66 protein-coding genes (2 of these 66 running past the window's edge) are annotated in these 57,671 nt (G+C 36.8%); all 66 read left to right on the forward strand.

The genetic code is table 11. From position 1 onward, the window contains the following. Positions 1 to 70 carry the end of a hypothetical protein gene (locus HHK02_RS01415; RefSeq protein WP_181462652.1) on the forward strand. The gene continues 176 nt to the left of window position 1, outside the view, so the window shows 70 of its 246 coding nt (coding positions 177-246); the start codon falls outside the window, past its left edge; the stop codon is at positions 68 to 70. Further along, a complete protein-coding gene (locus HHK02_RS01420; protein ID WP_181462653.1) occupies positions 71 to 313 on the forward strand; it encodes a hypothetical protein in 243 nt (80 codons plus the stop codon). 45 nt (positions 314 to 358) lie between these two features. Further along, on the forward strand, positions 359 to 583 hold the full coding sequence (locus tag HHK02_RS01425) for a hypothetical protein (protein WP_181462654.1): 225 nt from the start codon (positions 359 to 361) through the stop codon (positions 581 to 583). Then, positions 584 to 805, forward strand: a complete 222-nt coding sequence (locus tag HHK02_RS01430) for a hypothetical protein (RefSeq protein ID WP_181462655.1) — start codon at positions 584 to 586, stop codon at positions 803 to 805. It abuts the gene before it with no gap. After that, entirely contained in the window at positions 806 to 1,174 is a 369-nt protein-coding gene (locus HHK02_RS01435) for a hypothetical protein (protein WP_181462656.1), read from the forward strand. Next, the gene (locus tag HHK02_RS01440) at positions 1,175 to 1,384 is read left to right on the forward strand and encodes a hypothetical protein (protein ID WP_079376332.1); all 210 of its coding nucleotides are present in this window, start codon (positions 1,175 to 1,177) and stop codon (positions 1,382 to 1,384) included. It begins immediately after the preceding gene. Next, positions 1,385 to 1,567, forward strand: a complete 183-nt coding sequence (locus HHK02_RS01445) for a hypothetical protein (RefSeq protein ID WP_003676485.1) — start codon at positions 1,385 to 1,387, stop codon at positions 1,565 to 1,567. It begins immediately after the preceding gene. Continuing rightward, on the forward strand, positions 1,568 to 2,380 hold the full coding sequence (locus tag HHK02_RS01450; protein WP_181462657.1) for a DNA polymerase III subunit beta family protein: 813 nt from the start codon (positions 1,568 to 1,570) through the stop codon (positions 2,378 to 2,380). It abuts the gene before it with no gap. Continuing rightward, entirely contained in the window at positions 2,381 to 2,674 is a 294-nt protein-coding gene (locus HHK02_RS01455; protein ID WP_003676477.1) for a hypothetical protein, read from the forward strand. Continuing rightward, positions 2,675 to 2,956: a hypothetical protein gene (locus tag HHK02_RS01460; RefSeq protein WP_172718940.1), complete on the forward strand. Its 282-nt coding sequence runs from the start codon at positions 2,675 to 2,677 to the stop codon at positions 2,954 to 2,956. A gap of 30 nt (positions 2,957 to 2,986) precedes the next feature. Then, positions 2,987 to 3,526, forward strand: a complete 540-nt coding sequence (locus tag HHK02_RS01465; RefSeq protein WP_181462658.1) for a hypothetical protein — start codon at positions 2,987 to 2,989, stop codon at positions 3,524 to 3,526. Beyond that, the gene (locus HHK02_RS01470; RefSeq protein WP_181462659.1) at positions 3,527 to 3,862 is read left to right on the forward strand and encodes a hypothetical protein; all 336 of its coding nucleotides are present in this window, start codon (positions 3,527 to 3,529) and stop codon (positions 3,860 to 3,862) included. Next, on the forward strand, positions 3,863 to 4,159 hold the full coding sequence (locus tag HHK02_RS01475) for a hypothetical protein (RefSeq protein ID WP_181462660.1): 297 nt from the start codon (positions 3,863 to 3,865) through the stop codon (positions 4,157 to 4,159). It begins immediately after the preceding gene. Then, positions 4,160 to 4,624: a hypothetical protein gene (locus HHK02_RS01480; protein ID WP_181462661.1), complete on the forward strand. Its 465-nt coding sequence runs from the start codon at positions 4,160 to 4,162 to the stop codon at positions 4,622 to 4,624. After that, a complete protein-coding gene (locus HHK02_RS01485; protein ID WP_181462662.1) occupies positions 4,625 to 4,792 on the forward strand; it encodes a hypothetical protein in 168 nt (55 codons plus the stop codon). Beyond that, complete coding sequence (locus HHK02_RS01490; RefSeq protein WP_181462663.1) at positions 4,793 to 5,149, forward strand: hypothetical protein; 357 nt, start codon at positions 4,793 to 4,795, stop codon at positions 5,147 to 5,149. Continuing rightward, entirely contained in the window at positions 5,150 to 5,353 is a 204-nt protein-coding gene (locus HHK02_RS01495) for a hypothetical protein (protein ID WP_086142018.1), read from the forward strand. Then, on the forward strand, positions 5,354 to 5,584 hold the full coding sequence (locus HHK02_RS01500; protein WP_231124892.1) for a hypothetical protein: 231 nt from the start codon (positions 5,354 to 5,356) through the stop codon (positions 5,582 to 5,584). A gap of 153 nt (positions 5,585 to 5,737) precedes the next feature. Continuing rightward, on the forward strand, positions 5,738 to 5,950 hold the full coding sequence (locus tag HHK02_RS01505; protein ID WP_087214181.1) for a hypothetical protein: 213 nt from the start codon (positions 5,738 to 5,740) through the stop codon (positions 5,948 to 5,950). Then, on the forward strand, positions 5,951 to 6,277 hold the full coding sequence (locus HHK02_RS01510; protein WP_181462664.1) for a hypothetical protein: 327 nt from the start codon (positions 5,951 to 5,953) through the stop codon (positions 6,275 to 6,277). It abuts the gene before it with no gap. Continuing rightward, positions 6,278 to 6,655: a hypothetical protein gene (locus tag HHK02_RS01515; protein WP_181462665.1), complete on the forward strand. Its 378-nt coding sequence runs from the start codon at positions 6,278 to 6,280 to the stop codon at positions 6,653 to 6,655. It begins immediately after the preceding gene. Further along, entirely contained in the window at positions 6,656 to 7,867 is a 1,212-nt protein-coding gene (locus HHK02_RS01520) for a ParM/StbA family protein (RefSeq protein ID WP_181462666.1), read from the forward strand. After that, positions 7,868 to 8,278: a replication-associated protein RepC gene (locus tag HHK02_RS01525; RefSeq protein ID WP_181462667.1), complete on the forward strand. Its 411-nt coding sequence runs from the start codon at positions 7,868 to 7,870 to the stop codon at positions 8,276 to 8,278. After that, complete coding sequence (locus tag HHK02_RS01530) at positions 8,279 to 9,226, forward strand: ParA family protein (protein ID WP_079376360.1); 948 nt, start codon at positions 8,279 to 8,281, stop codon at positions 9,224 to 9,226. It abuts the gene before it with no gap. Continuing rightward, complete coding sequence (locus HHK02_RS01535; RefSeq protein ID WP_181462668.1) at positions 9,227 to 10,312, forward strand: replication initiator protein A; 1,086 nt, start codon at positions 9,227 to 9,229, stop codon at positions 10,310 to 10,312. Beyond that, positions 10,313 to 11,071 carry a hypothetical protein gene (locus HHK02_RS01540; RefSeq protein ID WP_181462669.1) on the forward strand — a complete coding sequence of 253 codons (759 nt, stop codon included), beginning with the start codon at positions 10,313 to 10,315 and terminating at the stop codon, positions 11,069 to 11,071. Further along, positions 11,072 to 11,818: a hypothetical protein gene (locus HHK02_RS01545; RefSeq protein ID WP_181462670.1), complete on the forward strand. Its 747-nt coding sequence runs from the start codon at positions 11,072 to 11,074 to the stop codon at positions 11,816 to 11,818. Next, positions 11,819 to 12,541, forward strand: a complete 723-nt coding sequence (locus tag HHK02_RS01550; RefSeq protein WP_181462671.1) for a hypothetical protein — start codon at positions 11,819 to 11,821, stop codon at positions 12,539 to 12,541. It abuts the gene before it with no gap. Then, the gene (locus tag HHK02_RS01555) at positions 12,542 to 12,808 is read left to right on the forward strand and encodes an HU family DNA-binding protein (protein ID WP_003676428.1); all 267 of its coding nucleotides are present in this window, start codon (positions 12,542 to 12,544) and stop codon (positions 12,806 to 12,808) included. Next, positions 12,809 to 12,979 carry a hypothetical protein gene (locus HHK02_RS01560; RefSeq protein WP_003676424.1) on the forward strand — a complete coding sequence of 57 codons (171 nt, stop codon included), beginning with the start codon at positions 12,809 to 12,811 and terminating at the stop codon, positions 12,977 to 12,979. It abuts the gene before it with no gap. A gap of 114 nt (positions 12,980 to 13,093) precedes the next feature. Next, on the forward strand, positions 13,094 to 13,756 hold the full coding sequence (locus tag HHK02_RS01565; protein ID WP_231124893.1) for a hypothetical protein: 663 nt from the start codon (positions 13,094 to 13,096) through the stop codon (positions 13,754 to 13,756). Next, complete coding sequence (locus HHK02_RS01570; RefSeq protein ID WP_035168497.1) at positions 13,757 to 13,963, forward strand: hypothetical protein; 207 nt, start codon at positions 13,757 to 13,759, stop codon at positions 13,961 to 13,963. A 108-nt stretch (positions 13,964 to 14,071) separates the two neighbouring features. Beyond that, a complete protein-coding gene (locus tag HHK02_RS01575) occupies positions 14,072 to 15,502 on the forward strand; it encodes a terminase (RefSeq protein WP_003676419.1) in 1,431 nt (476 codons plus the stop codon). Continuing rightward, positions 15,503 to 17,068 carry a hypothetical protein gene (locus tag HHK02_RS01580; RefSeq protein ID WP_225414899.1) on the forward strand — a complete coding sequence of 522 codons (1,566 nt, stop codon included), beginning with the start codon at positions 15,503 to 15,505 and terminating at the stop codon, positions 17,066 to 17,068. Further along, positions 17,069 to 18,784: a hypothetical protein gene (locus HHK02_RS01585; protein WP_181462672.1), complete on the forward strand. Its 1,716-nt coding sequence runs from the start codon at positions 17,069 to 17,071 to the stop codon at positions 18,782 to 18,784. Further along, positions 18,785 to 19,225 (forward strand): hypothetical protein, encoded by a 441-nt coding sequence (locus HHK02_RS01590; RefSeq protein WP_003676413.1) that lies wholly within the window; start codon positions 18,785 to 18,787, stop codon positions 19,223 to 19,225. It abuts the gene before it with no gap. Further along, positions 19,226 to 20,209: a hypothetical protein gene (locus HHK02_RS01595; protein ID WP_181462673.1), complete on the forward strand. Its 984-nt coding sequence runs from the start codon at positions 19,226 to 19,228 to the stop codon at positions 20,207 to 20,209. Beyond that, positions 20,210 to 20,773, forward strand: coding sequence for a hypothetical protein (locus HHK02_RS01600; RefSeq protein ID WP_035168507.1), 564 nt, complete (start codon positions 20,210 to 20,212; stop codon positions 20,771 to 20,773). It begins immediately after the preceding gene. Then, a complete protein-coding gene (locus HHK02_RS01605) occupies positions 20,774 to 21,232 on the forward strand; it encodes a hypothetical protein (protein WP_003676407.1) in 459 nt (152 codons plus the stop codon). Next, entirely contained in the window at positions 21,233 to 22,291 is a 1,059-nt protein-coding gene (locus tag HHK02_RS01610) for a hypothetical protein (RefSeq protein WP_181462674.1), read from the forward strand. It abuts the gene before it with no gap. After that, positions 22,292 to 22,843, forward strand: coding sequence for a hypothetical protein (locus tag HHK02_RS01615; RefSeq protein WP_181462675.1), 552 nt, complete (start codon positions 22,292 to 22,294; stop codon positions 22,841 to 22,843). Next, the gene (locus HHK02_RS01620; protein ID WP_003676402.1) at positions 22,844 to 23,647 is read left to right on the forward strand and encodes a hypothetical protein; all 804 of its coding nucleotides are present in this window, start codon (positions 22,844 to 22,846) and stop codon (positions 23,645 to 23,647) included. It abuts the gene before it with no gap. Then, the gene (locus HHK02_RS01625; RefSeq protein WP_087214413.1) at positions 23,648 to 24,754 is read left to right on the forward strand and encodes a fibronectin type III domain-containing protein; all 1,107 of its coding nucleotides are present in this window, start codon (positions 23,648 to 23,650) and stop codon (positions 24,752 to 24,754) included. Next, a complete protein-coding gene (locus tag HHK02_RS01630) occupies positions 24,755 to 28,966 on the forward strand; it encodes a hypothetical protein (protein WP_181462676.1) in 4,212 nt (1,403 codons plus the stop codon). After that, positions 28,967 to 29,167, forward strand: coding sequence for a hypothetical protein (locus tag HHK02_RS01635; RefSeq protein WP_181462677.1), 201 nt, complete (start codon positions 28,967 to 28,969; stop codon positions 29,165 to 29,167). Continuing rightward, positions 29,168 to 29,461 carry a hypothetical protein gene (locus HHK02_RS01640; RefSeq protein ID WP_181462678.1) on the forward strand — a complete coding sequence of 98 codons (294 nt, stop codon included), beginning with the start codon at positions 29,168 to 29,170 and terminating at the stop codon, positions 29,459 to 29,461. 18 nt (positions 29,462 to 29,479) lie between these two features. Then, positions 29,480 to 29,746, forward strand: coding sequence for a hemolysin XhlA family protein (locus HHK02_RS01645; protein ID WP_225358023.1), 267 nt, complete (start codon positions 29,480 to 29,482; stop codon positions 29,744 to 29,746). Further along, on the forward strand, positions 29,747 to 30,004 hold the full coding sequence (locus HHK02_RS01650) for a phage holin (RefSeq protein WP_181462679.1): 258 nt from the start codon (positions 29,747 to 29,749) through the stop codon (positions 30,002 to 30,004). Then, a complete protein-coding gene (locus tag HHK02_RS01655; RefSeq protein ID WP_087214402.1) occupies positions 30,005 to 30,613 on the forward strand; it encodes a hypothetical protein in 609 nt (202 codons plus the stop codon). Continuing rightward, positions 30,614 to 31,138, forward strand: a complete 525-nt coding sequence (locus HHK02_RS01660) for a hypothetical protein (RefSeq protein ID WP_035168277.1) — start codon at positions 30,614 to 30,616, stop codon at positions 31,136 to 31,138. Beyond that, positions 31,139 to 32,167, forward strand: coding sequence for a tyrosine-type recombinase/integrase (locus HHK02_RS01665; RefSeq protein ID WP_181462680.1), 1,029 nt, complete (start codon positions 31,139 to 31,141; stop codon positions 32,165 to 32,167). After that, positions 32,168 to 41,257 carry a phage tail tape measure protein gene (locus HHK02_RS01670; RefSeq protein ID WP_181462681.1) on the forward strand — a complete coding sequence of 3,030 codons (9,090 nt, stop codon included), beginning with the start codon at positions 32,168 to 32,170 and terminating at the stop codon, positions 41,255 to 41,257. After that, the gene (locus tag HHK02_RS01675; RefSeq protein ID WP_086142005.1) at positions 41,258 to 41,773 is read left to right on the forward strand and encodes a hypothetical protein; all 516 of its coding nucleotides are present in this window, start codon (positions 41,258 to 41,260) and stop codon (positions 41,771 to 41,773) included. Further along, the gene (locus tag HHK02_RS01680) at positions 41,774 to 43,405 is read left to right on the forward strand and encodes a hypothetical protein (protein WP_181462682.1); all 1,632 of its coding nucleotides are present in this window, start codon (positions 41,774 to 41,776) and stop codon (positions 43,403 to 43,405) included. Next, positions 43,406 to 44,446 (forward strand): hypothetical protein, encoded by a 1,041-nt coding sequence (locus HHK02_RS01685; protein ID WP_181462683.1) that lies wholly within the window; start codon positions 43,406 to 43,408, stop codon positions 44,444 to 44,446. Continuing rightward, complete coding sequence (locus HHK02_RS01690) at positions 44,447 to 46,543, forward strand: DUF5048 domain-containing protein (RefSeq protein WP_181462684.1); 2,097 nt, start codon at positions 44,447 to 44,449, stop codon at positions 46,541 to 46,543. Then, a complete protein-coding gene (locus HHK02_RS01695; protein WP_181462685.1) occupies positions 46,544 to 47,278 on the forward strand; it encodes a hypothetical protein in 735 nt (244 codons plus the stop codon). Beyond that, a complete protein-coding gene (locus HHK02_RS01700; RefSeq protein WP_003676369.1) occupies positions 47,279 to 47,668 on the forward strand; it encodes a hypothetical protein in 390 nt (129 codons plus the stop codon). It begins immediately after the preceding gene. After that, a complete protein-coding gene (locus tag HHK02_RS01705; RefSeq protein ID WP_181462686.1) occupies positions 47,669 to 49,024 on the forward strand; it encodes a hypothetical protein in 1,356 nt (451 codons plus the stop codon). It abuts the gene before it with no gap. Beyond that, entirely contained in the window at positions 49,025 to 49,708 is a 684-nt protein-coding gene (locus HHK02_RS01710) for a hypothetical protein (RefSeq protein WP_181462687.1), read from the forward strand. It begins immediately after the preceding gene. After that, complete coding sequence (locus HHK02_RS01715; protein ID WP_181462688.1) at positions 49,709 to 51,004, forward strand: LysM peptidoglycan-binding domain-containing protein; 1,296 nt, start codon at positions 49,709 to 49,711, stop codon at positions 51,002 to 51,004. Continuing rightward, positions 51,005 to 51,805 (forward strand): NUMOD4 domain-containing protein, encoded by an 801-nt coding sequence (locus HHK02_RS01720; protein WP_019253465.1) that lies wholly within the window; start codon positions 51,005 to 51,007, stop codon positions 51,803 to 51,805. Then, positions 51,806 to 54,412 carry a collagen-like protein gene (locus HHK02_RS12520; protein ID WP_231124894.1) on the forward strand — a complete coding sequence of 869 codons (2,607 nt, stop codon included), beginning with the start codon at positions 51,806 to 51,808 and terminating at the stop codon, positions 54,410 to 54,412. After that, positions 54,413 to 54,724 (forward strand): hypothetical protein, encoded by a 312-nt coding sequence (locus HHK02_RS01730; RefSeq protein ID WP_181462689.1) that lies wholly within the window; start codon positions 54,413 to 54,415, stop codon positions 54,722 to 54,724. Then, positions 54,725 to 57,145 (forward strand): NosD domain-containing protein, encoded by a 2,421-nt coding sequence (locus tag HHK02_RS12840; protein WP_181462690.1) that lies wholly within the window; start codon positions 54,725 to 54,727, stop codon positions 57,143 to 57,145. It begins immediately after the preceding gene. A gap of 113 nt (positions 57,146 to 57,258) precedes the next feature. Then, positions 57,259 to 57,671 carry the start of an alpha/beta hydrolase gene (locus tag HHK02_RS01740; RefSeq protein ID WP_181462896.1) on the forward strand. 421 nt of this gene lie beyond the right edge of the window, so 413 of the gene's 834 nt are visible here — the first part of the coding sequence; the start codon lies at positions 57,259 to 57,261; its stop codon lies beyond the right edge, outside the window.

A 57,671-nucleotide genomic window follows, 5' to 3' on the forward strand; every position in this document is an offset into this window, starting at 1 on the left:
AGAGCTACATAATCAAAATGAGATTGACTATGAAATTAAATTATTAGGTGAAATAGAAACAATTGCATAGATGAATTATGTAGTAACTATTAAAAATAACAAGTTTACTTTTGAAAATAGCGGTTGGAATACTGAGAAAATGTGGAACGATTTAATCAACGCATTACAGTCAATGAAACTTGCGAGCGAAGTTGAAACAGTTGAATTTTCTAAGTTCAACGAAGGTCAACTAGGATTTGACGGAGAGGTTTCTCAACTACTGGAATATGTAAAAGACGAAGGTATTATCACAAGTTGGTATAAAGAAGATTAAATGTACAGCCTATACGATTGTGACGAGTGGCGTTCAACAGACAGTATGACGCTTGAATTTGAAACCTTGGATAGAAAAACAATGAATGCAAAAATTCGAGAAATTATTCGAGAAATTTCCGATGATTATGAGGCCGAACTTGCTGATAAAGGAATTGATGTTGATAGCGATGACTTAGTAGAACAAGTACAAAACCAGGCTATTGACTACTTGTACTTAGAAGTTCGAGAAATCAATCCACAAGATAAAACAGTTGAAATTGTCGGTTAGATGAAAAATGTATATGTTGTTTTAGATAATGATATGGAAGAGTGCATTGTAACGACTGACGTTTACAGCACGTATGAAAAGGCAGAAAAAGCAGCTAAAGAAACAGTTCGAGAACTCGAAGATCAATATGAAGAAATTGAAGAATACGATCATGGTTGGCTATTTATCGACGGCGATACTACAGAACGAGTAATTGAAATTGAGGCTAGTGGGGTGAAGTAAATGCTAAGTCAAACAGAAACAAAACATTATGAATTTTGGAGAAAAGTTATTGAACAATTACATTTGGGGAAAACAGCGCGCACAGAATTTATGGCCTGTGTAATCGGTGATTGGTTATGGGATATAAATCCCGGTGGTAATGGATTAGGGGCAAAAGAAATTTCTGGAACATGGGGTGGAGTTGGCAAGTATCATGAATGGTTATTAAAGACTATGGACCAGAAAAAGAAAATGCTTGAACAGATGGGAAAATATTTTGATAACCACAAAAGCGAGATTATGGACTTGTTAGACGGTGAGGATATCACATATATTAGCGATTTCTCGGCAGAAATTTATTATGAAAAATTAGCAGGAACAGTGTTTTAAATGTTTATGGAATTAGTTACCTGGGAAGAAGGAAGCAACGTATATCAATGTTGGTTTAACAAGAAGAAGTTAATCAAGGTATTGAATAGTTTGGGAATTAGTAATTGGAAACAATTCCTGTATAACTACAATGCCGATGATACAGAAATGATAATGAACGAATTTGAAAAGCGTGGTTGGAAATTTAAGAAAGAAACACTGCTATTTTAATTGCGATATTTAATCGACACAGCAGATGGATTTAGAGAGCGAGTTAATGAACAGGAATTAAAAAAGTGGGGCGAATCATTTGGAATTGGTTTAGAAATGACAACAGCCGAGGCAATTGAAACATTAGAGAATATTGGATATAAAGTACAACAGTTAGAAGAAAAAGAAATTTTAGGAGAGTGAATGAATACACAAACACTATTAAACAACGTAGCAACTATTAATAAAGATAACGGTATTTTTGTAAATGCAAAAGAATTTTTGAAAGAATTACGACAAGTGGCGACTGCTGTTGCTAAGCCATCTGATCATCGTCCTAACCTTACATTTGTTCATGTTCGAGTTACAGAAAATAATTTGATTTTAGAAGCAACTGATAGCCATGTACTGGAGCGAGCAAATGTAGCAGCAAGTATTCCAGATGAGTTAGTTGGTAAAGAATTTTTAATTGATGGTAAGTTTGCAAAGAATTTATCTAAGACACCGACGAAACACGGTAATCAATTAGGAATTTATCCTCAATTTAATGAAGAAAAGTACTTAGGAGTTATTTCAATTGTTGGTGGTGGTGAAGAATTTATTGATGATAGTCGAGAAGATATTAGTGTGTTTGGTTATCCAGACTTAGAAAGAGTTACACCTTACCTTAACGATGCGACTGTCAAATTTGATGTACAGCAAAAAGAAATTTTTCCAGTGCTGAAAGAAATAGTAAAAAAGTCTGATGTAGGAGCACTTTTGGTAAAAGATAATGTGGTGAAACTTAAGTATTCTAACTGGGAAAAAGATTTAGAATTCCCAATTGCTGTAACTAATATAGTGGTAAATGATGAGTTTGAGATTAATTTTAATATCAAGAAATTAAAGCAGAGATTACAATATCTTAGCAATCGAGAAAATCTAACTTTCAGATTTTATAAAAATGCCTACCGGCCATTCACAATTTCACGAGAAAATGGTGGGCTTGGTTTGGTTTGCCCTATTCGTGTGTACTAAATGAGTATTTATACGATGAAAGATTGGAATAAAGATGGCGAATTAACTCCACAGTTATTTCAAGAAGTTGAACATGAAATCTATTCTGATATGTACTGTGTTTTGCCACCATATCCATTAGAGGAAGTGACAAAAGAAATTTTAGAGAGTCAATTAGGTATTAAATTTATTCAAACATTTTGTGTTGGTGAAGAATACGACCAAGATGATGACGGAAATTATCTATATAAGTCATTCGGAAAAACAGCAGATGGAAAATGTTTTTACCTAGGTTTACGTCGTTCAGAATACTAGATGAGTAAGTTAGAAAAAATGAAAAACTACTTAAAGCAGGTAATCGAAATCAATTTTGATTATATCGACGAAATCAAGCAGATGCCTCAAAGTCAAATTGATTTCATGGGTGGAGTTGCTGAATGGTATGCAACTACAGGGTGTTCATCTTACTATACCGAAGTAGTTAATGCGATCAAGTTTGCAGGTTACAAATATCCAAGTAGTGAAAGCGTTTGGGAAAAGGCAATACAGGTAAAAGATGAAATTGTTAGAGAAAAACTTAGCTATTTATCAATTTAGATGGAAAAGAAAATTACAGGGGTGAATATCATGCAAAAAGTAAACGGTGAAATTGGAGTAATTTTAGAAAAAAGTTGGGACATGGGAATTTTGTGGAACAAGGTTGGTTCGTATGAAATAATTGCTGAATTATCTCAATTAATCGAAGAATGGTATCCATGGTCAGTTGACGAAGCAGAACTAAAGGAATTAACAGAAGAATTTTTAGAAAATCAATATATTGACGTAGACGGAGAAGAAATTGAATTAATTCAACGTGTCGGAGAAAACCAAGTGTATGTAAAATATCGTGATTATTCAGCTATTGATGAATGTGATTGTCTGATTTACGACAAGTCTAAAAAGAATTATTTACTAGGGTTTTCAAACACTGGCTGGGCACGTATTGACGGAGCAATTGATTTAGCAACTGGAACGGTTGGTTATTACAACAGTATCGAAGATATTTATACACCAGTCGGATATTTACAAGATGACGACTTAGATATGCTGAATGGAATTATTCAAGACTTTGACTTGTCAATTGATTATGAATGTTCAGTGAAGCGAGAAAAAGAATTAGTCCCATAAATGAAAAAATTACACTATCGCCGAGGAAATTATCCCGTTACCTTCAAATGGATCAAGCCAGACGACTACTTTGATGGTGAGTTAATTCGTAAATCCTGGTATTTCAGTGTTTGCGATTGGTTCGGTAATGAACTTGAAGGGTTTTATGACGAAAATGAATTGCTTGAATATTGGGAACAATTAACAGATGAAGAATTAGATGATATTCAAATTTTCGCCTATCCACAAGAAGATGGTGAAAGTGTAGAAAAACGAGAATTGGTCAATATTGGTTGTGCTAATCCAGCAGTTAAAAGAACAATCGTGAAAGAAAAATATATTTTTCCTAATTGGTAGATGGCTTGGACTGATAACGCACTTGAGAAAATTAAGAAGGATTGTATCACAACAACAGCACAACTTGATGACGATGTTATTTACATGGATGAGGAAATTATTCTAGCAGGAGCTACGCCAAAGGAGTTATTAGAACTGTTTATTGAGAAAATTAGTAATTATGCAGAAAAAATGAATTCCGCACGAGCATGCTTGGTATTTTGGCGAATGCTTAACAGTATTGAGTACAGTGTTGATATGGGTATGTATATTATCAACGTTGACCGTGAACGATTAGATAAGTTTGTAGAACCATAGATGATGAACTTAAAAATGAATGCACAAAATAACCAAGGACAAGCAATGGATTGCTTTGTAAGTGAATGGGAGGAAGATGTGCTACTTAAGGTGCTAAATAATGCGAATATTGTTGGCGTTAATTATCTAAAAGTTGGAGATAATTATCTATTTGAAAGTAATTATAACGGAGACATACTCCAGAAAGTAAGCGATGACGATAAAATAATCGTCGGCGACAAAGACTACAAAGCAGTAGTGGTTATTAAAGAGGAAACTTACTATGAAAGAGAGACTCATCATGATTATGGCTTTTTCTTCACGAATGATGACAAGAAAATTGAGAAATTTAAAGCGTATGTTCAGGCAAATGAATTAAGCGACGAAAATGATTTGGAATTGAATACTCAAAAATTGGAAGGAAAAATATTTCCTAGTTGGAGGGAACGTCGTGAGATGGCACTTTCTGGAATGTACTTAGGTTAGATGAAGAAAAATATCGCAATTGTAATGCTTGCTGTTGTCGCACTTGTTTGCTTTGGTGGTTGGGTGCATTCAGCACAAGAAGCCAACTCAAATTACAAGGTAATGATGAGCGAAGCGAAAATTATTCGTCAACTCAAAGGTATTGAACAAAAAAATTATCACTATTAAATGACACAACAATACAACTACTTTGAAAATGTTAAGAACGATGTAATCGACTTCATCAAGGATAACGAAATCAATATCAACGAAGTTGACCGTGAAGAACTCAACGAACAACTTTGGGTTGAAGATTCTGTAACTGGTAATGGCTCAGGGTCATATACTTTCAACGCCAACAAGGCCAAGGAATACGTTGATGATAACAAGGACTTGATCCGCGAAGCAATTGATGAAGGGTTTATGGACCGTCAAAAAACTGCTGAATGGTGGCTTGATGATTGCTATGAATCAATTGATGTTTCCTTACGTTGCTATGTATTAAGTCAAGCGATTGATGATGCTATTGAAGAATTAGAAGACTAAATGATGTCACAAAAGGAACTACAGAAATACGCAGAACAGGATTACAAGTTGGTTGATCCTGAATACATTAAGCAATTAGAACAGGATAGCGAAAAACTAATCAAGTTTAAGAAGTACAGTATTTTAGCTGCATTCATTGCAGTTATTGTTATTGCAATGACGCTCCCGCTTTTACGGGCGCTATTGACGAACTTGCTAAACTAATTGGCAACAAGTGAAGCAACTAAAAGGGCTATTAATAACTATAAGAAAAACAACCCTATACAACAGACTTATTGGGACCGTAAATCACAAGCCCGCGGGTTTATTAATGTTAATTTAAATAAATCAACCAAACTAGTAAAAGCAATAAATGAAAATCGTACACAATACATAGATGATTTAAAAGAGTTACGAAATGATATTGACCAACGATTAAAAGACCTACAACAATAGGTGGTTGATAGCTTAAAAAGCTATGTTGCGATTGGTGTAGGCCTTGCAACTATTTTCGCCCTAACGGGTCAAGGTGCTAATTTTTGGCTGGATTTTGTAATTAAGCTAAAAAGAAAGCCCTCGCAAAAAGATTGCAAGGACAAATCTAATTAGATGGAAAATAAACAGAATAAAACAAGTAAAGCAAAATTAGAAAGTAATAAACGTTATCAGGCAAAACATAAAAAAGAAGTCTACCGCAATCAAAAAAAATCAAGGGCTAAAAATTTTATATTGAATGATGCAAGGATTGACGAACTAAATTATTTTTCTGAATTAATTAATAACAGAATGCAAGAATTAAAAAATAATAATGGTAGTAATTAGGTGGAGATTATTAAACTAGATACTATAATTAAGGAACTATGGGATATATCCAGTTTAGAAAATAGGGACGATAATATTATTTGGACTGCATACTATATATTTGAGAATAAATATATGAATGATGGTTATGATGAACAGTATTACTATTTGATGAGATTAATGCAGCGATTATTAAAGTGCCCAGATGGTCTATATGAAGGGTATATATTGTATGTAATCAGTAGTATTAACAAGAGTAATGTGAGTAAATATAGGGAGTATATTGCTAATTTGGATGATGATATCAGGGTTGGCTTGGAAGAATATATTAATAATGAGATGAATTAGATGGCGAAAATGATTAGAAAAACTATCCTTATTCCTGAGGATTCAAAAGTTGCAGAATGGGCTAAAAATCAGTCACAATTTTCTCCGGCTGCTATTAGGGCATTAGAAATGGTAGTTAGGAAATATGGAACTGGTGACCTTATCCAAGCTATTTTAGATAGTGCGAATCTTGATGGGCAGATAATAGTAGCAAATCATCCATCAAGAACTGTTGAAGAAAAAGAGTCAGTAAAAGAGAAAACGAGGGCTAAAGAGCAGCCTAAAAAGAAATTAAAGACTAGGATTGGAAATAAAGGGAAAGACAGAGTATCTGAATCAAATGACGATTCTTTAAGCTCAAAATTAAAGAACAAGCCCAATTTAGATATGTTATCGTAAATGGTTGAGAAGATTATGAAGGTTGCAAATGATTTGGGATATGGTTCTGTAAAAGCAAATGTTGATGGTGAAAATATTAAGTTTCCATCAGTTATAGCAGCAGAACGTCCACAGGATGTACAAGCTCCTATGGAATTTGATTCTAAACAAGATCAAGATATATATATGAAAGACTTTCTTAATAACATGGATGTTAGTGTGTCAAGTAATGCAGTAAAAACCTCTGGAAGATTTTTGATTGGTAATGCAGCTATCGACAGTGGTCTATCTATGAGAGCTTTTGATGTTAATGACTTTACTGGTAAATCAGAAACAGATTTAGCAATTATTCTTACTTTAAGTTTGATAGCTGGAAAGAAAGTAAAAGAAGCATATGAAGCTGGACAAGACTTAAAGGAGACTCTAAAGGTAAAAGTTAATATGGCGACTGCGTTACCTATTTCAGAAGGTAAGGTTAATAATGCAAAAGATCGTTACAAAGAACGTTACATGGGTAGTACACATACAGTGACTTTCCATAACTTTAAGGACCCAATTAATGTAACTATCGAATTTAATAAGGTATATGTTGCATTAGAAGGTGAAACAGCCCAAATGCTTATTTCCTCCGATTATGATGGATTAACAGATAAAATTAAGGAAGACTTTGATAAGAACTATTCAGAAATGAAGGATGAAGTTGAAGCTGACGACCTTATTAATTCACGAAATGTACTTGGAATTGATATCGGAGAAGGGACTACTGATGTAGTAGCAATCATTAACGGTAAGGCTAATCCAGCAGCATCAGCTTCATTACCACAAGGATACGGAAATGTATTACAAGATGCAGTACGTGTTCTTCAAGATCAACAAATGAACTTTGAGGAACGTTCACAATTACAGAGTTTCTTATCTGAAAAGGTCAGTCCATTGCGTCGAGCTCGCCAAGATAAAGTACGTCAAGTTGTTTACGACCAATTAGAACCATTGGCTGATAAGATTATCGATACAGTTAGTCAAACAATGCGTATCGCTAAGGATACTGAACTTGTTTACGTATATGGTGGTGGTTCCATTCCAATGCTAGATGAGAGTAATCTTCGCGAAGTATTGAATGAAAAACTTAAGAGCTTCAGTGGTGGATATGACGTTCCAGTAATTTGGATTGATAAGGAATATGCACAATATTTAAATGAATTAGGATTACAAGTAATTGTTGAAGCCTTATAGTTGTCTGATCTATTTAGTGACTTTAATAAAGAAAACAAGAATAGAAGAAAGAAAAATGCTACTCCAGGAGTGGCAGAAACAAAACCCTCAACTCCAGAAAAGAGATATGATGCTTCTGTTCATCAGAAAAAAAACACCGAAGAGAAACCAGAAGTTAAAAAGAGAGGTAAAGGTAGACCAAGAAAAAATAAGTCTACTAAGATGATTAGGATTAGCGATCAAGCGGTAGATATAATTAATGCTTATAAACAAGTGGCAAATTGTGAATCACAGGATGATGCTATTATTGATGTATTTAGAAAATATATAGAGAGTGGCGCAATGAGTGATAGCGATGAAAAAGTATTCAGATTACTTCTCGAACTTAAAAAGGTAGATAGTTTGATATACGATAAAGAAGAATTGAATTAAATGCCTGTTCTAGTTTATGCTAATTTTAAAGGTGGCGTCGGTAAAACAACCAATTCTGTCATGACTGCATATCAATTAGCCAAGAAAGGTTATAAGACTTTAGTGTGTGATTTAGACCCACAATCGAATGCAACACATTTATTAACGCGAACATATGCACGTCAAAATAATCAAAGTGAGAAAGAGTTTGTCAAAGAACTTAATAAGAAATCAAAAGATAAACTTTCGAAGGCAGATATAGATAAAGAAGTTGAAGAGGTTTTTAAGGAAAGAGAAAGAAAACAGCTTCGAATAAAAGAAACAATGATGTTAGCTCTTAGCGAAGGAGATATAAAGAATGCTATCGTTAAGGTGATGGACAATTTATATTTACTTCCTTCTTCTGATGACTTTACAGAATACCCCGATTTTTTGGAAATGACATTTATGCCCAATGAAGAAAACTATAAAGAAAAAAGAATTTCCTACTTTGCAAAACAATTAGATAAAGTCAAAGAAAATTATGATTTTGTTATAGTAGATGTTCCACCGACTCTATCAGTTTTCACTGACTCCGCAGTTTATGCAGCAGATGATATTATTATTGTTTTACAAACACAACAAGATTCGCTAGATGGCGCTGAGGCATTTTTCGTGTACTTACAAAAAATGTTTAATAACTACCCTGCTATTAGTTTCAATATTCTTGGAGTGCTTCCTGTCTTACTTGAAAATAGAGCAGGATTGGATACGCAAATTTTGAAAGACGCAAAAGAGTCATTTGGTAAAGATGGAGTCTTTAAGAACATAATTAAACATATGGAGCGTCTTAAGCGATTTGGTCGTATGGGGATAGCCGATAAAGATGCTGAATATGGGAAGGGTGACTTCCACGATATAAAGGTACATTATGTTTACAATCGGCTAACAGATGAAATATTAGAACGGTTAAAGAAATTGGAGGGATAAATGAATAACCAAAAAGCGTTTCTAGGTATCAACCTAGATTTACTCGAAAACCCAAAATATAAGAATCTAGACTCCCGTGCAATGATGTTGTACGCTCTTTACGCTGATCGCTATTCTGCTTCTATGAATAACGCTCGTTTAGGGAACACAGCATTCGTTGATGACATGGGAGTCTTTATTCGTTTTACTAATGAATTAGCTGCTAAGGTACTTCACGTATCAAAACAGAAAGTAACAGATTTTCGAAAAGAATTATCTGACTTAGACTTGATCAAGGTCGTTCGTGAAGGTTTAAAGGGTTACAAAATCTATGTTTATCCAGTTCAACAAACACCAAGTAATGTTGAGCTTCTTTTGCCATGGAAAAATCACACTATTACTGTTCAAAAAGTAACTTCTGATTGGACTATTTTATCTAAAATTGAATTCTGCAAAAACCTTAAATTATCTACTCAAAACGTTGATATTAGCGTGAGTCGGATTTCTGAATCCACGTGCTCCTCAAAAACCGATACTAGTTTATCTCACTCTAGTTTATCTCATGTATTTTTAAATAATAATGGTTTGGATAATAACGCGCGTGCGCGTGAAGAAAATGAAATTCAACCCAATCAATCAAACAAGAATCCATATCACTCTTTACCAGAAAAGATAAAGAATTCATTTGTTGATGTATTTGGCTTTATTACAAAGCCTATGGCTATTGAACTACATTCTCTAATCAGTCAATCTAACGAAGACATGGTTAACTACGTAATTACAAGTAGTAAAGGTCATAAGATTACTAATGCTATCGCATATATCAAAGCTGCAATTACCAATGCTCTGAAACGAGGGGACAAGTGTGCCCAAGATATGATTAACTTCTACAACAATAACGTAAAAAACACGTTTACTGGTTACAAGAAATCTCTATCAAAACGCTTTATGTCCGAAGAAGAAGTAAATGCTATGATTAAAAAAGACGAAGAAGAAATGCGCCAAAACGATCCAGAGTTCTACGCTCGTCTACAAGAAATTAAACGTCGTAATGCAGAAAAGGCAAAAAGAAAGCCTGTAATTCCAATTTACAAGCTGGGTTATTAGATGGATATCTTAGACAAGTACGATAACGATGATAAATTGACGGACCTTCCTAAAACCAATATGACATTGGCAATCGACAAGAGAATATTTGACGATAAAAATGTTAGCATTGACGAGATTGGATTGTATGCTTATTTAGCATTTATAAGTGGGAGGGTTGGAGAATACAACGGGAAAAGAGTTGTAACCAATTACAAAGCTCTTGACCTATATAAGCGAATATATAAGCCTAAGGGGCTAAGTGGATCGTATAGAAAAACAGTCGATAATATTGAAAAAATGCTCCGACATTTAGAAGAGTTGGGCTATATCAAAAGATTCACATCAATGGGCTATCCAATTATAGCTATGTCAGAAATCGACGATAAACAATCGTCTATATTAATAAATGTAGTTAACGCAAAAATAATAACAAATGGAACATCGAGTAGACAAACATTAAAGTTACTTGCCACCTATGCTGCATTAAAATTATGTATATCTGAAAGAAGAAAAAGATCTAAAGTGGATACCAGTAAAGAAGTGTTTGATATGCCATTAGGGCATGTGGCGAATTATATTAATAGTGATCCAAGAACGGTTAATCGATATTTACAATGGTTGCGGACTAATTATGTCTTAGCATATTTTAAAGTCGTTTTACCCCAAGTGGATAAACCAATGAGATGTGTCTATTCGGATATATATGATCATAAGACGTTAAAAGAGACTATTGAATATCGACTACGCAAAGGGTATGTAAAAAGAGTTATTGAATAGATGGGATACAACACAGTAATTAATAAATACAATGGACTGAAAAACAAAACATTGTGCACACAAACATTTGCAACTGTCGGGAAACAAATTTTCAATGATAATGATCTCGACATAGATGATATTGGCTTATATGTTTTTCTCATCACTAGATCACGACAATCCTTAGAGGATGATGGAATTGGGGTCGTAGATAGGATTGATTCACTATCTATTTACAAAATGATATATCGTCCTCAAAAACTTAAAGGCAAATACAGAGAAATAGTCGGTGGTCTTGACGAAAGACTCAATCGATTAGAGGATCATGGGTTTATCGAAAGGACAATAAATACTCTTGGAGAACAAACAATTAAAGTGCCGCAAGATGACTTAAAACATGGCTTTGCGAAGCTTTATGCTCCTGGCATAAGAGTGATACTAAGAAAACTTACAGGTAAGAAAATGTTGCGTGAATTGGCTACATACGCTGCCTTTAGATCGCTTGTTTTTGAGGGAGATAAAGGTACATATATTATAGACAGAGGCCCAACATATATAAAAAATTGGTTACATGTAGAAAAATCAACTGTTAATAACTATCTACGATGGTTAAGGGAGAATTATGTATTAGCTTATTTCAAATGCAAACAATCAAGTATGCATGAGCCATGGAAACAATACTATTCTGATATTGTTCAATACGACAAACTGGTAGAATACGTTAAAATTCAGTACGACAAAGGCTTTATTAAAGCATTGGCAGAGTAAGTGAACAAAACACTATTTAAAACTGAATTAATGACGTACAAAGAGAGAAAAGAGAACATTGATAAAGAATTGAACCCCAACTTCTTTGAGGAATTTAATCGTGATGATATCGATAAGGGTAAGACAATGACAGAAAGCTATTCGGGTTGGTTCAATGATCGAATTGTTCAATATTTAGTACACGGGCGCAATATAGATAATCCCAAGGAAACAGATTATCCATTTTATGCGAGTGATTATGATTATTACAGAACAAGAATGGCTAAAGCCACATTGCTAACTGCGCAGATTGATGATTGGGTTAATCCGATTATGTCAAAGGATTATGAAATAAAAAATCAGGAAAATAAAAAAGAATATATTGAACGCTTATTTGACACAAATAATTTAGAAGTTAATGACTTAAGAAATTTTATTAAATTAGGGCTTCACAAGGATCTGAAAAAGTTAAATTTTGAAGATTATTCTTTTGATTTATTACAAAATTTGCAAGAATTACAAAAAATTGTTTGGACGGGCTGTAAAAAAAACACTGATCAAATATTTCTGAATTATTTTGATGGAAAAAGATCAATTAATGAAATAAGCGTTATTTATGGTGTTACTCATCAGAATGTTTCAAAAAAATTAACAAGAATTTGCAAAAATGCCTTAAAAAAGTTGCGCGTACATAAAGGGTGCGCTTGTCTTAATGAGGAAGTAGATAATAAATTATCTGCTTAGATGTTAAACAAGAAAGATTTAATTGAAATTATTGCAAAGCAACAAGAAACTACAAAGGTTGAAGCTAAGAAGATTGTGGACGCTTTTACTGATGGTATCAAGTCTATTATGAAGGACAACAAATCAGTAAACATTACAGGCTTTGCTAAGTTCGAAAGTAAGTATAAAGAAGCTTATAAGCGTGTGTTTGGTGTAACTGGTGAATTAATTGAAGTCCCAGCACATCACGTACACAAGGCAACTTTATCAAAGAAGATTGCTGAATAAATGAATTTAGATATTGATGTCGCCCTCAAGAAGCATGTTGAGTTCGTGCTTAGAAAAATGGACGAAATTGAAGCGTGCGAAAAACTATCAATTCATAACATGGCAGACCTTGACCGATATGCTCACATATTAAGAAATCTAGCACAAACTCACGAAGCAATTATGAAGTAGATGGCGGGAAAGATATGTGTCATTTGTGGTAAAGAAAAAAGGTCTAACCAACTTTTGAGACACAAGAACTTATTACTTGATACTAGCTTTTCTATATGTCGCGATTGCGCCAATATGGTAGCCGATTTTAGCAATGAGGATTCAGTTATTGAAATGGCTCAATTCGCAAATATTCCCTTTGTCAAGAATCTTTATATTGACGTAAAAAGAACAAGCAAGAACCCTAATTTCGGAGAATACTTAAAGAAAATAGCTCCGTATAAGAATTTCAAGACCTTCTCAGATTCTGTATTCACAACAGATCATGCCGAGGAAACAGTAAGTATTACCCCCGAATTAGAAAGTAGATGGGGCAAGGGATATAACGAAGAAGAATATGCTTATTTTGAGAATGTGCTACAAGGTCTTATTGCAATTAAACCGGCAACAACGGCATTTGAGATTCAGAGATATGTTGCCAATGTAAAGTTGAAGGACGCATTGGATAAGGCATTTATGGATGGAGACTCTAAGGCGATCACTGCCTTACGTAAAGCATATTCAGAAGATTCAAAGGATTTAGGGTTTGACGCTGTGCTTAGTGGGAATGATGACAGTGGAAAGACGTTGGGGCAAAGAATTCAAGGTTGGGAACTTAGTGAACCTGTTCCAGATAGCGATAAATACGAAGACGCTGCTGGCTTAAAGAAGTACATTGAAAAATGGTTCGTGATTCCTATGAAGAGAACCTTTGGTGTCGCCTCTGAAAAGGAGGTTGAAAGTCTATATGAAGACTGAATGAAGACTGAAAAGACACAACAAAAGTCTAGCTATTTTGAAAAACGGGAACGCAACCTGATGAAATGGGTTGGATATTGGCGAAGAAACCCACAGATATTCGTAAAAGATTATCTTGGAGTTAACCTGAAGCCTTATCAGAAATTGTTGTTTTACATGATGAATAAGGTTGATTTCTTCATGTATATTGCGGCGAGAGGTTTGTAATTGATTGCTTTGTACTGTATTGTTCGGTGTATTTTATACCCCGGAACAAAGATAGTACTAGCGTCCGGGACGCGCTCACAAGCTGCAAATATCATTTCACAAAAGATAGTGGACTTTTACGATCAATCAGCAGCAGTTCGATACGAAATAGGTTACAAGAAGGACCATATTAAAACGACGGTCAATGAGGCAAAGGTTGAGTTTAAGAATGGATCGAGGATCTTTGCCGCTACATCTGGTGAAAGTGCTCGTGGTTTACGTTGTAATATCTTAATCTGTGACGAATTTCGTCTGATTAAGAAAGAAACATTGGATAAGATTCTAAAACCGATGCTTAACGTTTACCGCCAGCCACCATATTTATCGAAACCAGAATATAGTCATTTGAAGCGAGAGGAAAACAAGCAGATTTACATTTCTTCTGCTTGGTATAAGTCGCATTGGATATGGGACGAATTCAAGAGCTATTTTAAGAAAATGACCAATTCGGATAAGCGTTATTTCGTTTCAATTCTCCCATATCAATTATCGGTTAAGAGTGGATTACTTTCACAGAGTGCAGTTGATGCCGAAAGAACGAGTGACACATTCGATCAAACGAGTTTTGATATGGAATATGAAACTATATTTGTTGGTGAAAATGATAAAGCCTACTTCAAGCTTGATCCATTAAATAAGATTAGAACGGTGGGAAAGACGTTTAGACCTCCAACTAATCAAGAATTCGTTGAAAATCAACATAGATCAAAACCAAGAATGTTGTCGAATTTCAAACGTGTCGATAAAGTAAATGAAATTAGAATAGTAGCCCTTGATATTGCCTTAATGGGTGGAAATAAGCTCGTTAAGAACGATACATCAGCATTTACGTTGATGAGGTTAATTCGTGAGGGTGATGAATATAAGCGCCAGGTTGTCTATTTGGAAAGTATTCAAGAGTCAATTTCTTCGGAGAACTTAGCTATTCGTTTAAAACAACTATATTACGATTTTGAAGCTGATTATGTAGTTATGGATGCGAATGGTAATGGGTTAGGAGTATTTGATGCTTGTACAACCGTCCTTACAGATAAAGATCGTGATATAGAATATCCAGCCTGGGCTTGTATCAATGATGACGAAACAAACGATAGAACAAAAACTAAGGGAATTAAATGTGTATATACGGTTAAGGCAAATGCGGCTTTCAACCACGAAATTGCAGTTTCCTTAAAGAATGTCATTGAATCTGGAAAACTCAGATTACCTATGAATGACATTCAAAAGCGCGAAGAATTACAGGAAGATAAGGAATATCGAAAGTTACCGGCCGAAGAACAAATTAAGGTCTTATATCCATATGTTCAAGCGACTGCATTGGTCAACGAATTGGTAAACCTTGAATATACCGTTAGAACTGGATATATCAAGATTTACGAAGTCGGAACAACGACTAAGGATAGGTACAGTTCGATTGCTTACTGTAATTACTATGCAAATGAATTAGAAAAAGAATTAAAAGAAGAAGCATCTAATAATTATGCTTACTTCATGCTCTAATTGAAAAATAAACGCAGAAATATGCGAGGGAGACGACGCACCTATGAGCGAAATATAGCAAGCATTCGTAGAAGAAACGCTGAATATGCTTCTGTTTTAGCGGATCCCAAGAGTCGGTTTAAGCCAAGTACTAACGCAGCTACCGAAAAGAAAAATATAAAGAGCTATTTACAGAGACCTGCCGATAATTTTGCCACAATAGCAGCAACGTTACGACAGGCATATTTAAACAGCGGAATTGTAAGCGGTGTCATAGATTATTACGTAGCACACCCGACATACAATTATTCAATATATCCTGTACTTGGTAATAAACAATATGCTATTGCAGGTAATATGCAACAAGATTACATAGATATGGCCTACCAGCTCAATATGTTAAATGTCAACTATTGGGCTCCTAAGTTCTTCAAGGACACATTGATTGATGGGGTTACGTTCTATGTGAAGATTGAAGATTCTACGGGTATAGCTTACATGAAGCTTCCTCCAGAGTGGTGTCGTATTTCTAACTTAGAAAATGGTGTATATCGTTTTAGAGTCGATGTTTCCAAACTAAAGCAAGAACAATATGACGAATTACCTAATGAACTTCAGCAAGCTTTTGATAAATATCATGACAATAGTATTAGCGATGATGATCAAGATTGGTATGACCGTAAGTGGTATATGGTCTCAGATGATGGTTTTGCTTTTACATTTGACCATAACGCAATAAATAACGGTGGAGTTGCGATTTCACCATTCGCAAGTGTTTTAGCAGATAGTCTTTCACTAGATGCTGCTAAAGATAATATTGATATTAAAGATAAGCTTGATACGATCCGAATTATTCACTCCAAACTACCAACTGATAGTAACGGAGCGCCAACACTGGATCTTAAAACTGCTCGGAATTTTGACGATCAAATGAGGTCAAGATTACCAGATGGCGTTGTCTCTATTACGAGTCCATCTTCGTTAGATAATGTCCCATTAAAAGGGTCTGGTAACGAAGGTGTGTACGACACTGTAAATAATGGACTGGAGCAGTTATTTTACGACTTGGGTATTAGTTCCTCACTATTTGGTGGAAAAACTACTAGTTCAAATATTGTAAAGGAATCAGTAAAAAAGGACTCAAACTGGATTTATACAAACTTATTCCCAATGCTTGAAGCATATTACAACTTTGAACTTAGCCAAGTTAAGACTCAGAACAAGATTCCTTGGAATTTGAAGTTCATTAGAGAATCGAACTTCACCTTAAAAGAAGATATTGCTAACTATAAAGATCAGCTTAGTTATGGTGGGTCAAGACTTGATTACTTAGCATCTGTTGGATTTACTCCAGATCAGGTAATTTCACAATTAAGTTTTGAACAACAGGCATTGGACATTGACTCAATTATGGTAGTTAAACCAACGTCTAATACCATTTCAAGCAAAGAAGCTGCGAATAGCAGTGGAAAGGCGACACCTAAAGCGCCTAATAGCAATATAAACAATCCAAATAAGGGTAACGTTGGCCGACCAGAAACAGATAATCCAACGGATGATACTGACCGGCTCAATGACGCTCAATAGATGATTGAAGTAACGACAGTAAAGTTACCAACTCACTTTGAAGAGCTTGAATCTAATACGGATTCTCGCTTCCAAAAAGTGAAGATTTATATAGCTCATACAGGTGAGAATTTAAATAATTCTGTATTTTCCAAAGATGTTCTGGAGAATATGATTCCCTCACTTTCGAATATTCCTATATTGGGTCTGATTAGTGAAAATTCTAATGGAGAAAGCGACTTTAGGGGTCATGAAAAGACATTGGACATTACTGATGGAAAATTCAAGATCAAGTTTAATACTCATGCGTATGGGTTTGTTCCAGAAGATAATAATGCTCATTTCGAAGTTACTGGTGGCAAAGAATGGCTAGTGACCGACGGCTATCTCTGGACAAGATTCATTGACGCTATAGAACTATTTAACGATGCAAGTGGTTCTAAAGGGCAATCAATGGAAGTGGGAAACGTTGAAGGATATACAGATAACAGAGGGCGATTAGTATTTACAAGTGCTATGTTCACTGGATTATGTATTCTTGGTGACGATGTACCGCCAGCAATGACTGGTTCAACGATTTCAACAGTATTTAGTAAAGAAGACTTTAAGTCAACTTTTAAAGAAATGTTAGCCGAGTTTTCGGCTGAGAAAGGAGAAAAAGCTTTGGCGACTAAGAAAAAACAAGAAAATGGAGCAACGGTAGTTGAAGAACCAAAGTCTGACGCTTCAACGGCTGCGGAATCAAAATCAAGTGCTGTTAGTGAGACTGCAAAGTCAGCTACACCTGCTTCATCTGCGTCAACCAGTAGCGCTTCTAAACCAGCCGAAATGCCTGCATCAAGTGCAAGCGAAGATAGTTCAAAGGCTAGTTCTGCAACGTCAACCAGTACTTCTACGTCCGATAAGGCTGCGCCAGCTAATGCATCGGGTGCCGAACCGGCTAGCGGAGATAATACAGAAGAGCATGACGACAATGCAGAAATGTCTAGTGATAAGGACGATAAAGACGGTATTTCTTTAAACAAAAATGAAAGCGCTTACAAAAAAGACGATGGTAATGATGATTCCGAAGACGATACGGAAGATGGGGACGACAAAAAGGATAAAGACAAGTTCGCTTGTGGCTCAGAAAAAAACAAGAAGAAGGCACAATTCGAACTAAATCTTAATGATCGCGAATATGCATTATCACAAGCGGTACGTAACAAATTTAACGCTGGTGGAAATACCGATATTTATCCAGTTGAAGTCTTTGAGGCTTACGGAATCTTCAAGTCAGTTAACTGGAGTTCTGATGACAGTAAGCTGTATCGGATTGATTACAGCGTAAATGCAGATGACTCAATCAAGTTGGGGGATAAAACAGAGATTTTCTCAATGTATGTCACTCAAGAAGAGAAAAACAGGATTGAGTCAGATCGCAATAAATTAGCTAATTTAGAAGCACAAATTGCGGAATTAACGGAATACAAGAACAGCATTGAAATGTCTAAAAAGGAAAAGGCATTAAACGATGTTAAGACTTCGTTATCGGCAGAACAAATGAAAGATATTCGTGGCAAGTTCTCAGAAATGTCTGTCGAAGATGTTGAAAAGGAAATTGCCTACGCAATTTATTCAAAGAACAAGAATGAGTTTTCTGCTCCAAAGCGTGGAGGAGTTCCAACAACAAACTTCTCTGCGAAAAAAGAGAGCGAATACGGATATGGCACAGCAGATGCTTTATTCCACAAATAAATGGCTGAAGTTATTTTAGACAAGATTAAATCTACTGCGCATATTGACAGCGTTGTAGCCAAAGAAGATCTAAAGAACGGTCAATGGTTAACTTTAGGCCTTCTTGACGCAGACGGTGAACGTCGTTTAGCGGAAAAGGCAAAGGCAGAAGATACAGCTGATGTTCTTCTTGTTACAAGTTTTACCAGATATGATCCAAATACTGATTTTGCAGACTATGTTACTAAGGCAGGACAAACTGGTCGTGCTTTCCATATGGAAAAGGGCGATGTTATTTCAGTGACTAAAGACTTAGTAGCTGGCGCAAAGAAGGGTGACGGATTAACCATTGGTGACGATGGTTTAGGGTTCAAGAAAACAGAAGGTCGCGGTATCGCACAAATTATTGGCGAAGAAAATCAAGGATTTTACGGCGACATGTTTGTAATCGCTATTCGCTAAATGGAAAGAAACGATTTTATGAATTTTGCTCGCGACCTATACTTCAAGCGTGAATTTAGCAAGAACGGTGTATCAGGTCAAGAAGCAATGCGTAACGCTATTTTAGACGCACTTGGTGGAGAATTCACTCCTACTTCTTGGGGTAAAAACAAGTATGATGTTTTCGAATTAATTTCTGAAGCGGTTGACGCAGTTGTTCCACGTTTATTAACGGACCAATTTTCTAACATTGCTGACATTCGTACTGTTGCTATTGGTGAAAAACCGATTTTCCAAGTACAAGATCCAAAGGCTATTCGGGTAGGTCGCGTAGCAGCCGGTGACCAAGATATTCGTCGGCAAACTATCAAGGACACTCATTACTCAATTGAAACAGAAGACTTTGGTGCATCTGTATACACAGAACTCCACCAATTTATGACTGGAACTATTGACTGGAGTAACTTGATTGATCGTGTGGCACAAGCATTTACAAATCACATTCAATCTACTATTGCAGAAGCATTGAATGACAGTTACTCATTACTTAATGCTACTGACAAGGTAACTGGTCAAGCAACTCTTGATCAAGTTGTTAAGCTTGCAGAACGTATTCAAGTTAAAGCTAACCGTAATGTAGAAATTTATGGAACCAAGGCTGCTTTAAGCAAGTTAGCAGAAATGGCAAACGTAAATCTCTACTCAGGTGATATGAAGAACGAATTAAATGAAAAGGGCTTCCTTGGTGTTGTTCGTGGATTGAAGTTAAACGAAATTCCACAAGCATTTAAGGTTAACAAAGATGAATTCGCCCTTGATGATAACAAGCTTTTGATTCTTCCAGAAGGTGAAAAGATCGTTGGTGTGGTAATGGAAGGTGACGCCATCACTGTTGAAGCAGACTACACAGGACGGAATGATTTACAAATGGGCTTTAAGACCATCGAACGTATGGGAATCATGGCTCTTCAAATGAAAGTATACGGTATGGCTGAATTAGGCTAAATGTCACGTGAAGTAAAGCGCCGGAAGCGCAAAATTATTGACCCCTCAACTGAAATAGTAGTTGCAAATAATACTTATGGTACTTTTGCTTACGAATCAAAGAATGGGGTACTTTCAATTGTTTTAGAAGAGAACGGTGATGAAGAATACATCACATACTCTGAGGCAAGAAAGCTAAAAAAGTATTTTGAAAATATGTCTCTGTTAATAATTGACGTTAACTCTGACGAAGATATTTCAATTATGGATGTTGTTCGCGGATTGCGATTAACAGATGTTTATAGTTCATACCTTAAATTTGTAGAAGGTTTTAATGAAGACGAATTTGATGAGGTGGAAGCATTGTATTCAGATGCTCTTGCTGACTTTGTAGTTGATTCAGATATAGACGAATTTAAGGAAGTACTTAAAACTCCACTAAGAAATGCGATCGTTATGACAACGGTTGAGATGTATAAACAACGACGCTTAACAAATCGTGACAAACAAGACCTTGTTAATAACAGAGATGAGGATTTCTGGGCGGATGTAGATGTGTCCGTTAAAGCGGTAGAAGGTCACTAAATGGCAAATGAAAGTAATGACCCTAAATATACATATTATGAAGAAGTCTACAAGGTTTTCTTGAATACAGTAGATTCATATGACTTCGCTCAAATGGATGATGACGAATTAGAAAGCGTCTTATATGGATATATGGATTCAGGTCGATTACTTTTCAGTACTTATATAGCTAAAGATTTCATGGATGACGATCCTGAAAATAAGAGATTTAACTTCAAGATGACAAGAGTAGAAATTGCTTTACTTGCACAGGCAATGAAACTTGAGTGGGTTCGTGAACATCTGAATTCGGAAGAGTTAATGCGAAAAGCGATTGGTGATCGAGACTTTAATACGGTGCAGGGATATCAATACTTGGACCGTCTCCAGACTATGGAGAAACAATTGAGTAGAGAGATTACCGCTCAAATCAATCGATTAGAATACTCGAATCCAGAACTGTATGGTGAAATGAAATGAATGAGTAGTTTTGCAACATCATACCGCAGAAAGCAACGAGTCATTGGGGACAACAGAGTTAATAGAAATTATAATCGGCAGCTTGAGGGTTTTAATCTTTACTACAAAGATACTCTAACTAAGCATGATTGTATTATTGATGGTGTTCCAACGCAGGCAGTCTTTCAAGATCATTCGCAAAGCAACAATAAAGATTTATCTGATGACAAGTACGTTGTTGTCCCAAATTCAGTTGAAGTTGGTGTGGGCTCATATATTGAATGGGCGGACGAAACATGGATGGTTTTTACTGAAGAGTATAAAACGATTCCTTCTCATCAACAATTAAAGATAAAGCATACGAACAGACGGCTTAAATGGTTGACGAACAAGAACAGTAAGCTGATTTGCAACTTCGGGAAAGGTTGGCCTGCTTATGTACAGAACCAGACATTATATACCTTAGGGGTGTCATTCTCAGGACAAAATATCGCATTAGCGAATGCGAAAATGTCTGTTTACATCAAAGATGTTCCAGAAACAAGAGCGGTAAAAGTTGGGACAAGACTTTGGATTGCTGGTCAAGTCTATAAAATTGAATTCGCTGACTACGTATCAAGACCGGGGTTAGTTAACTGGTTACTAGACGAAGATACAAAGAATCCGGAAACCGATAATTCTGATTTGGAAATAGCTGATTATTGGGATTCTGGAGGTAAAGACGAAGACGATTCCATAAAAGATGTATCTAAGTTGACTATGCCTACAGACGGCTCTGACAGCCATTCTGAGGAAGAAAAGCCAAAAGTTGAATGGAATATCGAAGGAACAATTAAAGCTCGCCTAGGGCATACTTATGTCTATACAGCGATGAATTCTGATGGAACTAAGGCAGATGTCTCCGAATGGATGATTGGAACCCTTGAAGACTCTCCATTTTATGTAAAAGAAAAAGATAATCATAGCATTACTGTGACTGTGAAAGACATCTATAAGCTAGTTGGACAAACAGTAACAATCACAGCAAAAGCCAATGACGAAATAAAAAATATTGCAATAAAAATTATAAAGAAGTTCTAGGTGCCCGCAAAGGAAATTACAAATGAGGCTCCAAAACATGTGTCTTCAGTTATGAAGATTAGTGAGTGGAAACAGCAAATGATGGAAACAATGGCAATGGATGATGATTTAGCAAAATTACTTTATTATGACTCATCTGATGCATTAAGCCGTCCTAATTTAACCGAGGAGCAAAAATATGAACTGGTAACAGAGGGAGAAGAAAAGCGTCGGATTTATCCAACAAGATATAAGCCTGGGGTAGTTATGGACCAGCAATCATTTATTGGTATGGCGATTTCTAATTTCTCATTTCCAGAAATTCATTATCACGTAGATAGTGATTTCGTGATGGGGTACTTATACTTCTTTATCCTTGTTGATAACAAAATTATGGATATCGATGAAGGACAAAGGCAAGATCAAATACTCGCTAGAATTTATGACTTATTCTCCGATTCTAGAAGATACGGAATCGGGACTGTAAAAATTGGTCAACTTTCTGAATTATGGGAGCAAAACAATAAGTTTGGCGGCTACCAACTAATGATGAGAGTATACGACTTTAAGTAAATGAGAATTAACTATTCTTATGTGATTCTCGGGAAAGATATACCTATAAACGATAAGGTAACTTTTCATATTCCCACAATTGGTGAATTAGCAGAAGCAGAAAACAATGACTTTAGTGATTGTACTCGTGTTTTTGTAACAGGGGTTCGGGAACAATTTAGTGGTGTTCCTGAGCAGGTTGATCTGATAGAAGAAAGATTCCCGTCTCTATGGGATATGGCTTTTGACGATGAAATGAATGACCTTGTTGGAGAGGCCATGTTTGGTAAAGGCGCTACTTTATTACGGCAATTTTTGAAAGCGCTTTCATACTGGACTAGGACGAAAGAAGAACAGTACAAAATCTTGAGTAATAAAAAGATCGTAAGCGAAGAACTGGATTGGATTATCGACAGGGAAACATACATTGACCTATCTAACCTAATCAAAGCAGTTACTTTGTCAAAGCCCAATAGGGACTTGATTGCACCCAAGGGTGTGGGAAGTAATCCAAGAAAGATTCAAATGTGGAAAAACACATACAAGGGTCGATTACAACAAGCCATGAAAAGAAAAGGAACGGAATTAGGAGATCAAATCCTTCAGCTAGAAGTATTTGCGCCTGGATACATTAGCTTTGCTGATATTCAAGGTATGACCTACTACCAGTTTTCAAATCTTTTATCTGCTTATACCGCTAAGTATTCATCAGAAAAACAGTATCAGATTTATACATCAGAAAAGTTCGATACGAAAGATATGAAAATGCCTGATCTAAATGAAGAAATAAAACTAATCAAATTTGATGAAAAAAATAAAGACTAAATGTCTACTTATGGTTTGAAGGATGCGTCAAATATCACATTTGTAAAGCGTGGTACTACTACTCCCGTTTTATACATTGATTACGCAAACCAAACAAATACGCAATGGCAATCTAACCGTGTATATGCCAAGAAGAAGGGTACACAAGCAATTGCATGGGACTCTGCACGGACTGGTAAGTTAACCATTCAAACTGAAATGTTTGATCTTCGGCTCTTGGCAATGATGGCCGGTGACGATGATTTACATAAGGGAACAAATACTATCTTTAAGCGAAAAGTATTCCAATTACGAGGAGATCGCTTAATTGATTTAGGCGCAAAGCCAGTTGAAGGTTCTGTATCTGTATTCCGTGTAGACGACAAGGATAAGCGTGAACACATTACTGAAATCCCTATGTTAGTTTCTGGAGACGCTGGTTCAGTTCCACAAATGGTAACTGATGTTGCTGTTTCTGCTAAGGACACAACTGCAACAATTACTTGGAGTTCTACAGCCAATGCAACTAGTTATATTGTTTACCGAAATGGAGTAGCTACTGGATACCCTGTTGGTACTTCATTTAACGACTCAAACTTAACTCCTGAAACAGAATACAAGTACACAGTTGTTGCTAAGAATGAAGCAGGACAATCAGTTCAATCTGCTGAAGTAGTTATTACTACTGCTACATCAGGTACTAAAGAAGCCGGCGCTGCTGTTAAGGCAACTGGAGATGCAATCAAGAAGGCACAAGAAAATGCTAGCGGGGCTAACTTAAATGGCTTGTACTTCAAGATGACTGATGGTGGAAACGGAATTCAACTTTCTGATGAAGCCGTTGTCGGTGCTGCTTACGCAGTGTACTACGTTGTAAAGCAAGACGGTGTATCTTCCTACACTATCAATGCACTTAAGTTTGCAACTAACTATGAAATTTACGCCGATGCCGTAATTCGTTCCCAGGACGGTGAAGATAAGTTTGCGCAAATTCACTTTACTAATGTAAAGCCTGCTGCAAATGTAACATTCAACCAAAACTCAGAACAAGTAACTTCCCTTTCATTGGAATTTGACTTGTTGGCTGATGAAAATAACGACCAAGCTATTTACGAATACATCGAATAGATGGAGAAAACGATTAAGTATTTAGAAAACGGAGAATACCATTATGCTACAGTTCGCTCTGTTGGTGATTTGGCACAATTAAAGACTAATTCAAAGGAAACACTTGTCGAAGCCATCAACGAGCTCTGGAATGGTGGAGGTAATGCTGATCCAAGTAAAGCACCAAAACCAGAAGGCTATGACCAATTAGTTCAAGATGTTGCTGATGCTGTAAAAAATCAACAAGAAATCAGTCAGCAATGGATTGAGTGGCAAAACGAAGAAGCTCAACTTACTGAAGAACGTAAGCAAGCATATCTACAAGCGATGAAAGAAATGCAAGAGTCCATTGATAAGGCTAAAGCTGATGCGGCAGCTCTTGATGATAAGACAGCTAAATTAGACGAGCAAATCACTAAGACCTTTAGTGATCTTGATACATCAATTCAAAATATGCATGAACAGCTTCAAAAAGAAGCAGATCGCATGAATCAAGAATTGATTGATACAAAATCTGATTTAACTAAGGTTCGTACAGATCTGCAAAATGCCCAACTAGATAATGGGAGAATTCATGACGAGCTAACTAATATTAATGGGAAATTTGAACATAAAGTTTGGCAAACAGATTTGGACCCGTTAAAGGAACAGATCGACAGAGCTGAAACCAGCGTCCAACAGACCAAAGATGAGTTACTTGGAAAGGCAAGTCGTCAAGATTTAGATACAGTAACCAATACCGTTTCTAAACTTGATACACAGTTAAAAGAAACTGCCAAAGGCGTAGAAATCAGCGTTAAGAAAGATGAGCTCGGTGGTGAAATCGCTGAGGCGTTGACTAATAAAACGAATATTTTACTAGGTACAAGAAGATTCACTACTAATAACTGGCAGCAACGAGAGCATGTTGAAATATGTAGCGATCCTTGGAAGGGATTCCTGGTCGCCAAACAAAATAGTCCAATTGAAGGTATCCAACAAGCTTATGACGTAAAGTCTGGAACTACCTATACCTTTAGTCTTTTCGCAAAGATGGATACTTTGGACGATAGTAACAAACCGCAAATTATCCTTGCCAAGAATAACCTCGATACTAGTCTTGATACCAAGATTGATGTATGGCGTAAAGAAATTGATGACATTACCCCTGATTTCAAGAGATATGATTTAACTTTTACCCCAAGTGAAGATTGTACGATTTATCCTCATGTTATCTCAAATAGCAATAATCCTATATTCGTTTGCGGTTATCAGCTAGAAATTGGAAAGACATCAACTCCATGGGAACCTAATCAAGAAGATGTTGGTGACTATGTAGAAAAGTCTGAGGCACAATTCAATGTCTATAACGATAAGATTCAAGCCCTAACTGAAAAACAACGCCAACAAGGTGATACCCAAGAAAAGTTACGAACAGAAGTCACTCAGACAGCCGAAGGAACAAAGCAAGTATCCGAGAATCTCAAAAAGACTAATGATGATATCACTAAACTTCGTGGCGAATTTGAAGTGAAAGCGGATCACATGAAGTCTGAGTATGAGACTTATACGAATAAAGCTGTAGGTCAAATCAGTGATAGTACATTAAATCTTATTCGGAATAGTTCATTTCAGAATAAAGACGAGGACTTTGCACAATGGCAGAATGTTTCTGCAAAGGCTAATGTACGTCAAGATGAAAATGGGCTGCGTTGGGTTGAATTAACTCAGTCAGGAATGACTACAGATAATATCATTGGACTAACAAGTAACTATTTTAATATTAAACAAGGTAAGGTTACTGTTGCCGTTGACATTAAGAGTGGAACCAAGGCGGACTTAGATATTGAATCTGTTTTGACGCTTGAATTATATGACGAAAATAAGAAACGTGTCGATTTTACTCGGCTTACACTCAATGATTTAGGTTTAAATAAGTCATTACTAGGAGATCATCAAGTACACCGAGGATTGTATCGTCTTGGTATAGATAGAAACGATGCTAAGTATATGACCGTAAAGGCTCATTTAATGCGTAATGGTGATTTGTGGTTCACTAATTTCTCTGCAAGATTGTCTTCGATTGACGATGGAGCTTATGAGCCTAATCCAGATGATTTAAACCAACAGATACTAAAACAGAATACTAAGATTGAACAAAATGCCAAAGAAGTAGCTATTAAAGCCAATTCTGTTGATGTGACACGGGGCATTAAGAGTGCTATAGATGGTGTAGATGTTGGGACTATTAATCTTGCGACCGGCACCAATAAGCCATTTGTTATGGGGTATGGGATAGAAAATACAAGGTGGGATGATAATTCAGCCTATCTACCTTTGCCTGCAAAAGTAAAAGCCGGAGAAATACTTCCCCAGGGTGATGGATTCCATTTCATGTTGGCGAAGGGTAAAACATATACACAAACCATATGGATAGATACAGATGCAAGTATAATTGATTCATCTAAGTTGCAGATTACATGGTTCACAGACGATATAGGGCATAACTATCAGCAAGCAAAATTAGTTCGCTTGGGAGAAAATAGCTACAAAATTATATCTACATATTTGTGGCCTGGAAAATCCTTAAAACAGGTGCGTCTCTTCGATATCTGTCAGTTGAATAGAGTTTTTGACATAGAGAGAACCGGAACGTATTTAAAATTTAGACATCCAATGCTTTCCGAGGGTAATAAATCGACTGATTGGTCCCCATCGGCAAATGATACATCACTAGAAATAAAGTCTGCAAAAAATGCGGCAATAAAAGTATCTAGCGATTTGATTGAATTATCAGTAAGAGATATAAGCACTAGCTTTAATGATAAATTGAATATAAAAATTAACGAAGAAAGAGCTGCGTCCCAGAAGTTTACTACAGAGGGAATAGAACAAGTCGTCTCGAGGGTAAATGAGGTTAACGATCATGTTAGTGTATTAAGGAGTAGTACTGAGGCTACTATAAAAAATTTAAGCGACAGGGTAATTACGGAAGTTAATAGTTTAACTACGAAAGATGATAATCTGATAAAAAGTATTGATGAAATCAATACTAAATTGACTATTGCGAAGGGTGAAATACAAAGCAAGGTTAGTGAAACAAAGTTAGAAGATGTTCTGGATGGGAAAGGATATGCTACTACATCTTGGGCTCAGTCTACTTTTGCTCAAAAAAAAGATTCAATTACGCTAGAGACCGTGAGAGCTAATGTTAAGGATCTCACTAGGACTCAAAACATAGGGACAATTAATATAGATGATATGCGAACTGAAGGGCATTATTTTGTCGAAAATTTAATTGGCAATCCAATGACAGGTTGGGTGTACGTAGATGTTGTGGGGTCTCGAAGTGATCGGATTAGGCAAGATGTATATTCAGATGTAAGTCAAATGCACATGAATAGAGTGCTTGTGGCGTCAAAATGGACCCCCTGGAAAGAACAAGTTAATGTAGATAATTTAATTTCCAAAATTAATATTGCCCCTGAGCAAATTACTATCGCATCAAATAAAATTATGATTGACGGAAATACCGATATTCATGGAGATTTAAGAGTTGATAGTGTGCGATTAATTGGACGTCATGGATTGGTCGATATGAGTGGCGATAGTGGAATTGCAATTGTAAATGAGCATGGACGTCTGGAATTAAATGCGGATGAAGTTAAGCTGGGATTTACTGATAAATTTGCTATAGGCTTACAACCAACACAGTTAAATTTTTATGATAAGAAGAACGATTTTACCTCCCAAAGGTTAGCGGGAAGTGTTATGTTGACTAAGAGCAATTCCATTGATGCGGATAGGTGCTTGTCTTTTGTCTATAATCCAAGAAAAGAATTTAACACATTCGACGATAACGGTGTGGCTCCATCTATGTCAATAGGGTATTATGATCCTAAAACTATGGTTGATCCAATGTACGGGGGACAGATTGTTGATCAAATTGTATTTTTATCACAAGACTTGAAGTATACATATGCCGATAGAGAGGGTACTTGTAAGAAAGGAATTCATTTTTTTGATAAAGTCTACGCAGAAAATGATGTGTCTATAAAAAATAACCATAGTATAGATGTAAGTGGTGCGTCATACATAATATTCAACGGAGAGAAACTTCGTATAGGTTATGTAGTAGATAAAAAAGATGGTAACGTTTTATCATTATATAAAGTTAAACCCGATGGGAGCGTTGCCTCAGGAATCGGCTTTACTGATCACGGAACCATGATATATGGCGGTATCGTGCAGTAAATGAATAATCAACAACAAACAGGAAAAGCAGAAAAGGTTGCAAGTAAGTTAATTAATAAATTAGCTTTAACAGAATTAGAATTGGCTAATCGCGAAGTTGATATTGATGAACTTAATGCCAGAATTCAACAATTAACTCAGGTTAACCAACAATTAAAAAGTCAACAAAATAAGTCAGCGGAAGAAAAGGAAGCCGCTTAAATGGCTTTACGAAAAACTAAGTCGATGTCGTTAACTGGGGAATCAGTAATTAATGGAACTACTGTTGTTCGTATGACAGCTAGTTTATCAACGACTGGTGGGACGGATTCAATTAATCAATATGTTCAGAATGTAGATTTGTATAACGCAAATAAGCACGATGTACGTAAGGATATTTCTGAATTCCAAGATTATGTATACGAACAGCAAGACGCTATTGATGCCGAAGTTGCCGCTGATAAGGAAGCTGCAAAGGCTACTGGAGCTACCGATACAGATAAAGAGGCCGCTTAAATGATCGGTGGTGACAGCATGGACAAAGATAAAGAGCTTGAACTACTAATGGATATTCAAGAAAAAGTCGGTCGAATTGACGAGAGACTTAAAAAAGTTGAAGATACAGATCGCAAAGCGGAAGAGGCGATTCGTTTAAGTGAAAAGAATGAAGAAAAAATTATTGAGCTTTCCGCAGCAGTTGAAGAACTTAAGGAAGGTCGAAAGTGGACCCAAAGAACTGCCATTGGTGCCATTATCAGTGCCGCAATTGCAGTTTTATCTTGGATTCACCCGCCATTCTAAATGAAAAAAGTATTGAATTTAATTAAAAATAAGGTAGTTAAGCCAGATGGAACACTTAATGGGAAGATTATTAGTGGTTTAGTAGCACTAATCATTGTATTTGTACAACAAATCTTTGCCTGCTTTGGAGTTCAACCAAAAGGTGATGTGACTGCTTTTGTTGGACTTGCTAATACAGCGTTGACTATTCTTGGATTAGTTGGAGTATTGAGTGATCCAACGCCTGTGGAAGTTCCTGTTAAAGCGGAAAATAAATAATTGGTACAATTTAATAGTTTTTATAATGATCCAAATAATCGACAAATTCTTGAGGTTATTAATACACCTACGGGTGCTGTTACAATCTTTGAACCGTCAAAAGACGATGTTAATAAGATAATGCAGCTCAAAGAAATGGTAGATGCATTTAACCAAGAAAATGTCGATGAAAATTTACTAGATATTAATGGGACTACAATTTTAAAGGAATTAATTCCTCTTCTTACAGATTTGGAAATTGATCCAGATATGACTGATGAAGAAATGGCTCAAATCATTGAAAATCCTACAGTGGAATTAAGTTTAATTACGTCAGTCCTTTCAAGTGTAGTAACGAATATCTATACGTTAATGATTATGAACTTTAAGAATAATCTAGAATTGCGTAACATGGTGGATCAAACTGAAGAGATTTCTGATAGTGCTTTAGCTATGTTTATTTCTAAGCAATCTAAGACCGATGAAGGACGTAAGCAAATCGAAGAGATCAATAAGCAATCAGATAAGATCGTTAAGATGGAAACGGCTATTAAACAAGCTGAAGAAAAAGAAAACGCAAACGCAAAACCAGAGGAAGAGTCGCAAACTTCCGAAAAACAAGCTGGTTAAATGTCTAGTTTTGTTATTGAAGGTACTTTAACCGTAGACATAAGTGGCCTAGAAGGATTAGCAGGAGAAATTCGCTCTGTAAGTATTAAGGCGCTTCAGGGTGAAATAAGAAAAGTAGCAGATCAAATATTAAGAGAATTAGTTGAGAAAGATTGGCCGGCAGGTCGGGCTTCTCCAGGATACGTTTCAACTGGTGAGTTAGTAGATGCCATCAATGTAACGGGTGGTGGGACTAGTTTATCTATTGAAATGGATGGTTCTCGCATGAGTATGAGTCCTCCTAGCACAGGAAATAGTGCAAATGGAGACTGGGGTGGAATTGAAAGCTGGGGAATACATATGGGTGTACAGTCTCAGCCATTCAATGACGAAATGCCAGCATACCTTAACTATGGTGGTGGCGGACTTGTTCCACATCAAGGTACTCACTATTTTGATAATGCTTTTTCTAAATATGTAGAAATAATTCCTAAACTCCTTGCTGATGCTCTGCGTGCTGCTGGGTTTGAAGTATCTGGCGCATAATTGAAACGAAAAGAAGGATTAACGTATCAAACAAAAAGCGATAGAAAAATCGTCAGATATGCTACGAAAGCAAGAATGGCGAAAGTAAATCCTAAAAACATTAAGATTTACGAGCGCTATCTTAAGAGTCGAATCATTCACAATTCTGACGTTAAAGATACTACATATAAGGTTTATCACTCTTATATGAATATCTTCATGTGTTATATTGCAGAAGAATGGGACAATTTTTATCTTTTGGATGAAGATATGTTAGAAGATGAAATGATCGATGTAATGGAAGGTTATATGGCTTTCCTTGCCGATGAATGTGGTAATGGTAAAAAAGTCATTAACACTAAATTAAGTGCTGTATCCAGTTTCTACCTATGGGCAACTAAGCGAGGAATGATTCGAAATCATCCTTTTGATGGGAAATTAGACCGTATTAAGAATGCTCAAGATGAAAAGAAGATTTCAGTTCACTTTTTACACGAAGACAAGATCAATCAAATCTATAAAACTCTTGAAGAAGAAGCAGAGCCTGAGGGAGCAAGATATGATTATCAAGATAGATTGATTTGGGAGATTGCTTTTTATAGTGCTTGTCGTATCGGGGCATTATATAACTTAAGTTTATCTAATCTGAAACTTGATGAAAATAAATTCGTTGATATCAGAGAAAAGCGCGGAAAGCGAGTGGAAGTTCCATTTACAAATGAAACCAAGGAATTAATTAAGAAGTTCCTTAAGTGGCGTGAGGATAATGGAATTGACACAGATGCGTTCTTTGTTAATCGCCTAGGTGGTCATATGAGTAAACAGGCCATGTCAATCCGTATTCGCAAAATAGGAGAAATTGTTGGTGTCGGTGATTTCAGAGCTCACAGTATTCGTAAGAGTCGATTAAACCAAGTTGGACAAAAAAATATTGAATTAGCCAAGCAATTAGCACACCACGAATCAATGGATACAACAGCACGCTTCTATATGGAAAAGAAGAGTGAAACAGCAACATTGAAAGAAATCGATGCATTGCTTTCAGAATAATTGGCAAGTAAAGAACTGTCAATAAAAGTTAAAGTTAACCTCCCAACAGCAGGGGAAATTGAAAATCAGATTCAACGTTCTCTTCGTGGGTTAAAGGATATTAAGGTTGACGCAAATGTAAAATTAAAAGTTGGCAAACTTGGCAATCTCAAACGCCAACTAAGAAATGCTCTTGGTAAAGAAAACTTTAGAGTAAACGCAAATGTTAAAGTACATGGAATGTCCGAATTAAATCGGGTGTCCAGTAAATTAAAAGAAATTAGACGTTTAGCAAATGAACCAATTAAGTTAAACGTTGATATGGGTGGACATGACTTTGATAAGTCCATCGAAGAGGCACGGCGAAAAGCTAATAAAGAGTTAGAGAATATTAGTCCTCATTCTTCAAGTGCAATGCTTACTGCTCAAAAAGAAATGCGAGCGCAACAACGTGCAATTGAAAAAGCACAGAAAGAATACTTAAGAGCCCAAAATCAAGCAGTAAAAGCTAGTGACGAGCGTATTAAACAGAATATGCAACATTATGCTAGTCAGGTTGCCAAACAACAGGAAGAGGCAGAAAGACAGTACGCTACAGCTGCTAGAAGAGCTGGATTAAGTGATTCAGAAATAAGCAAGAACGTTCTTGGCTTTAGAGAACAACCTAAAGCTAGAATGGCTGTTCGGAACAGTGAAATTCAACAACAAATTAAACAAGAAGAGGCGGCTTTACGTAATTATAAACGTGCAGTTGATGAGGCTACGCGCGCACAAGTTTCTATGGTTAAAGGTCGTGGAAATATTGGCGATAATCAGATTCGTGAACTTGGGAATGAGTATGAGAGGGCTGCGCAAAAGGTTCAAAAATATGCTAGAGCGTTAAGGAGCACATCACGTGCAGAAGAGGCGGCAGACTATAGAGCAGCTGCCGAATCCAAAGTTCGTATGGCCGAAGCAAAACGAGCTGATGGCGAATATCGTAGAGTGCAAAGAGCTAAATCTAGTGGAACGGGCATCATGAACACACTTAATACGTGGGACGTACTTCAAACTGGTGCTATGGCCGTTGCTGGAGTTATTTCGGGCGTTAATGAAGTTGATAAAGCTATTACCAAAGTTACTAAAGTTGTCCCTGATAGCCAACGAGCAGTTAACCGATGGAAGAAGAATATTTATCGTGATGCGGCTGAAGTAGGAAAGACCGCTCCTGAATTTGCATCGGCCGTTGAACAATGGGCTACTGCTGGATACAACTTAAAGCAATCAAATAGATTAGCTAAGACATCTGTTATGGGATCGTTTGTTGGTGAAGTTCCTGTTAATGATATGGTTCGCTATATGTCAGTGCCAATGAAAGCTTTCCAAAAAGAAGGGCTTAAGTCGGTTGATATTGTTAATGCAATGAACCAGGTATCTAACAAACACGCTATCGAAATGGATGACTTGGGTCAAGCATATCAAAAGGCTAGTGCAACTATGGGTGCTACAGGTACAACATTCGCTCAAATGACTGGTATTATAACTGCCGCTCAAGAAGGTACTCGCGCCGGTGGTGACGCCATTGGTACAGCCTTTAAGACAATTTCTGCTAACCTTGCACAAGTTGGGTCTGGAATTACTAAGCAAGCTCAAAATAAACGAGATTTCTTTGATAGCTTAGGGGTTCAGCTAAAAGATAGTAACGGAAATCTTAAATCAACTTATCAAATCATGGATCAACTTAGTAAAAAGTGGAAAACCATGAGTAAGAAAGACAAGAACACGGCGTCACTTTATGCAGCCGGGAAAAACCATGCCAATATTTTCTCGGCTACAATGGATAATTGGGGCACTGCCAAAGAGGCTATGAGAGAGGCTGAAGACCAGAAAGGATTGGGGACCTCTGGATCAGCTTATCAAGAAATGGAGAAACAAAAGCAATCTATCGAGTTCCAATTAAAAGGTTTGCAGGATACTTGGATGTCCTTCTTGCAAAATCTATCTGGCGGTAGAGAGGGTATTGGGCAAATGCTTTCAATTGCTACTGGATTTGGGAAAGCACTAGACGGATTGGCTGAAAATAAGCTTTTGTCTTCGACAGCAAGGTGGGGAATCTTATCTGCTGGGTTAATAATGGCACGTAAAGGTTTTGCTGCTGTTGCTGGTAGTTTTGGGGAAATGATTTCTCAAGGCAAAAAAGGCGACAGTTTTATTGAACGGCTTACGGGAATCAAGAAAAAGACAGATGCTGTAAAAGATAGTGGGAAAGAACTAAAAAACGCTTGGAATGATTTATTAGGCAAGAGTAAGTCTAGCGAAAAATTACCTGGCGAAGCACTTGACGAAATGTCTCTTAAGTCCTCTAAAAAGAGTAGCGATGTAAATGGAATTATTATTCCTGCGAATGTTAGTGATAGTACCCTAAAAATTAAAGAAAATACTACAGCTAAAAGAAAGAATGCTGAAGTAGACACAGAACTTTCCAAGGGCGCAAGAAAGGTTGGGGATTTATATACAACCCAAGGGGCTGCTATTGAGATGGCAACGGACAAAGCAAAGACCCATGGGAAAGTGATTACCAAAGTTTCAAAAGGTTGGGGCGTATTAAAGGCTGGAGCTGGTGTGCTAAGTGCTAGTCTTGGCTATGTTGGATTAGCGCTTGATGCAGTTACTATTGCTGGAGCTACTATGGAGGCAATGGGAATTCATCCTATGAAAATGCTCCAAAAAGTAATGGACCCACTAGGGGAAAGTGCTAAGAGAACTGATGATTATTTCAATAAAATCGGAAAATCGGTATCTAAAGCAAGTGATGCCATTAACAATAATCGTTTAGTAACGGGGAGAACTTCATCTGACTTAAAACAACTAAAAGCTGTTTCTGATTCTCTTGGCTCCTTGGAACAAAAAGACGGAAAATATGTTGGCGATAATTTCGAAACCTTAAAAAATAATCTAAATTCAATCGCCAAACACAATGGATTGGATTTTAAAATTCGAGATGCCGATAGCGTTGATGTTGTTAATAAAAAGATTAAAACATTACAGGGGTTAGTTGAATCTGTAAAACAAGAAGATATAGCTTCTTTAATTGACAATACAACTAAAAGTGCTTCGGCCTTTAACAAGGTAATGTCAAAAAGTGGTCTTGAGCGTGCAGTCAAATCAACTAAAGATTATCGTGATTACATGAATGATATTGACAAAAAGTCAAGATCAATGTTTAATCGTCGCCCTGGAGAAAGCGCAAAAGAATACCGTCAAAGAAAGAAAAATGATTATTTAGATGAGATATGGAGGCCCGGAGAACGTAATGAAAGGTTCTGGAGTTCTAGTCAAGGGCAAAGAAATCTTAAAATTGCTCGACAGGCCCAGAAAAATAGAATTAAAGCTATCGATGCAATGGCTGATAATTTGTACGACGGTACAATAACAACCTCCAACGTTAGGTCTATGAATTCTGAGGGCCAAGGATATGCAACTTTAGGTGTTATTAAGAACTTACAGTCATTAAGTGGTAGTAAGGATACTAAACAAATTAATGATACCAAACAACAACTATCCGATATTTTAAAGGCTCTAGGTGCCTCTCAGTCTTCAATTAAATCAATACAAAATGCGGCAACAAGTTCAAAATACGCCTCAGGTGATTTATTAAAGGGACTTTTCTCAACGCCGTTAGACAGTCAAATAATTGCTGCCTGGGCTGGTATTGGGCCAAAATATCAATCCCAACATCCAAATGATTGGAAACAAACTACTGTTGCCGATCAACAAAAAGTAGATACTTATAGAAATAAGCATCAAGACGCAAATGTATCTGGTTTAGTAGACCCAGAGACTAATATAGTTAATTGGGATAAATTAGCAGGCTTTAACAACAAAACCACATACGGAAAAGGGAAAGGTCGATTAAACGCTGTAGGCATTAAGGGCCCTATGGAAGCTAATCAGATCTTAGCGGCCACAAACGGACTTGACTATGCGCCGTTAGATGTACTAAATAACATCCGGCAAGGGAAAGCGAGTCCAACACAGATTGCCGCAGTGACAAACAACCAGCATCGAGGCAAAAGCTCTGGTAAAGATATAGTTAGGGCTATAGCACAATCATCTACTAGCAAAAATAATTTAACCCCTAGTGCTATAGCCGGATTACAGCAACTGGCAGATGAAGGCTTGCTGTCGCAGAAGCAAGTAGACGATGCGGTACATTACCAGTCTAAAAATTATGATAGAAAAGGGAATGCTAAAACCAAGTCTGCGGCAAGAGATGCTCTGGGTCCAGGTAAAACAAATGCAGATACTTTCACTGATAAGACTAAGGGACTTTCTCGAAAGGATCGACAACAATTAGCCAAAGAGTACGCAAAAAATGGAAAGTTAAGCAAACAAGCTTACAATGATTTGCGTGAAAACGGAGATATAAAAGGATTACCTAAGTATGATAGGGTGAGACCTAAGCCTAAGCCTAAACAGGCACCGAAAACGGCTGCTGAAATGGAAAAGAATATTGGCAAAGGCAAAGTTACGTCAGATCAATTGAAGAAAATGCAGTCTTATCTAAAGAATGATAAAGAGCGGCAAAAACTTGCAATGGACTTAAAGAATAAAAATCAAGTTAAAGACGGGCCTTTAACAAAATTAAAAAATTGGCTATTCCCTCATGCTGAGGCAGCTACAAGAAGAGGCACTAATCCGAATGATCTGGGCGAACAAAAACAATCCAAAAAGCAGAATCCACTTCAAAACCTAAACAAGTCTCTTCGAAATAGTAGTGTTGGAAAAGCATTAGACAAGGTTTTTGGAGGCTTTAAAAAAGGTGGTATTTTTGGAGGACTTGGTAATTTACAGAAGATGAAGAATCAAGGCTTCCAAAGTTTATTTAAGGGAGCCGCTGGTGGTCTTGATAAATTACTCTTTGGAAAGAATGGGTTTAAGGGTACAAATTTAGGCAAAATATTCAGTGGTAAAAATAATCCATTTAAAGGCCTTCAAAAAGACTTTGGAAAGATGTTTTCAGGCAAAAATAACCCTATTAATAGTCTTAAAAAGAGTATGGGCAATCTATTTAGCGGCAAAAACAATCCTTTTAAGGGTATTAAGAATAGTTTTGATAAATTATTTGGTGGCAAAGGTAAAAATAAGCTGTCTCCAAAGATCGATACAAAAGGTATTAATAAACAGCTTAAAAGCTTGGGCGGCAAGAAAGGTACTAAGGTTAAGTTACAGGCTGACACGAAGGGGCTAACTAAGGACCTTAAAAACTTAGGAGGTAAAAAAGGTACCAAAGTAAAACTCCAAGCTGACACCAAAGGTTTAACAAAAGGTCTTAAGAATCTTGGTGGTAAAAAAGGTGTTAAAGTCAAATTACAGGCAGATACCAAAGGACTTACTAAGAGTCTTAAGAATCTAGGCGGAAAGAATGGAACAAAGGTTAAGCTTCAAGCTGACACTAAGTCTCTAACAAAGAGTTTATCTAATCTTGGTAAAGGTAAAGGAGTAAAAGTAAAGCTTCAAGCCGATACTAAGGGGTTAGACAAATCACTAAAGAGTCTCAAAGGCCTTAAGAAGTCACAAAACATTAAGATTAATGTTTCTGGTAACGCTTCAAGCAAGATAAGTAAGATCAAATCTTCTCTAAATGGATTGAGTGGTAAGAGTAAGAATATCTCTATTAACGTTCGAGGTAATGCAGTTAGTCAGGTAAATAAAATAAAGTCTGCATTAAATGGGATAAAAGGTTCTAAGAATATCTCAATCAATGCCTCTGGTAACGCAGCTTCCTTTGCTTCCAAGGTTAAATCGTCACTAGCTGGAATCCATAATAAGAATGTAAATATCACCGCCTCTGGAAATGCCCAGCAAGTAATTAATCAAGTTAAGAGTTCTTTATCTGCTCTTCATGATAAGGCTATTACTATAACAGCTAACGATAATGCTACTGGTCCAATTAATAGAGTTAAGTCTGCTCGAAACTCTTTGAAGGATAAAACTATTCATATTAAAGCCGATGTTGGTGCAGCAATGGCCGGCATTAGCCAAGTTAGAGGTGCTTTAGCAAGTATCTCTGATAAAACAGTCCATATTAATGTTGTAAAGAATGAAACTACGGTAAGTAGTAAGAGTAGCAAGTCCAAATCAATGGCTATTACCCCAGAAAATTCACAGCCAGTCAGTCCTATGACTTCTATGTCTGTCGTTGCAGGAAATACCGCTATGAATATGGCCGTAGACAATGGTGCTGCTAATATGGGTGTTGATACAAATTCTGCAACTAATGGTGACAAAGTAAGTGGAATTGCCACAACGGATCGTTCTGATTCTACCCAAAAAGTTAGCGAAGATTATTGGCGTTACATGGGGAATGAACTTTATACAGGCTTGCCACTTGATGAAAAAGTTCAAAACCTTGAAAATGCAGTAACTAAAGCTGATGAAGACATGGACAAACTTATTAATCTTTCAAAGCAGAGAATTGACTTAGATAATAAGCAAATTGCATATCAAAGAACAATGCAGGGCGCCTACCAGCAACAAATTACTGATGTTCTTAACGAGCTGCATAAATATGGTTTCCAAACAAATGGTAATCAAATTACTAATCTGAACCATGCAAAAGATATTACAGGCGATAATGCAAGTAAGGTTGATGAATTACTTGGTAAATATCAAACCGCTTATCAAAACTTCTCAGAAGCTACTAAGAAGATTGACGAATTGCAAACTGATATTTGGCAACAAGGCAAGAATCAACAAGACTACAACAACACTAAAGACCAAAAGATGGTTGAAAAGTTACAACGTGAATTAGAGCTTGTGACTACTGCTATTGATAATCAGAAAAATATTCTTGAACGTGAAGGCAACTCGCTAGAAGATAGTGATTATCGCATGAAGTTAAAGAATAATTCTGATCAGATTTATGCTAAGTCCGAGGCGGTTCAACAGTTGTTAGCTGAATTTAATCAATTGAGCGTTGCTAACTTTGTTGGTACAAAAGACGCTGACAATGCAAAGAATTTAGCTGATTCATTAAGTCAAATTCGTGATGCGATCATGGAAAACCTTGATTCTATTGATGAATTAAAGAAGAGTATTCGGGATATTCAACTTAATTCTATTATTGAAAGCCTGTCTAAGTACACCGACAATCTTAGCAATAGTATTGATCGGCTAAAGAACAATGTAACAAATCTTCAAGATGGGTTATTAAGTGGAACATCTTATAACGACCTTATGAGTAGTAATTTTGATGTTGTTAACCTTAATCAAAAATCTGCTTATGAGAAGAGTGTGGCCGATAAGATTTCATTAGAACGTCAATTGGATAGTGCCCTAGATCAATTCGCTAGAAAGAACGTTGATCGAACGGCACAAGTAGCCAATGATCAACTTCAAATTGAAGCACAAAAGTATAACGATATGCTTTCGATGGCAATTAATTATGCTAGAGGTGCGCGTAATGAAGTTGGAGCTATTGATGTTAAATATAATGTATCTGTTGAATCTGACAAGATTGAAGTTCCTAACCTTACTCATAACCAAGAGTATGTACAGTCCTCAATTGCTTATCAGAAAGAAATGAATGAATTAAAGGCTGAGTACAACCGTTTAATGGGCAAAGCTAATACTGCTGAACAAAAAGAAGCAATTAATTCTGAAATGATCTATAAGCAATTAGAACTCCAGGAAAAAGTTTACAAGTCCATGATTGAAGCCGATCAAAAGGCGATCAATGATTTACGTGAACAAGCTAAGAATCCAGATATGACTACTGAACAGCTTAAAACGATAACCGACCAAATTACAGAGTATGAAAAGAATGTTATTGATGCCCAAAATAGCATTAAGGACGCTGTTAAGAATCGTTTTGAGTATGAAAAGTCTCTTATTGATAAGAAAATTGATGAGTATAAACGTGCTAGTGACACAATAAGTACTTTAGTAAGTATTGCTGACACACTCCATTTAGAGGGTTCAACCCAAGCCACCATCATAAATCAGCAATATGCTTCTACTTATCGTGAGTACAACAATTACCTTGATTTACTTCAAAGACTTCGAAATGAATTATCTGGCTATGAAAAGAATTCCTACGAATACAACCAATTGAAGGCAATGATTGATGAATATCAAACTTCACTTGATAGCACAATGTCTTCGCTTATGGATATAAGTAAAAATGAGTTTGGCCAAACTCTTGATTCCATTCAAAAGGAATTTGAAAAGAGTGTTAACAAGGGAATGACCGCTGATCAAGCTAAGTTCGACCAAGATGTATGGTATAACCCCATGCAAAAAGAACTTCGCCTTGAGGAAATGCGGTTAAAGATTGTTGAGTTGGAAGATAAGACGGTTGAAAAACGTATAGCTGCTCTCGATGCCCAAGAGAGAATGTCTAAGGCGGAAGCTGATTACGTTGATAAGCAACTTGATTTGGCACTTGCTCAACAAAAACTTGATAACACCATAAATAAAAAAGACGTCCGTTATCTTGAAAAAGATAAGGACGGCAAGTTTAACTGGACATACATTGCTGACCAAGCAAATGTAGAAGAGGCACAAAGAGCTGTTAACTCCGCAAAACAAGCTCTTGAAGAGTCTAAGATTTCCAACCGAAATGATTACATTCAAAAAGTCAATGAAACTATTAATAGTATCAAAGACGGTTCGATTAATCAGGAAGAAGCTCGGAAACGGCTCGAACAGTTAAATGATTCATATAAGTTTATTCTTAAAGATATTCCTACTTTTGATATTGCAAAAGTTGAGGATATTATCAAAGCCTACAATGACTATGAAAAGAAGAATAGCGACATAATTAATGATTACAAACGAAGCGTTAAGCCGGAGGTAACACAAGGCTACGAAACAATCGTTAAAGGGTTTGGAGATCAGTTTAAAGCTGTATCAAAAGATCTAGGCGAAATTTTCGGAAAGCAGTTAAGAGAAGCGCTTAATCTACCAAATGGTATTCGGAATGCATATGGTGATGGAAATGATAAATCGCTAGTTATAAACGGTGATCTCAAACTCGAATTACCTAATGTTAAGGATGCTAATGATTTTGCGGAAGCTCTTAAGACGTTACCTCAAGTAGCAAAACAGTACGCAACAAAGAAGATGTAAATGAATAAAATAAAAGTATTTGTTATAAATCATAAGATTATTACCATTGTATGTTCTTTGATTCTAATATTTGCGATAGCTATTAGTGGATATTTAATTAATCAACATAATAAACGAGTGAAGTTTGAAAAAGAACATCCTTTGGTGAATAAAGTTTATAAATATTATTATAAAGAGCAATCATACACTGGTGATTGGAGAATTGAAGAAGGATATTATATTTTTGGGAATAACGAATACAGGGATAAGGTGGTAGATATTAATGAAGACAATGGGGGTATTAAGTATGTGAGAGAAATTCTACACAACAAAAAAATCTATAAAAAAGAGTTTAGTGGTAGTTCCTGCAAGTATGTTGTTAAAAATGAACGTCAGCTATTTCCTGCCCCAGATAGTAACAATCATTTTTTAATAAAAGATGGTAAAGATTGGACTGGAAATTGGAATTCAGACACTCTACAAAATGAGGAAAAATCAGATGAAATTTATATGGTTACACCAGTTAACATAAAATAATTGACGCAACCAATACTAAATCAGGCGTCTAATTACGATGCGAAGAATTCATATACATTCACGTTTACGTATTTGGGCGCAGAGCATACGACAACGAATACATTATCAATTCGTGAAGATGGACCGGGAACAAAACCTGTCTATGAAAAGGATCAAGTGTCGCTAGATAAAAACCACATTTTACCAGCAACAACTCTGAACAATGGCACGGCATATCTAGCAAAAGTTCGCGTTAAACTCAAAGATGGCTATTCTGAGTGGTCACCAGAGATTAAATTTACGTGTTATACAACACCACGAATTCTATTTGATACGATTGACCAACATCAATTTATCTATACGAATGATGTATTAATGTCGGCTATTTATACGCAAGCACAAAATGAGCCTGTTACGTCATATCAATATACTCTTTACGATCAAAGACATGTTGCTTTAGTTAAATATCCAATTCGGAAGCCGGAAAGAGATTCTCCAACAAGATTTTCAGAACGTGTTTCAAGTATAAAAAAAGGTAAATTATATTACATTGGATTGAAGGTAGTAACAGAGCACGGAATTATTTATGAGCAACTTCAAGAGTTTACCGCTCAATATATCACGCCATCTGTGTCGGGTATTATTCAGCCAACAATGAATAAAGATGACGGACAAATAGTTGTTGACCTTTTCCTAAAACAATTGTTGGGAACGTCAGCTCGTGCCTACATTCCTAAACGGAAGAATGATAATGCTGACAATTATACGTATTGGAAAGATGACTATGTTTTTGTGCCAAAAGAAAATCCTTTAATTTATACCAAGTTAGCAATGGCAAAAGCGAGTGACTGGATCGGAAAGTTCTGGGTAATGAATGTTCAGAATGGATTATTCCTAGACTTCTCGCCAGCCGAAGATAGAGGACAGCATATAAAGTTCTATAAACATGATGATTATATTACCTGTGAAAAAGAATTTGGACAGATTAAATCCAGGACACGTTCTAATGTAATTAAGGATTTAAAACTGCGTCCTTTCTATATGTTTGTATATGTTAAGGAATATCGAGTTGAAATAAAGATAGTTCCTGATCAGACATTCAAAGATGATGATTGGAATGAAGAGTTATCCAGAGAAGAATTGTCTCAGTACGGTGAAATAACTAAAGAAACTCAACAAATGATAGACGCAGCAGAAGCAAAAATTAACGCTGCAAGACAAAGGCTTCAACAAATCCACGATGAACATTGGCAACAATACATCACTAAGGTAGAGCAAGCAATATCTGACGCCAGAGCACGTATTTTAGGACAAAATGAACTACGCGATCGAGTAATGGAAATTGACGACCAATATTGGGACTACTTTGAAAATACTGAAATGATTAACTACTGGAAGGAATTAGCAAAGGCAGAACGTGAGTCTGAAGCTAAGTATGAAATCTATCGTACTGAATATGAGCAAAGAATTAATGATACCTTATCGGAGATTAAAAGTGGTGCTATGACGCTTGATGATGGTCGATTGAAACTAACCCAATACAGCCTTGTATATAGTTTTATTTTACGTGAAGTAATTGATTTTAATGATACTAAACTGACATTAGATGGTCTTCAAGAGCTCTACAATGATTATTTACAAAAATATAAATAGTTGATTATAGGTGTCGATTATTTTAACTATGGATTTGACCAACAATTTTATGACACCCCTATTCCAACCTCTGAGATTGACGAGGTTATGATGGGGGCTGGAATGTATGATGAAATGTTTATTAGTGTGGATACAACTTTAGATGATTCACAAACCAAACCAGCTCAATGGAATCTGAAAACTATTATGGACGCTAAGTTTAATAATTCTCTTGAAGCTGGGAGTATTGACGGAGCTGGTCATATTGTCACCAAAATACAATGTTATCGTCGAGAATACATGAGCACGAATACGGATTGGCAATTAGTAGCGCAATTTGATTATGATGACCATTATAACCTTTATACGGTAGTTGATAGATTCATTGAAAATGGCAAAACATATGAATATGCAGTTGTTCCATTAGCCAATGAAATTCAAGGTGACTTACAAGTTGGTCCACCAATTGATAGCAAGTTTTATGGCTCCTTTATTTCTAATCTAGGTTCGAACTATTCAATGAACATCGACTTCAAGTTCTCGGATTTAGTTTGGAATTCTAACACGAGTACCAGTGTGCCGCTTAATGGTCAATATCCAATAGTGACGTTTGGAAATGCAAACTATCGAACTGGTACAGTTTCGTTCTTACCACTTACTCCGCAACAAGAATTTGGTTATGAAAACGAAATTGATCCACACGCCGAATACATTAATAGAACCAATGTTATTGACTTCCTTAATGATGGACAAACAAAGGTAATTCGTCGTGAAGATGGAGATATTATTGTTTGTGCAACACATAATATTAAAACTACTCCGAAAGATGAAAGTCTTGAAGCTATTTCTACGGTAACATTTAATTTCACTGAAATAGGTAAATTAGATTACAACACCATGGAAAAAGCGGGATTAATTGCTGATGCAGGTAAATCTGTCTACACATACGACGAAGATGGGAATATTAAGTGGAATCAGGAATATATTGCTGAAGATGGTTCTATTCAATCTAGAACTAGATATAGAAATTCATTCTTGTATGAACGAGATAATTTGAAGTAAATGCCACTGAAATACAAAAAGCCCAATTACAATGAAACGTTATCGAATATTGTAAATGGGCTTGAAGAAAAAGTAAGTGGTCGAGCAGCAAGTGTTTTACGACAACCAATTCGCAACCTTCAAACAACTATTCAAGTGTTGGATAATGATGGCTCCATAATTGATACTATTACTGGAAAAACAACTGGTGGAACTATTAATTATGATGCAACCTCATTGATACGACGAACGGGAACTTTGAAGATGGTTGTTGATCCTTCATATATGCCAAATAGTAAAAGTGTTTTTTGGTTCGATAAGAAGTTTAGAGTCTATCAAGGAGTTGTTGATTTATCTCGTTTCCCCAGGGAGGCAGTTAACTTTTTACTAGGAACGTTTTGGGTTAACGAATCCTCTCTACGTTTTGATAAAACAACACGTGAAATATCAGTTACGTTAGCTGACAAAATGACCTTATGGGACGGCCAAGGGCTAGAAAATAAACTCAAAATAAAGCGTGGAACACCTATGAGTGATGCTATTAGAGGAATCATGGAATTAGTGGGAGAAACAGATTTTGGGTATATGTACACCAGTAATGGTGAAGAAATCCTTCAGTACGATTACGAAAAGGAACCGGGAACTTCAATCAATGATATCATTGAAGACTTTCGTGATATGTACATGGATTTTATCTGTGGCTATAATTCTCTTGGTCAATTTGAATATCGTAAGTTGCCCATTCAAAAGGAAGAAGAAATTCCTAAGCCTAAATGGGAATTTGATGCAACTTCACAAGATAGAGCAGATCTCACCTTATCATTTCAAGAAAGTTACGACTTAAAGAACGTTAAGAACAGATTTGTTGTTATTGGGTCCACATCAACCAAAACAGGCTATACACCTAAAGGTTCAGTAAAAATTACTGATACAAATAGCGAGTTTAATATAGATGCTATCGGAACTAGAACAAAAGTTATTCAAAATAGTGATCTTACCAATGATTTACAGTGTGTGTCTCAAGCACGCTATGAAATGTGGAAGGCGGCACATTTTCAAGAAAAAGTAAGTATTGATGTTGCTCCAGTTTACTTCTTACAACCTAATGATGTTATTCTGGTCACCAATCCTGTAACAAAAAAAGTATATCAATATATGATTGATACTATCCAAATTGACTTAGATGTCGATGGGATCATGTCAATTGATGCTCATAAAATGTACTTTGTTAAGCCAGATTATGGTGAGGCAGATATGCCAATTGTTGCAGCTATCAAGAATGGTATCAATAAATTAGGATGGCTGTCACTTCCCGAAGAAAGAATTAAAGATGCATATGGTATTTCCGCCGATGGAAAGAATTACTTGAGTATCCGATTTGTTGTTGACGAAGAAGGTGGTTGGCAAGCAGAGACAACCGCATATAACACTTCCAGAAATCAAACACTAGAAATCGACCTTCGAGATTTTGAAAAGCTTAATCTTAAGGATGAAAATGGTGACGTTGGTAGATCTAAAGGTGATTATGCAGATCGTGTACTCGGACATGAAATGTTTCATGCAGTTTGTAATGATTTCTATGGTGCTGTTAAGACGATGGATATGCCTGTGTGGTTCAAAGAAGGATTTGCAGAATTACTTCATGGTGGGAAAGATCGTTATGTAACGATAACGGGATTTGAAAGCAGGGAAGCTAAGAAGCAAGCATTAATTAAGCGAGCTAGAAACCAGCTAAACGGAACATGGGAGAGTACATCAGATGACTATGTAGCTGCGTATCTTATTGCTTGTGCGATGTATTATTTGGCCGGAGACTTAAAAGGTATTCATGACATGTTTCAGCGACTAGAAAAAGAAAGTAACTTAAATTTGAACTTTCTATACAAAGCATTACCTATTACTGAATCGGCAGGTCAAATCTTCGATAAGGTAATTGATGAAATGCAAAAGATGCCAATTTGGGATTTCTTAAATGATCCTACAGATGTAGACACATGTTCTATTGGTGGAAATCATATGCTTAATCTATATGACAGATCACTTAGTCCAGAAGATGTGTTTAACAATCAGACGGCAACAACTGATTCATTAGGATTTAAAATTAAGTTCGACGAGTAGATGTCGAGATCTACTTTTCCGCAAAAGATAGATGTATTTAGAGAATTATTTGATCTTCCGGCAAATCAAGTTGCAAATGCACTAGAATTGCAGAGATTAAAACAAAAGACAACACTAACAAATGATGAACAAAATCAAATTTCCGCATTAAGTGCTCAACTACAAGATTATATGATTACACCTGAAACCATGAATAAACTTCAGGACGCAATTGTAGAAATTGAGACATTCTTTGATGGGAATGTAAGAAAGTATATTCTTGAAAAGCAGAAAGAATGGGACACCTACGTTAACGATTTTGATTGTGTAGGTGAATGGGACGCAACGAAGAAGTTTAAGAAACATAATCTTATAACATATCAAGGTGCGCTATATATTGTTACAAAAGATGTGGTAGCGGATAGGCAACATACACCAGATAATGATTCCGATCATTATAGAAGAGCATCTAGTAAGGGTGACAAGGGTGATATAGGATTAAATGCTATTTTTAAGGGTGAATGGAATGGAGCTACTAGCTATAAGGCTGGTGATGCCGTGTCCGTTCGTGAAGGTCAAAGTTGGCGCCCGTTAGATTTAGTGTTTATTGCTAAAAAAGATAATCAAGGTCAAAAGCCAACTATAGGTGCTGCAAGTGATTATTGGTTCCCATATCATAATTTAATTGTTGTTCCTAAAGAATATGCTAACTATAAATTTCATCCAGATATTCATCGAATTCAAATGGTTGATTAGATGGAAGTTAGCGAACAACAAAAAGGATTATTAGAAGCCATGCGAACAATAGCTCAGCATGAAGCACAACGTAATTCAGGACCTCAATTTCAAACTGGTGTTGTGGTGGAAGACCCTGCCGGATATAAATGTATTGTTAGAGTGAATGACACTGAAAAAACATGTACATTACCAGAACACTTACATGATTGGGTAAGTAAAGACGATATAGTTCAAATTTGCGATATGTATGGGAATGGTGCTGAGCTAATTGTCACTGGATCTTCTGGATCAACAAGAAAGAAAACATTGGTTGTTAACGATGAAGATAAAGATAAGTTAACTGGTGGCGTTACTAAATTTGCAGATGATAGTGGAAATTTAACCGATAATACACTAACGCTAGAGTAGATGGCTGTAAAAAGAGCAAAATATTTAGTTGCAGATGATGAATATCATTTCGTAACGGACGACAAGGCTCTTAGAGTCCTAGATTCAAATAATAATGAAATTGGAACTTTTAGAGAATTAGGCTTTGAGGGAAAGCTAATCACAAGCGGTGATTATAGAGACATAAAACATACTGGGGTGTACCGAATTAAAGGAGTAGGAGGTTTGCCCGGAAACATTCCAGGAGATAAGGAATCTATTCTGACAGTTACATCAATTGGTGATCAGAACAATCCAGAATTGACTTTCTATAAAGTAATAAGTCCTAACGGAGTAATTTTAGAAAATACTGTCTCACGAAGTAATCAGTCTGGATGGGGATCTGGCGGTGTTGATTTGCGAAATACCATTACGAATATTAACAATATTCTTGGTGATATTTCAAAACTCCAAACAGATTCAAAGAATATGACTGGGGCAATTAATGAGTTAAATTCCAAAATAAATAATGTATCTGACAACTCACAAAGTGGGTTGGAAAGCTTAAAAAAAGATAGTGACAATAGATATTTGTTCAAGTGGGGAGATACGGTTAATGGTGATCTTTCAATTAAGTTTGGAGCGAAATACAAACTTAGAGGTAAGAATGGTCATGACTACAATTTAGCCTCTATTGACGACAATAATAATATCCATATTGGAGATGCAGACACTAACTTACATTTTTGGGGTAATGATAATCCTACTTTTAATGGTAAAAAGATATTCACAGAAGCTAATGTAGGTAGTGGATCGGGGTTAGATGCTGATAAACTTGATGGGATCGACAGCTCAGGTTTCTTAAAGATTAATAGCGATGATACTAAGTATAGCGGTCTCCGAATGGATAAACGGAATATTCATTTCAATATCAAAGATGGTGAAAATACAGAAACAGGACTAGTTTTTGATAAGAATAATAATTGGACTGCTAAAGTTGTTGCAACCGATATTGGTGATGTTCATATTCAAACAGGTGGTAAAGAGTATAAATATCCTCCATTTACGTTCAATCAAGATCGTAATTTTGTTCAATATGGTGGTATGCACGTTATTCGAGCCAATGAGCCACAAATTAATTTTCAGACATTTGATGAAAAAACTGGAAACTTTGATAAAGGAGTAGGGTTTTTCAAGCCGGCATGGGATCAAGGATCATTGGCAGTTGGAAATTGGAATACCTCTGAAGTTGTTGCTCAATTTGCTGTTGGAGCAAATCATGAAGCGGTTAAGCTTAATCATTCTCCCTACATCGGTGATCATAATAGAAGATTATTTATGCAAGACGAACAGCCCGGCGGAGATATTCCCGTAGGATCAGTTTGGATTGGTATTTAGATGCCATTTGTAAAATATAGAGGAACTAATGGAGAGTGGATTAAACTTGGTGGTGGCAATGTTCGCATTTCCAATGGACATACATGGATTCCACCACGTGCAAGAATTTGGAATGGTCATGAATGGTTGAACCTACTAGAGGAGCGTAAAATTACGACCTGGGAGGCTACCTGGAGCGAAGGCTATTGGGGCGCAGATCATGGTAATATCGCTCATACGCACTACAATTCGTTATGGCGTCATGATCGTCTTGCACAAGGGGACTACCAGCCATATCATGACCGCTTTAATAAATCTATTGAACATGGTATGGCAGGCTTTGACGATGCAAACATACGAGCAGAATTAGCTGGAGCAAGAATAGAAAAAGTAGAAATATATTTACACTCATTACATTGGGCTTATATGTCAGGTGGAACCGCAGTTATCGGTTTGCACAATGCACGTGGTTGGCAAGAAAGGTTTTCTGAAGTAAATCACGGTGTCGCAAGGGTAAGATATTACCGTAGAGACCAAGGTCAATGGATAACTCTGCCTAATTGGGTTGGTGACAACTTAAGGGATAATTTAATTACTGGGATAACCACAAGTGCCGATAATAATAGTCTCTGGCAGTATGGAATATTTGCTGGAATATGGGACGGCTGGAAAAAGCCAAAGATTCGTATTACCTACTGGAAGTAATTGTTCAAGAAGTTTCTAAAGAAAGCTGCTTTAACAGTAGCAGTATTAGGATTGACTATACCTGTGACGACAGGTGTTGTTAATGTAACAAATCATGACAATGTGGCATATGCTGCTAAGGGAGACCATGGTCCCGACTGGTCGAAATATCAGGGCGCAAATGGAATTTTTGGTTATCCAGATGACAAATTTGCTATCATCCAAATGGGTGGTACTACCACAGGATGGAACCTTTACGACCAATGGACTTATGGCTCACAAGTTTCTAGTGCAATTGCACAAGGAAAACGGGCCCATAACTATATTTGGTGGCAAAACGTTACTACTAATCAACAGGCAGACCAAGTATTAAATTACTTCCTACCTAAGGTGCAGACACCGAGAGGCTCAATTATCGCTCTGGACGTTGAGTCAGGCTATCAGAGCACCCAGGCAATTGATCACGCTTGTCAACGAATTAAAGACGCAGGTTTCACGCCAATGGTTTACGGTTACAAGAATTATCTTGTGAATAACACAGATCTTCATTATCTAGCAAGCAAGTATCAACTGTGGCTGGCAGAGTATCCAAACTATGCCGTAACTAGAGAACCAAACTATAACTTCTTCCCTAGTTTTGAGAATATTGGTCTTTTCCAATATACCTCAACTGCAATTGCTGGTGGTCTTGATCGGAATATTGACCTTACTGGTATTACCGATAATGGTTACGTCAATGGGAATTCACAAAAGCCAAAGACCGAAACTCCTGCAACGGAACAAGGTAAGCAAATTCATAAAGATACTCATAACTACACCGTGAAGCCAAATGATAGTTGGTGGGGAATTGCCAACAAGTATGGAATGGAAATGAACGCCTTAGCACAATTGAATGGCAAGACCATTAATGACGTAATTCACCCAGGTCAAGTTATTCGTGTTGCTGATAAGGGAGAAGGTCAATCTGTTTCAAACAAGGTTAACACTACCCCCGCACAACCATCAAATAATACTCAATACTACACTGTACAACCAAATGATACGCTCTCAGGTATCGCTACAAAATTTGGGACAACATATCAATCAATCGCATTCCTTAACAGAATTGATAATCCAAATTGGATTTATCCTGGTCAGCGACTAAAAATTAATAGGGCGACTCAAAATAACAGTTCTAACAGAGTACACTATGTGCGTTACGGTGAAACACTAAGCGGCTTGAGTTATTCTCTTGGAGTTAATTACCAGACACTGTTAAGCAAAAATAATATAGCTAATCCTAATTTTATTCGTGTGGGTCAGGCCATTTACTACTAAATGAAAGAAATTTGGAAAGATATAGAAGAATTTGAGGGATATTATCAAATCTCTAATTTGGGACAAGTTAAAAGTATGGATAGAGATGTTATTTATAGCAATGGGGTTATTCGACATTACGAAGAAAGAATTAGGACCCCAGTAACAGATAAGAATGGATATTTGATGGTAACGTTAAATAAAAGTTCTAAAAGTTATCCTAAAAGAGTACATCAGCTTGTTGCCAGAGCGTTTATTCCCAATCCAGATAATTTACCATCAATTAATCATATTGACGAAGATAAGACAAACAATCGAGTGGATAATTTAGAATGGTGTTCGGTTTACTATAACAATCATTATAATGGTAGATATGAACGAATAAAGCGCTATCCCAAGTCGGTTTGCTTGTTTAATGTTGTAAATGGTGAGGTAATAAAAATCGAGTCTATATCTGAGGCTGCTCGTAGGCTGCACGGGTCCGCCGGAAATATTGAAGAAGTGATAGATGCAAAAGGAAGGACTTTTAAGGGGTGGATGATATTTTCTGAACGCAATTTTAATGGCTTAGCTATTAAACAGAGTTTGGAGGAGTATAATAAACATCGCCCTAGGGGTATTGTCGTTGAATTTATTGACACCGAAGATAAAAGATTCTATGCGACCGAAAATGAATTCTGTCACGAATATAATGAGCATCCAGGTAGCATAAACACGTATTTAAGAAATAACAGAGATGTATTCAAAAATAAATACGTTATACGATACGCTCTCCCATTTGAGGAGTCTAAATATCAAAATGGGCAGTTGCTAGATTATTGAATGAAATACTTAACAACATATCTTGATGACGAAATTAATTTCAAATTTGGCAACAATGGATCAATTATTGAATTGAAAGCCGTTGATGACCATGCAGTAATGAGTTTCTCTAATGAAGAAAAACTCCTCATTCGTATTAAGAATGAGGAATCATATATCAAAACGGTGCCCGTTACTGCCGAACGTAAGATTATTCAACTCCCTACCAAGTTATTAAAAGACCTAACGGTAGGTCAGTACGATGTTGAGTTATGGCAAGGCGAAGGTGACGATCAAGTTATCTATCCTGACGAAGGATTCCTTAGATTAAAGATTCATGGCAACGCATCACAAATTGATGGTAGCTTGGTTTCTTCTATTACTCTTGCTGATTTTGAAAAGAAGTTTAATGAACTAGCTCAAAAGATTGAGGATAAATTAGAAAAATTACCAGATATCGATGGGAAGAATATTAGCATCGATGTGAAAGTAGTTGATGGCAACCTTTGTATTAACGGCAAAGATACAGGAATTAACCTAACTGCCAAGGATGGTAGGGACGGAAGAGATGGACATACGCCAGAAATCACTGTATCAGATGCAGGTACACTTGTTGTTGATGGAATTGACACTAATAAATCTTTAATCGGTCCTAGAGGTGAGAATGGACTTCCGGGTAAGGATGGAGTTGCTGGTCAAGATGGTAAATCTGCCTATCAAGTAGCTGTCGATAATGGGTTTGATGGGACAGAAGTCGAATGGTTACGCTCATTGCATGGAAATGATGGCCTTGATGGAAAGTCAGGTAGAGACGGACTTCCAGGACAGAGTGGTAAATCTGCCTATGAGATAGCTATCGCAAACGGGTTTATGGGAACTGAAACTGAATGGCTAGAATCCCTCAAAGGTAAGGATGGGCGAGATGGTAATGACGCTAATGTCGATTTATCTGAATTCTTAACTAAAGAAACTGCGAATTCAGAATATGCTAAAAAGAATGATGTTCCTCTTATCGTATATGATGCAGAAAACAATACTCTAACTATCAATGGTCAAAAGGTAGAAATACCTTCTCAAGTAGATTTGTCTAGTTATGTTACCAAGACTGATGCAGATAAATATGCTTTAAAATCTGATGTAAAGAATATTGTCCTTGATAAAAATGAAAGAACTTTAACTGTTGGAAAAGAATCAATTAATATTCCTAATAATATTGACCTTTCTCCTTATTACACTAAAGAAGAAATTGATAAGAAGTTAACTGACATTGCGACAAATGGAAAGGCTGACCTTACTGGTTATCTTAGACAGAGTGATTTAACGGATTACGCTAAGAAATCAGATATCCCAAGTCAACCAGACCTTACTCCATATGCTAAAAAGTCAGAGCTACCCAAGATTTCAATAGACGTTGAGAAACGAACGCTTACTTTAAACGATAGTGTTATCAATATTCCAGATAGTGTTGACTTAACTGACTATGCTAAAAAATCAGAAATTCCAAGTATCGTATTAGACACGGAAACTAATACCCTAACCATTAACGGAACAAAAGTAGTTATTCCAGGTAATGTTGACCTCACTCATTACTACACTAAAGGAGAAATTGATGAAAAAATAGCTGATATTCAATCTGGCGGAAAAATTGATTTAAGTAATTATGTCAATAAGCAAGAACTTTCTGATTATGCTAAGAAAGCAGATATTCCTGAAACGCCTGACTTAACTCCTTATGAGACTAAAGAGAATGCAGATAAGACTTATGCTACTAAGAAAGCGTTGGAAGATATTCAACTCACTCCCGGAAAAGATGGGAAGAATGGTAAGTCTGCTTATGATTTGGCGGTAGAAGCTGGTTTTGAGGGTAGCGTAGACGAATGGTTACAATCACTACATGGAGCCAATGGTAAAGATGGCCGAGACGGAGCTAATGGTCATGATGGAGCCAAAGGTCAGGACGGACAAAACGGTAAGAGTGCCTATGAGATCGCCATTGCTAATGGTTTTAAAGGAACGGAAGAAGAATGGCTCAATTCTCTTAAAGGTCGTGATGGTTCCAATGGAGCCTCTGGACGAAACGGGGCTGATGGAAAGAACGGAGTAGACGGATTAAGCGCTTATGAATTAGCTAAAAAGAACGGATTCCAAGGAACTGAGCAAGAATGGTTAGGTTCACTTAAAGGTGAACAAGGACATGATGGTATTCAGGGCCCTAAAGGAGATGCTGGTGAAAGAGGCCCACAAGGGTTCCCGGGGAAGGATGGATCAGATGGTAAGGATGGCGCTCAAGGGCCAGCTGGGGCTAACGGAAAAGATGGTCAATCCACATACCAATTATGGCTATCCAAAGGAAATACTGGTAGCGAAGAGGACTTCTTAAACTCTCTTAAGGGTGCTAAAGGAGACCAAGGTGCCCCTGGGGTTAAAGGTGATAACGGAGAAAGAGGGCCTCAAGGGGAACGTGGAGAAACTGGTTTACAAGGTCCAAAGGGCGACGATGGACAGACACCTGTTTTTGTCGCTGGTTTTGTAACTATGACCGATAATAGTGAACCTCCGTCGATGAGGCTCGTTAAAATTGAAGATAATTACAATGCCTATAGAATCGATCTGTCAATTCCGCGATAAATGGGTGTGAGCTTTATTTCAAAAAATGGGGAGATTGATCCTGAAGTATACGAGTTGATTCAAAACTGGCTTATTAAGACCAGCTTCTTCAAAAGTAAATTAAATGAGATACAAAGTGACCAATTACAAAATTGGCAATCATGCTGGGTAAATCATCCTTTTCGAGATTCAACCAACTTAAATTTCGAAGATGCCTATTTCACAAGCGATGTGAACAAGATAACGAGTGGAGAGAGAAACATGATAAAGACCTGGTTTGAACTGGGATTATTTACCAAGGAAGACTTAGTATTTTGTCATGTAAAAAAATAAATGAAAAAAGTATATATATTAAATAATGATAGGTTTTACGTTTCAGCAAAAGAAGTTGCAGATGACTATGTAGTTGCATCGAACGAAACGATAGTTGCCCCCAACAGAAATACATATCCACCTTATAAATTTAATGGGTCAGAAGGGGTCGGGGTGAGTTATTTAGAATGGGCCAGAGCTAATAATATAAAAATTGGTAAGATGATCCCCCAAGTTGGTATAGAAGGTCCACAAGGTCCCAAGGGTGATGCTGGCCCACAAGGTCCTCAAGGTGAACGTGGTCCACAGGGTTCTGTAGGTCCTACTGGACCAATGGGACCCGCCGGTCCTAAGGGAGATACTGGTGCTACAGGAGCAACGGGCGCTAAAGGTAGTACGGGAGATAGAGGACCTCAAGGAATACAAGGACCAAAAGGAGATAAGGGAGAAACAGGTTCTAATTTTTATTACTCTACATATGAAGCTTCTGCCAATCAGGATACATTGTATTGGACTGATTTACACCCAACAGCTAATCCCCCTCGAGTAGGAGAACACATTATTACTCCTTCTGGGAAGGTATATGAAATTACCAAAGTACATCCAGATACAAGTCCTAAGACTTATGGAATTGGTGAACTTATTGCTAATATTCATGGTATAAAGGGTGATAAAGGAGATACTGGATTAACTGGTTCCCAAGGTCCTGCTGGTCCTAAAGGAGATATTGGTAATGTTGGCCCACAAGGCCCTAAAGGAGATAAAGGTGATACAGGTCCACAAGGACCTAAAGGGAATACAGGGGATCGAGGTCCACAAGGTGTAGCAGGAAAAGATGGTCATTCTGTTTGGTATAATAGAATGCACTATAGTCCTAACAAACAACTACAGTGGTTTACAGATTTGACTAACGCAAGTGCTTCTAACCCACCTAAAGTTAATGATATTATGATTAATGCTGACGGTAATATTGCAATGATTACTAAGGTCAATATTACTAATGATGCAAGTGAAGGTGGAGGAACGTTTGACTATGGTCCTTGGATTGGTAACATCAAGGGTCCCACTGGCCCACAAGGACCAAAGGGTGACAAAGGGGATCGAGGTCCACAAGGACCTAAAGGGAATACAGGGGATCGAGGTCCACAAGGAATACAAGGACCAAAAGGAGACCCAGGTCAGATTCCAGATGTATCAAACATTAATAAGGGCATTGCCGATAATAGAGCTGATATTTTAAGAATTAACCAAAAAATGAGTACTATGTTTGTTAATATTTTAGATTTTGGTGCGCAACCAGAAAATGTTAATTTTGATAACGCTCCTGCTTTTAATAAAGCCATTCAGGCTCTTCCATCAGTTGGCGGAACAATATTTATTCCTAATGGAAATTACTTCCTTAAATCTACTGTCAATGTAGACCGTTCCTATGTTCATGTAATGGGATTAAATCATGGACTCCGAAGTGGTATTGATCCAGTTGATGGTTCTACGCAAGCAGGAGGTGGCGGAGCAAAAGTTACTGTTCAAAATCCAATCACTGCTTTTAAGCTTGAGAATACCCATAACAACAATAGACTTTCAGGTATTACTTTCAGTGGATTCGATCTTCGGGGAGATACTAACGCTGGAGTTGGTATTGACGGAGTATCTAATTCAGATAGAATCGTTATTGACAATATGACTATAAATAATGTTGGTATTGGAGTGAGATTACATGCCGCAGACGCTCCGAGAATTACCAATTCATGGATTGCGGAAACTCAATCAAGTATTCTTTTGACTGGGGCAAGTCAACAAGCAGAAATTAAAAACAATTCATTAGGTGCACAGCCAAAAGGAACTACAATTTATATGGAAAATCCAGACAGATTTAATATTTCTGGTAATAATATTTATCCAGATGGGGCTTCGGCTATTAGAATATTAAATCCAGTACATGGTTCTATTGTTGGTAATACAATCTCTGCATATTATAACGGCATGATTGAATTTTTACCCAATTCAGATGGAGCATTTGGTAATGGGAATGTTATTTCTAGCAACGTGATTGCGCTGGAGTCATGGCATGATAACCCTGACAGAAAAGATAACAAGTGGGGTATTGTTCATATCGAAGCGTTCAATAATGTGATAATTGGAAATAACCTTCTCGCCAATGGTACCCCTCATAATACAACAGGAATTCTTATTATGAGGGGTGACTACAATAGAATCGCCAACAATGTGATTACTATCCCAGATACAGTTTCCAAGGTAGTAATTAATGGTGCTGCGAATAACAACTGGGTAGTTTACAGCACAACAGGAATTCTTATTATGAGGGGTGACTACAATAGAATCGCCAACAATGTGATTACTATCCCAGATACAGTTTCCAAGGTAGTAATTAATGGTGCTGCGAATAACAACTGGGTAGTTTACAGCAAGTGCGTCATTTGACGGACATCCTTTCATATAGGTTTGGTTCACTTAATATGATACCTGATGTCACGCCGAATGGCGTTTTTTATTTACCACCAACTGGGTGGCTAACTTCATTCTATAATCCACCATTGTTATCAGCCATCGTAATCGGGGCACCTTATGGAAGCACAAAAGAACAGGCAGCAGCAATTTATGCAAATACGTTTGCTCAATTAGGTTTTGTTACCCTTGCATTTGATCAAGTATACATGGGTGAATCAGCTGGCGAACCTCGTCATGTTGCTTCTCCAGACTTATATGCGGAATCTTTTAGTGCCGCAGTTGATTATCCAGGTACAAAAGCAAAGCATGTCAATCGCGAACAAATAAGTGTTATCGGTATCAGTGGAGGGGCAGGCTTTGCTCTTAGCGCTGCGGCTGTTGATATACGAATTAAATCTGTTGTAACAATTTCAATGTATGATATGACAGATATTCGTGAGATGGCTAATCTTGCTCCTGAACAATTATTCCAGCTTAAAGATCAATTATCAAAGCAACG

Source organism: Limosilactobacillus reuteri, from assembly GCF_013694365.1.
GTDB classification, from domain to species: Bacteria; Bacillota; Bacilli; order Lactobacillales; family Lactobacillaceae; genus Limosilactobacillus; species Limosilactobacillus reuteri_E.

Excerpts from the sequence above, each read along its gene's own strand:
- HHK02_RS01420 (WP_181462653.1), top strand. The coding sequence starts at position 71 with ATGAATTATGTAGTAACTATTAAAAATAACAAGTTTACTTTTGAAAAT.
- HHK02_RS01425 (WP_181462654.1), top strand. The coding sequence starts at position 359 with ATGACGCTTGAATTTGAAACCTTGGATAGAAAAACAATGAATGCAAAA.
- HHK02_RS01430 (WP_181462655.1), top strand. The coding sequence starts at position 584 with ATGAAAAATGTATATGTTGTTTTAGATAATGATATGGAAGAGTGCATT.
- HHK02_RS01435 (WP_181462656.1), top strand. The coding sequence starts at position 806 with ATGCTAAGTCAAACAGAAACAAAACATTATGAATTTTGGAGAAAAGTT.
- HHK02_RS01440 (WP_079376332.1), top strand. The coding sequence starts at position 1,175 with ATGTTTATGGAATTAGTTACCTGGGAAGAAGGAAGCAACGTATATCAA.
- HHK02_RS01450 (WP_181462657.1), top strand. The coding sequence starts at position 1,568 with ATGAATACACAAACACTATTAAACAACGTAGCAACTATTAATAAAGAT.
- HHK02_RS01455 (WP_003676477.1), top strand. The coding sequence starts at position 2,381 with ATGAGTATTTATACGATGAAAGATTGGAATAAAGATGGCGAATTAACT.
- HHK02_RS01460 (WP_172718940.1), top strand. The coding sequence starts at position 2,675 with ATGAGTAAGTTAGAAAAAATGAAAAACTACTTAAAGCAGGTAATCGAA.
- HHK02_RS01465 (WP_181462658.1), top strand. The coding sequence starts at position 2,987 with ATGCAAAAAGTAAACGGTGAAATTGGAGTAATTTTAGAAAAAAGTTGG.
- HHK02_RS01470 (WP_181462659.1), top strand. The coding sequence starts at position 3,527 with ATGAAAAAATTACACTATCGCCGAGGAAATTATCCCGTTACCTTCAAA.
- HHK02_RS01475 (WP_181462660.1), top strand. The coding sequence starts at position 3,863 with ATGGCTTGGACTGATAACGCACTTGAGAAAATTAAGAAGGATTGTATC.
- HHK02_RS01480 (WP_181462661.1), top strand. The coding sequence starts at position 4,160 with ATGATGAACTTAAAAATGAATGCACAAAATAACCAAGGACAAGCAATG.
- HHK02_RS01485 (WP_181462662.1), top strand. The coding sequence starts at position 4,625 with ATGAAGAAAAATATCGCAATTGTAATGCTTGCTGTTGTCGCACTTGTT.
- HHK02_RS01490 (WP_181462663.1), top strand. The coding sequence starts at position 4,793 with ATGACACAACAATACAACTACTTTGAAAATGTTAAGAACGATGTAATC.
- HHK02_RS01495 (WP_086142018.1), top strand. The coding sequence starts at position 5,150 with ATGATGTCACAAAAGGAACTACAGAAATACGCAGAACAGGATTACAAG.
- HHK02_RS01505 (WP_087214181.1), top strand. The coding sequence starts at position 5,738 with ATGGAAAATAAACAGAATAAAACAAGTAAAGCAAAATTAGAAAGTAAT.
- HHK02_RS01515 (WP_181462665.1), top strand. The coding sequence starts at position 6,278 with ATGGCGAAAATGATTAGAAAAACTATCCTTATTCCTGAGGATTCAAAA.
- HHK02_RS01520 (WP_181462666.1), top strand. The coding sequence starts at position 6,656 with ATGGTTGAGAAGATTATGAAGGTTGCAAATGATTTGGGATATGGTTCT.
- HHK02_RS01530 (WP_079376360.1), top strand. The coding sequence starts at position 8,279 with ATGCCTGTTCTAGTTTATGCTAATTTTAAAGGTGGCGTCGGTAAAACA.
- HHK02_RS01535 (WP_181462668.1), top strand. The coding sequence starts at position 9,227 with ATGAATAACCAAAAAGCGTTTCTAGGTATCAACCTAGATTTACTCGAA.
- HHK02_RS01540 (WP_181462669.1), top strand. The coding sequence starts at position 10,313 with ATGGATATCTTAGACAAGTACGATAACGATGATAAATTGACGGACCTT.
- HHK02_RS01545 (WP_181462670.1), top strand. The coding sequence starts at position 11,072 with ATGGGATACAACACAGTAATTAATAAATACAATGGACTGAAAAACAAA.
- HHK02_RS01555 (WP_003676428.1), top strand. The coding sequence starts at position 12,542 with ATGTTAAACAAGAAAGATTTAATTGAAATTATTGCAAAGCAACAAGAA.
- HHK02_RS01560 (WP_003676424.1), top strand. The coding sequence starts at position 12,809 with ATGAATTTAGATATTGATGTCGCCCTCAAGAAGCATGTTGAGTTCGTG.
- HHK02_RS01565 (WP_231124893.1), top strand. The coding sequence starts at position 13,094 with ATGGTAGCCGATTTTAGCAATGAGGATTCAGTTATTGAAATGGCTCAA.
- HHK02_RS01570 (WP_035168497.1), top strand. The coding sequence starts at position 13,757 with ATGAAGACTGAAAAGACACAACAAAAGTCTAGCTATTTTGAAAAACGG.
- HHK02_RS01585 (WP_181462672.1), top strand. The coding sequence starts at position 17,069 with ATGATTGAAGTAACGACAGTAAAGTTACCAACTCACTTTGAAGAGCTT.
- HHK02_RS01590 (WP_003676413.1), top strand. The coding sequence starts at position 18,785 with ATGGCTGAAGTTATTTTAGACAAGATTAAATCTACTGCGCATATTGAC.
- HHK02_RS01595 (WP_181462673.1), top strand. The coding sequence starts at position 19,226 with ATGGAAAGAAACGATTTTATGAATTTTGCTCGCGACCTATACTTCAAG.
- HHK02_RS01600 (WP_035168507.1), top strand. The coding sequence starts at position 20,210 with ATGTCACGTGAAGTAAAGCGCCGGAAGCGCAAAATTATTGACCCCTCA.
- HHK02_RS01605 (WP_003676407.1), top strand. The coding sequence starts at position 20,774 with ATGGCAAATGAAAGTAATGACCCTAAATATACATATTATGAAGAAGTC.
- HHK02_RS01610 (WP_181462674.1), top strand. The coding sequence starts at position 21,233 with ATGAGTAGTTTTGCAACATCATACCGCAGAAAGCAACGAGTCATTGGG.
- HHK02_RS01620 (WP_003676402.1), top strand. The coding sequence starts at position 22,844 with ATGAGAATTAACTATTCTTATGTGATTCTCGGGAAAGATATACCTATA.
- HHK02_RS01625 (WP_087214413.1), top strand. The coding sequence starts at position 23,648 with ATGTCTACTTATGGTTTGAAGGATGCGTCAAATATCACATTTGTAAAG.
- HHK02_RS01630 (WP_181462676.1), top strand. The coding sequence starts at position 24,755 with ATGGAGAAAACGATTAAGTATTTAGAAAACGGAGAATACCATTATGCT.
- HHK02_RS01635 (WP_181462677.1), top strand. The coding sequence starts at position 28,967 with ATGAATAATCAACAACAAACAGGAAAAGCAGAAAAGGTTGCAAGTAAG.
- HHK02_RS01640 (WP_181462678.1), top strand. The coding sequence starts at position 29,168 with ATGGCTTTACGAAAAACTAAGTCGATGTCGTTAACTGGGGAATCAGTA.
- HHK02_RS01645 (WP_225358023.1), top strand. The coding sequence starts at position 29,480 with ATGGACAAAGATAAAGAGCTTGAACTACTAATGGATATTCAAGAAAAA.
- HHK02_RS01650 (WP_181462679.1), top strand. The coding sequence starts at position 29,747 with ATGAAAAAAGTATTGAATTTAATTAAAAATAAGGTAGTTAAGCCAGAT.
- HHK02_RS01660 (WP_035168277.1), top strand. The coding sequence starts at position 30,614 with ATGTCTAGTTTTGTTATTGAAGGTACTTTAACCGTAGACATAAGTGGC.
- HHK02_RS01675 (WP_086142005.1), top strand. The coding sequence starts at position 41,258 with ATGAATAAAATAAAAGTATTTGTTATAAATCATAAGATTATTACCATT.
- HHK02_RS01690 (WP_181462684.1), top strand. The coding sequence starts at position 44,447 with ATGCCACTGAAATACAAAAAGCCCAATTACAATGAAACGTTATCGAAT.
- HHK02_RS01695 (WP_181462685.1), top strand. The coding sequence starts at position 46,544 with ATGTCGAGATCTACTTTTCCGCAAAAGATAGATGTATTTAGAGAATTA.
- HHK02_RS01700 (WP_003676369.1), top strand. The coding sequence starts at position 47,279 with ATGGAAGTTAGCGAACAACAAAAAGGATTATTAGAAGCCATGCGAACA.
- HHK02_RS01705 (WP_181462686.1), top strand. The coding sequence starts at position 47,669 with ATGGCTGTAAAAAGAGCAAAATATTTAGTTGCAGATGATGAATATCAT.
- HHK02_RS01710 (WP_181462687.1), top strand. The coding sequence starts at position 49,025 with ATGCCATTTGTAAAATATAGAGGAACTAATGGAGAGTGGATTAAACTT.
- HHK02_RS01720 (WP_019253465.1), top strand. The coding sequence starts at position 51,005 with ATGAAAGAAATTTGGAAAGATATAGAAGAATTTGAGGGATATTATCAA.
- HHK02_RS12520 (WP_231124894.1), top strand. The coding sequence starts at position 51,806 with ATGAAATACTTAACAACATATCTTGATGACGAAATTAATTTCAAATTT.
- HHK02_RS01730 (WP_181462689.1), top strand. The coding sequence starts at position 54,413 with ATGGGTGTGAGCTTTATTTCAAAAAATGGGGAGATTGATCCTGAAGTA.
- HHK02_RS12840 (WP_181462690.1), top strand. The coding sequence starts at position 54,725 with ATGAAAAAAGTATATATATTAAATAATGATAGGTTTTACGTTTCAGCA.